Raw genomic sequence first — 55,965 nt, forward strand, 5'->3', positions numbered from 1 at the left:
CCACGGCACGCCCGGGAACACGGCCTTCCCGTTCGCCGCGTCGGCCGGCCAGACCAGCACCACCTTGCCCTTCTGGTGCTGGCCCATGCGGTGGCTGAAGTTCGGGTTGTCGCCCTTCTCGTTGAACGTCACGCGGCCGATCAGCGTCGGCTCGTCGGTCTTGCGCAGCTCGTCCGCGATGCCGGTGCCGGCCGCGTCGGCGCGCAGGATCGCCTGGATCAGCAGCTTGGTCTGCACGTAGCCGAACTGGCCCAGATAGTCCGGCTCCTTGCCGAACAGCGTCTTGTAGGTCTTGGCGAACTCCTGCGCCTCGGGCGCGGTGAACTCCACCGGGTAGGGCAGCATGGAGGTGCCGTAGACGTTCTCCATCAGGTCGGGGAACTCCTTGGCCATCTGCGAGGTGGCCAGCGACCACACGCCGACCATCGCCTTGACGTCGGGCTTCAGCACCTTGGCGGCGCGCAGGATGCCGACGTAGTCGTTCTCGTAGCCGACCATGGCGACGACGTCGGGCCGGTCCTGCAGCTTCACCTTGTTGACCAGCGGCTTGAAGTCGTTGGTGGAAGCGTCGAACTCGTGCATGCCGACGGTCACGCCCTTGGCCGCCAGCGTCTTCTGCACCGACTTGGCGAGGTTGGAGGTGGCCTCCTTGTTCAGGTAGACGACCGAGACCTTCTTCGCCTTCATCTCCTCCAGCAGCCCGATCATCGCCGTGGCGTAGCCGTCGGTGTTGTTGATGCGGAAGAAGGTCTTGTGGCCGCGCTCCGTCAGCTCCGGCGTCACGCCGCCCGAGGTGATGTAGACCAGCCCCGCCTTGTTGGCCGCCTCCGACGCCGGGCCGATGATGTTGGAACCGTAGCCGCCGGTCAGCGCCACCACGCCCATGCCGGCCAGCTTCTCCACCGCCGCCACCGCCTTGGCCGGCGAGGTCTCGTCGTCGATGGTCTCCAGCTTGAAGCTGTGCTTGCCGGCATACTGCTTGTTCGCCATGTCGATGGCGACGGAGATGCCCTCGTGCATGCCCTGGCCGACGCGGGCCAGATTGCCGGACAGCGGCGACTGCTCGCCCAGCACGAAGTCCTTCGCCTGGGCCACGCCCACGCCGATGGCGAGCGCAACGGCCGCCGTCGCGGCCAACCCGGTGAGCCTGCGGATCATTGGTTCGTTCCTCCCTTTTGTTCTTGGATGCCCCGCGCAAGCAGCCCCTCCGCCATCTCGCGCAGCGTCCCCTTCTTGAGCTTCCCCGTCGGGCTGGCCGGCAGCGCCGGAACGGCGACGATGCGCGCCGGGCGCTTGTAGGGCGCCAGCCGCTCCGCCGCCCACGCCTTCAGCTCCGCCTCGGCGACCTCCCGCCCGGGGGCGAGCTGCACGAAGGCGACCACCTCCTCGTTGCCGGCCACGTCCCGGCCGATGACGGCGGCGAGCGTCACCGCCGGGTGGCTGGCCAGCACGCCCTCGACCTCCTCCGGGTACACGTTGAAGCCGGAGTGGATGATGATCTCGCGGATGCGGCCGACCACCGACAGGCAGCCGTCCGGCTCCAGCCGCGCCACGTCGCCGGTCTTCAGCCAGCCGTCCGGCGTCAGCACCTGCGCCGTCAGCTCCGGCGCGCGGTAGTAGCCGAGCATCACGTTGGGCGCCTTCACCCACAGCTCGCCGACCTCGCCGGGCGGCGCGTCCCTGCCGGTGGCGTGGTCGACGAAGCGCACCTCGACGCAGGGCAGCGGCGGGCCGATGGAGGTGTCGGCGCGCGGGCTGCCGAGCCGCGTCTGCGTCACCGTCGGCGAGCACTCGGTGAGGCCGTAGCCGTTGTGCAGCGTCAGGCCGAACGTCGCCTCCACGTCCCGCTTCAGCGACAGGTCGAGCACCGACCCGCCGGAGGACAGGTAGCGCAGGCGCGGCGCGTTCAGCGGCTTGTCCGTCGCGCGGATGTGCTCGACCAGTTTGGCGTACATGGCGGGCACGCCCTGCAGGACGGTGACGCCGTCCTCCTCCAGCGCCCGCACCACGACCTTCGGATCGAAGCGCGGCACCGTGTGCAGGCAGCCGCCGGCGTACAGGGTGCCGAGGCAGGTCGACGCCACGCCGAACACGTGGCTGATCGGCAGCACGCCGTAGGTGCGGTCCGCGCTGTTCAGGCCGCGCTGCCGGCCGGAGATCGCCGCCACGAACAGCAGCCCGCGGTGCGACAGCATCACGCCCTTGGGCTGCCCGGTGGTGCCGGAGGTGTAGATCAGCGCGCCGACCTGGCCCGCGTTGTCGGGGTGCACCGGTTCCGGCTCGGCCTCCAGCAGCGGCCCGACCGCCATCGGCGGCAGATCCGCGTCGCCCAGCGGCCGCGCACCGTGCCGTGCCGCGTGCGCCGCGGCGTCCGGCGAGACGGCGTCGGTGTAGAACACCCGGCACGGCCGGCAGTGGTCGCGGATGCCGTCGATCTCGCGCTCCGACAGACGGGCGTTGATGATCGCCGGCCACGCGTCCAGCTCGCTCGCCGCCAGCATCAGCGTCACCAGCGCCAGCCCGTTCTCGCCGACCAGCATCACCCGGTCGCCGCCGCGCACGCCCAGCTTGGCCATGTGGTCCGCCATCCGGCGCACCGCCGCGCCGAGCCGCGCATAGGTCCATTCGGTGTCGCCCTCGCGCAGGGCCGGCGCGTCGGGCGTCGTCGCGGCCCAGGCCAGCGGCGGATGACTGATCCGCCGCGGCAGCGCGTCCACGATGGCTTGCTCCGGGGTCACGCGGCCTCGCGGATCATGTTGCGGGCGATGACGAGCTGCTGGATCTGGCTGGTGCCCTCGTAGATGCGGAACAGCCGGACGTCGCGGTAGAAGCGCTCCACCCCGTAGTCGGCGATGTAGCCGGCGCCGCCGTGCACCTGCACCGCCCGGTCGGCGACGCGCCCCACCATCTCCGAGCAGAACAGCTTGCAGCAGGCCGCGTCGGTCGAGACGTCCACGCCGGCGTCCTTCCGGCGCGCCGTCTCCAGCACCATGCAGCGGCCGGCGTAGGCCTCGGTCCGGCTGTCGGCGAGCATCGCCTGCACCAGCTGGAACTCGGCGATCGGCTGGCCGAACTGCTTGCGCTCCATCGCGTAGGCGAGGCTGTCGCGGATCAGCCGCTCCGCCACCCCGACGCAGACGGACGCGATGTGCAGCCGGCCGCGGTCCAGCACTTTCATGGCGGTCTTGAAGCCCTGGCCTTCCTTGCCGCCGATGATGTTCGCCGCCGGCACGCGGCAGTCCTCGAAGATCACGTCGGCGGTGTGCGCGCCCTTCTGCCCCATCTTCCTGTCGAGCTTGCCCACGGTCAGGCCCGGGGTGCCGGCCTCCACCAGGAAGGCGCTGACGCCCTTGGCGTCGCGGCTCTCCGGGTCGGTGCGGGCGAAGACGGTGAACAGGCCGGCCTCCGGCGCGTTCGTGATGAATCGCTTGGTGCCGTTCAGCACGTAATGGTCGCCGTCGCGCCGAGCCGATGTGCGCAGGCTGCCGGCGTCGGACCCGGCCTCCGGCTCGGTCAGCGCGAAGGAGCCGATGATCTCGCCGGACGCCAGCTTCGGCAGGTACCTGGCCTTCTGCTCCGGCGTGCCGTCGATCACGATCCCCTGCGAGCCGATGCCGTTGTTGGTGCCGAGCAGCGAGCGGAAGGCCGGCGACGTTCCGCCCAGCTCAAAGGCGACCTGCACCTCCTCCGCCATGGTCAGGCCGAGCCCACCGTACTCCTCCGGCACCGACAGGCCGAACAGGCCGAGTTCGCGCATCTCGGCGACGATCTCCTCGGGGATGGCGTCGTCGTCGGCCACCGTGTGCTCCAGCGGCACGAGGCGTTCGCGCACGAACCGCCCCACCGTGTCGAGGAGCTGCTGCAACGTGTCGGCGTCGAGGGCCATCGGGTTCGTCTCCGGTGTCAGGCGTTGAAGAGGGCGGCGTCGATCCGGCGCACCATCGCGGCGAGCCGCGGGCCGAAATCGTCGTCCAGCCGTTTGGGATCGGCCAGGAAGGCCGGGCCGCCGAGGTTGAAGGCGAGCACCGGCGAACCGTCGTGCGGCACCAGCGGCACGCCGACGGCGTTCACCTCCGTCTTCCAGGAGCCGATGGAGGTGACGTAGCCCTTGGTGCGGTACTCTTCGACCGCGGCCAGGACGCCGTCGCGCACCTGCGGCCAGCGCGGCCCCTCGTGCTCCTCGATGTGCTGCAGCAAGGCGGAACGCTGGGATTCCGGCAGGCCGGCGAGGTAGGCGCGGCCCATGGCGGTGGTGCCCAGCTTGATGTGCGAGCCGACGTCGAGCGGCAGGATCACCGGGGCGTCGCCGCGGCAGATCTCCAGATAGACCATGCTGATCCGGTCGCGCGCGCCCAGCGCCACCTGGAGCTTCGAGTGGTCCGCCAGCTCCTGCATGAAGGGCCGCGCCACCGCCCGCGCGCCCAGCCCGGACAGCGCCGTGTAGCCCAGCCCCAGCACCGGCGTGCCCAGCCGGTACTTGCCCGCCTTGGCGTCATAGACCAGGAAGCCCAGCGTGGACAGCGTGTAGGTCAGCCGCGAGATGGTCGGCTTCGGCAGGCCGGTGCGCTCCGCCAGTTCCTGGTTGCCGAGCGGCGGGTCGCCGCGGCGGAAGGCGCGCAGGACGTCCAGGCCGCGGGCGAGCGCCGTCACGAATCTCGGATCCTTGTCCTCGTGCTGGGCCACGTCGGGGGCGAGGTCGGCCGCGCCCGGAATCGCGTCGCGCTTTCGCATGGGGTTCGCCCGCTCCCTGCCGGGCCTCCGGCGCTTCGTCAGCCGGATTGTTTTGTGTTGCAGCGATCCTGCTCCGACGCTACGGTGCGTGTCAACAGAAATGAAACTCAGTTTCGTACTACGAAATTAGAGGGAGGAACGCGGTGAGCGAAGTGCTGGTCGAACGGCCGCGGGACGGCGTGGCGCTGGTGCGGATCAACCGGCCGGAGGCACGCAACGCCCTGAACGGCCGTGTACGCGTGCTGCTGGCCGAGGCGTTCACCGACCTGGCCAAGGACGCCGACGTGCGCGCCATCGTCGTGACCGGCGACCAGAACGCCTTCGCCGCCGGCGCCGACATCAAGGAGATGGCGGGCGTTGGGGCGGCGGACATGCTGCTGCGTCAGGCGCACCTGCTGTGGCAGGCCATCGCGGCGTGCCCGAAGCCGGTGATTGCGGCGGTGAACGGCTTCGCGCTCGGCGGCGGCTGCGAGCTGGCGATGCACGCCGACATCATCATCGCCGGCGAGGGCGCGCAGTTCGGTCAGCCGGAGATCCGCGTCGGCATCATGCCGGGCGCCGGCGGCACCCAGCGCCTGACCCGTGCGGTCGGCAAGTTCAAGGCGATGATGATGATCCTCACCGGCAAGCCGGTCTCCGCCCGCGAGGCGGACGCGATGGGCCTGGTCAGCCAGGTGGTGCCGGACGCCGAGGTGCTGGACACCGCCCTGAAGACCGCCGAGACCATCGCCGCCATGCCGCCGGTCGCGGTCATGCAGATCAAGGAAGTCCTGCTGGCCGGCATGGACGCGCCGCTCTCCACCGGGCTGATGCTGGAGCGCAAGGCGTTCCAGCTGCTGTTCGACACCCGCGACCAGAAGGAGGGCATGCAGGCCTTCATCGAGAAGCGGAAGCCGAAGTACGAGGGGCGGTAACAAACCGTAACCCTCCCCCAGCCCCGCTGGGGGAGGGTTGGGTGGGGGCAACGCCCTGCCCAAAAGCCGTAGCCCCCACCCTCCCAAGCTCCGCTTGGGTCCCTCCCTCCCCCGCCGGAGGCGAGGGAGGGAAAGGAGACGACGCCAATGTTCGACCCGCATTCCGATGCCCTGGTGATGGGCGTCGTCGGCACCGGCACCATGGGGCGCGGCATCGCGCAGATCGCCGCGGCGGCCGGCGTCTCGGTGATCCTCGCCGACGCCCGGCCGGGCGCCGCCGAAGAGGCCGTGGCCGCCCTCGACGCCGCCTTCGACCGGCTGGCCGAAAAGGGCAAGCTCACCGCCGACGCCGCCTCGTCCGCCAAGGCCCGCGTCACGCCGGTGGCGCCCGACGCGCCGGACTTCGCGCAGTGCGCCCTGGTGGTCGAGGCGATCGTCGAGGACCTGGAGGCCAAGCGCGCGCTGTTCGCCGGGCTGGAGGCGGTCGTGGGCGACGAGTGCGTGCTCGCCACCAACACCTCGTCGCTGTCGGTGACGGCCATCGCCGCGGCGTGCCGCCGGCCGGAGCGGGTCGCCGGCTTCCACTTCTTCAACCCGGTCCCGCTGATGAGGATCGTCGAGGTGGCGCCGGGCGTGCTGACCGCCCCCGCGGTCACCGAGGCGCTGGCCGGCCTGGGCGCCCGCATGGGGCACGTCACGGCGGTCACCAAGGACACCCCGGGCTTCCTGGTCAACCACGCCGGCCGCGGTTACGGCACCGAGGCGCTGCGCATCCTCGGCGAGGGCGTGGCCGACTGCGCCGCCATCGACCGCATCCTCACCGGCGCCGCCGGCTTCCGCATGGGGCCGTTCGAGCTGCTCGACCTCATCGGCATCGACGTCAGCCACGCCGTCATGGAATCGCTGTACGGCCAGTTCTACCAGGAGCCGCGCTACCGCCCCTCGGTGCTGCCGCGCCAATTGGTGGCGGCGAACCTGCTCGGCCGCAAGACCGGGCGCGGCTTCTACGCCTACGAGAACGGCAGGCCGCTGCTGCCGCCGGAGGCGCCGCCCCCCGACGCGGCGCCGCGCCCGCTGTGGATCGGGATGCGCAACGCCGAGGGCGCCGGGCTGCTGATGCGGGTGCTGGATGGCCTGGAGATCGAGACCGGCGACCGCCCCTCCGCGCACGCCGCCTGCATCGTCGCCCCGCTCGGCGAGGACTGCACCACCGCCGCGCTGGCCGAGGACCTGGACCCGCGGCGCACGGTGGCGGTGGACACGCTGTTCGGGCTGGACGGCCGGCGCACGCTGATGACCAACCCGGTCACCGATCCGGCGGTGCGCGACGCGGTGCACGCGGCGCTGGCCCGTGGCGAGGCGGTGACGGTGATCCACGACAGCCCGGGATTCGTGGCGCAGCGCGTGGTGGCGATGATCGTCAACATCGGCTGCGACATCGCCCAGCAGCGGATCGCCAGCCCGGCGGACATCGACCGCGCCGTGCCGCTCGGCCTCGGCTACCCGCACGGGCCGCTGGCCTTCGGCGACCGGCTTGGGGCCCACCGCATCCTGGAGGTGCTGGATGCCCTGCACGCCTTCACCGGCGACCCACGCTACCGCCCGAGCCCGTGGCTGAAACGCCGCGCCCTGCTCTCCGTGCCCCTGACCACGCTCGAGGCCTGACATGACGGACGCCTACCTCTACGACGGACTGCGCTCCCCCTTCGGCCGGCACGGCGGCGCGCTGGCGAAGGTGCGGCCGGACGACCTGCTCGCCGCGGTCATCACCGCGCTGATGCAGCGGTCCGCTTTCAACCCTGAGGCCGTCGAGGACGTGATCGCCGGCTGCACCTGCCAGGCGGGCGAGGACTCGCGCAACGTCGCCCGCCACGCCGCGCTGCTGTCCGGCCTGCCCGTCGCGGTCGGCGGGCTGACGGTCAACCGGCTGTGCGGCAGCGGGCTCGCGGCGGTGATGGACGCGGCACGCTGCGTGCGCACCGGCGAGGGCGAGCTGTTCGTGGCCGGCGGCGTCGAGAGCATGACCCGCGCCCCCTTCGTGCTCGCCAAGGCGGAGAGCGCGTTCGCGCGGGAGACGGCGATCTTCGACACCACCATGGGCGCCCGCTTCCCGAACCCGAAAATCACCGCGGCGTTCGGTGCCGACACCATGCCGCAGACCGCCGACAACATCGCGCACGACCTCGGCATCGGCCGCGAGGAGAGCGACCGCTTCGCCCACGCCTCGCAGCGGAAATACGCCGCGGCCCAGGAGGCCGGCTTCTTCGCCGGCGAGATCACCCCCATCACCCTGCCCGCCCGCGGCAAGGCGCCGCCCGTCGTGGTGGCGGAGGACGAGCACCCGCGCCCGGACACCGACATGGCCGCCCTGACCAGGCTGCGCCCGCTGGCCGCGGACGGCGTGGTCACCGCCGGCAACGCCTCGGGCCTCAACGACGGCGCGGCGGCGCTGCTCGTCGGCAGCCTCGCGGCCGGGGAGCGCGCCGGGGTGAAGCCGCGCGGCCGCATCCTGGCGGGCGCCGTCGCCGGCGTCGAGCCGCGCACCATGGGCCTCGGCCCGGTGCCCGCCTGCCGCAAGGCGCTGGAGCGCGCCGGCCTGACGCTGACGGACATGGACGTCATCGAGATCAACGAGGCGTTCGCCACCCAGGTGCTGGGCTGCGCCAGGCTGCTGGATCTGGCCGGCGACGACCCGCGCCTGAACCCCAACGGCGGCGCCATCGCCGTCGGCCATCCGCTGGGGGCGAGCGGCGCACGGCTGGCGCTGACGGCGCTGCGCCAGCTGGAACGGACCGGCGGGCGCTACGCGCTGGTCAGCATGTGCATCGGCATCGGCCAGGGCATCGCCGCGGTGATCGAGCGGGTGTAGCCCCCTCCCCCAGCCCTGCTGGGGGAGGGCTGGGGTGGGGGCGGGCTGTTTCCGCGAAGCCGCCGCCCTCACCCTCCCCAAGCTGCGCCTGGGTCCCCTCCCTCTCCCGGCCCGGCCGGGAGAGGGCGCATTGCATCACCCCAGCCGCACCACGTGCAGCTTCTCGGCGCTGCTCTTGGCGTGTTCCTTGTTGGCGGCGATGGTGGCGTTGATGGCGTCCGGGGTCAGGCCCTGCGCGCCGGGCGGCAGCACCACCGCCACCCCGCTCACCGACAGCAGCGGGAATTCGCGCGGGTTGCCGTAGCGGTCGTTGGCGACCAGCCGGCCGGCCAAACGCGTGTCCGCGTCGTACAGGCTCTCCGCGTCGGAGCGGAAGCGGGCCACCAGCTCGGCCAGACGGGCGCACACCTCCGCCTCCTCCAGGCCGCTGACCGCCAGGAAGAAGTCGTCGCCGCCGACGTGCCCGGCGAAGGCGCCGCCGGCACCGGCCAGGGCCTTCAGGCGCTCGCTGAACATCAGGATGGCGCGGTCGCCCTGGCGGAAGCCGTAGGTGTCGTTGAACGGCTTGAAGTTGTCGAAGTCGAGGTAGGCCAGCACGTGCGGCCGCTCGCGGTCCTCCAGCACGGATTCGATGTGGCGGACGATGGCGGTGTTGCCGGGCAGGCGGGTCAGCGGGTTCTGGTCGGCGGCCACCGCGAGGTTGCGCTCGTGCACCAGCCGGATCAGCGCGGCCGACGACAGGAAGCCGGCGTACTCCCCGCCCTCGATGATGATGATCCCGTCCGTCGCCTCCTCCGCCGAGAAGGCCTCGATCACCTGGTCGAGCGGCGTGGCGATGTCGCACACCGGGCTGCGCGCCACGAGGTCGGCGAGGTTGCCGCCCACCCCCTTGTTGCGCAGCAGCTCGCCGCCGAAGCGGGTGTAGACGAAGCGCTTCAGGTCGCGCTCGCGCACCAGCCCGAGCGGGCGGCGGTGGTCGTCCACCACCGGGGCGACCGGCGGCGCGCCGCTGCCGCTGAAGTAGTCGAGCAGCGCCGTCTTCGGCGAGCCGACCGGCAGCGGCTCCAGCCGCTCCATCACCTCGTAGACGCGCTGGCGGCTGTCGGCGCCGCGGCGGCGGTCGTTGCGGTTGAGCGCCTCGACCACCGGGCTGGAGAGCGGCAGCTCCGTCATGCCGGTGCGCGGGCGGGCGATCAGGTAGCCCTGGGCGAAGTCGAAGCCCAGGTCGCGGCAGGCGTAGAACTCGGCCTCCGTCTCGATGCCCTCGGCCAGCGTCAGGATGCCCAGCGCGTGCGCGTAGCTGATCAGCGCGTTGGCGATGGCGCGCTTGCGCATGTCGCGGTCGATGCCGGCGACGAAGAAGCGGTCCACCTTCACGTAGTCCGGCTTCGCCTCGTACAGCAGCTTCAGCCCGGCGTAGCCGACGCCGAAGTCGTCGAGCGCAACGCCAAGCCCGCCGCGCCGGTACTGCTCGATCATCGCCTCGATGCCGATCTCGGGCTGCAGTTCCTTGCGCTCGGAAATCTCGAAGGTCACGGCGAGGTCGGGGAAGCGCTCCAGCACCGGCAGCCACAGGAGCGGGCTCACCCCCACCGCGCGGGCGTCGACGTTGAGGAACAGCTTGGCGCCCAGCCAGCCGTCCAGCGCGCAGTAGGCCTCGATGGCCCTGGCGTGCAGCGCCGCCTCCACCTCCACCAGCACGCCCTGCGCGCAGGCGGCGTCGAGCAGCGCACCGGGATCGGCGTAGGGCGTACGCTCCAGCCCGCGCATCAGCGCCTCGTAGCCGTGGCAGCGCCCGGAGCGCATCTGCACGATGGGCTGGAAGGCGTACTCCACCCCGGCCAGGACCCGCCGCCACCGCTCCATCACCGGGAGCGAAGGCGCGTCGTCGTCGTCCAGCGTGTCCAGGATCGGCAGGCCCATCGTCGGCTCCGGCGCGGGGGCGGGGAGCGCAACCTATAGCAGACGCGTCTTGCGGTTTTGTGACGACCCATGACGGCCGGGGCGCGATGGAAACTGTCACAATGCACGGGGCATAAGCGGCGGCGACACACCTGTTCGGCGGAGGACACGGCGATGCGTCAGCTCTTCACACCCCTCACCGGCCTGCTGCGCGCGGCGCTGGCCCGGCGGCCCACCTACGCGGCGGTGGACCTGGCCCTGTTCTCGATCGACATCCGCCTGTGAGGACCGCCCCCATGCGACGCAGCCCCATCAAGCTGGTGGTGCACGACCCCCAGCACGCCGCCGGCCTGTTCCTGGCGGGATTCCGCGGCATGCCGCAGGTGATTTCCGAGCTTCGCCCGCTGCGCGATTCCGACTCCGCGTCGGAGCTGCTGGAGCGCTTCGCCGAGCGCTGCCTGCGCAGCGGGCGCGACTTCGAATCCGCCGACCCACTGATCGACACCTGCCCGTCGGGCGCCGACATCGTCGAGGTCCACCTGGACCCGATCCTGCCGCGCACCCCCTTCGTCCGCCTGTTCGAGGTGGACGAGCGCGGCCTGCGCTGGCGCCGGCACCGCGGCACGCTGGACGGTATCGCCGGGCTGCTGGCGCTGCCGCACTGAGCCTCAGGCGTCCTCGCGCACCTCGAAGTCGTGGGTGATCCGGGCCATGGCGCCCAGCATCACCGAGGCCGAGCAGTACTTCTCCGCCGACAGCGCGATGGCGCGCTCCACCTTCGCCGGGTCGAGGTTGCGGCCCGTCACCACGAAGTGGGCGTGGATCGTCGTGAACACCTTCGGGTCGGTCTCGGCGCGCTCGGCCTCCAGCTCGACCCAGCAGTCGGTGACCGTCTGGCGGCCCTTCTTCAGGATCATCAGCACGTCGATGGACGAGCAGCCGCCCATGCCCAGCAACAGCATCTCCATGGGTCGGATGCCGAGGTCGCGGCCGCCGACCGCCGGGGCGGCGTCCATGACCACGGCGTGGCCGCTGCCGGACTCGCCGACGAACATCATGCCGTCCACCCACTTCACGCGCGCCTTCATGCCGCCCTCCCAGGAAAAACGGCCCCGACGCTAGCCGAGGCCCCCCCCCGGACGCAAGATGTCCCGCCCCCGTTCCTTGACAGCCGGAATGGGCGCTTGCGAATATGGTTGTTCGCGCAAAAGATCATCCAGGTCCCCCATGCCCTCGCCAAGCGGAGTCCCGCTCGACCGCACCACGCGCCTCAGGCGCGCCGCCGACGTGCTCGCCGCCGAGGTGGACGGCGAGATGGTGATGATGGACGTCGAGAAGGGCGTGTATTTCGGCCTGGACGCCATCGGCACCGACATATGGAAGCGGCTGGAGGCGCCGGCAACGGCGGCCGAACTGGCGGACACGCTGTCGCGGGACTACGACGCGGACCCGGCCACCATCGAGCGCGACGTGCTGGCGCTCCTCTCGAGCCTGTCCGAGCAAGGGCTGGTGGAGGCCTGCTGATGCGGCGCGCCGGGCGTTTCCTGCGGCTTCCGGCGGCGGAACGGCGGCTGGCCCTGGAAGCCGTCGTTACCCTGACGCTGGTCTGCGCGCTGCTGAAGGCCTTGCCCTTCGCACGGGTGATGCGGCTGCTCGGCCTGCGCGAGCCGGGCAAGGCGTCGGGCGGCATCGACGCCACCGTGGCGCGGGCTGTAAGGCGTGCGGTGGCGCGGGCCAGCCGCAACCTGCCCTTCCCCGCCGTGTGCCTGCCGCAGGCGGCAGCGGCGGCCGTCATGCTGCGGCGGCGCGGGCTGGCGGCCGAGGTGCATTTCGGCGTCGCCCGGCGCGCCGGCGCCATCGAGGCGCACGCCTGGAGCCGCTCCGGCGAGGTGACGGTCAGCGGTGGCGCGGAGCGTGCGGCCTTCGCATGGATCGCGGTCTTCCGGGCATGATCTATACGCTGTGCGGACTTAAGATCGCCTCCGACCTGCCGGTGCCTGAATTGCTTCCGTGGATCGGCGATGCCCGGGTGCCGGACGTCGAGTTCCGCATGGAAGCGGCGTCCGACGGGCCGGCGCAGACCGCGGCGCCGCCGCAGGTCTCGGGCGCCGGCGCGCACCGATTCTCCGTGCCGGGCGTCGCCACGTACGCCGTAGAGGCCGGGCGACGGGTCACGATAAGACCATGTCCCGGCACCAATGAGGTGGACCTGCGCGTCTTCCTGCTCGGCACCGCGTTTGGCCTTCTCTGCCACCAGCGCGGGCTGCTGCCGCTGCACGCGGGATGCGTCGCCATCGGTGGGCGGGCCGTGGCCTTCTCCGGCGAGTCCGGTGAGGGAAAGTCGACCCTGGTCGGCGCCTTCCTGCGTCGCGGCTTTCCGGCACTGGCCGACGACGTGACGGTGGTGGACACGCGGATTCCCGGCTTTCCGGTGCTGCCGTCCGTTCCGCGTGTCAAGCTGAAGCGGGACGCCGCCGTGGAGTTGGGGCTGCCGACCGTCCCCCCCGACATCAACCGGACAGATCCGGACAAGCTGCACGTCGCGATGGGTACGCTCCGGCAAGTGGAACCGCTGCCGTTGGCGGCGATCTATCACCTGTCCACTCACGACGGCGCCGGTTGCCCCCGGATCGAGCGATTGAGGGGAATCGCCTCCGTGGACAGCTTGATCGGGGCGGTTTACAGGGGTCCGCTCGCGCTGCGCATGGGCCTGCGGAAGCCGATGCTGTCGGCCGTCATGCGGCTGGCGGTGCTTCCTTCCTACAGGCTGTGCCGGGCGCGCGCTCTCGACGCGCTGGACGCGACGGTCTCCGCCATCGCCGCGGCCCACGGCGCCTGAGACGGCTGGCCCCGGCTACAGGTTGCCGCCTTCGATCCAGCGAAGATACTGGCCAAGGTGCAGCGCGCGCGCGACCAGAAGCCGGTGATGGGCGGCTTCCCCGATGAATTGCCGGGGGTCGGAGGGCCAGGAATCGAGCATCCGCTTCATGCGCGGCAGGTCGAGAAGGCGGGCGGCCAGCGCCGACGTCTGCACGCGCTCCAGTTCGGCTGCCAACCGGTCCCGGTGCGGCAGGATGCGGCGGTGCCAGTCGCTGCTCTGCGCCCCGCGGAGGGGATTGTGCAGGATCTCGGGAGGCAGGCGGTCGGCGAAGGCGCGGCGCGCCAGCGCCCGTGTCCGCCCGCTGCGCAGGAACTGATCCTCCGGCAAGGACAGGCAGAAGTCGATGACGCGGCGGTCGGCAAATGGATCGGACCAGGTGAGACCGGAATGGCTGCGCAACACGGCGTAGCCCTCCACCTGCATGCGCGAACGCAGAATGTGGTATCGCATCGCCGCGATGCGTCCGCCCGGCTGATTGACATCTTGCATGGGGGAGGCGTTGATCTTGAACCGTTCCTCCAGCAGCGGGTCGCGGATGACATCGGGATTGACGAGGCTGTTCTGCCACCAGGGCGGAACCCTGCCGCGCCACCGCCGCCACCAGCGCCGCAGACCCGAAGAAAGCGCGTCGGGCAGCAAAGCCAACGCATGATACCGCATGAGGCCCGCCCACTTGTGGGGATGGGTCCATCGCAGCGCGGCCATCTCCCACGCGAACGCACCCCACGCGCCGTCGCGCCGCAACAGCGAAAGACGGTTCATGCCGGTTGCACTGAAGGTCAGGTTCCCAAGGCTTCCAACGATCAATGTCGTGGCGCCCAGTTCCGACGCGCGGCGATGGATCACCTGGAACCAGCCGGCGTTTGACGGCGACCGGACCGGCACCTGTCCATGCAGGAACATGGCGGTTGGATCCAGTTCGAACTCCGCTGCCGCACGGCTCTCCAGACATTCCACGAGAAGGTTCGGGTAACGACGCCCCAAGGCCTGCACGTACGGCCGTTCGTCGCCGTACTGACTCAACGGGTTGTGCAGGGTCTCGCCCGGCGTCGGCACGACCGTCAATCCGTGGACGGCAGCCTCCGGCAGGCGCCGGGCCGCCGTGGCGGCAATCGCACTGGAATCGAGCCCGCCGCTCATCGAGCACACGACGGGGCCGCTGCTGCGCAGTCGGCAGGCAACCGCATCCTCGAACACCGCCCGCGCGGCTTCGACGTAGTCCTCGTCCCGCCGCAGCCGCAAGGTGGGCTGTCTCACCGGTTCCCAAACCCGATCCTGGCGGACACCGTCCGCATCCGCCACCACCCGACCGGCAGGTATCACCCAGGAAATGCTCTTATAAAAGCTCCGCTCGCTCTCATCCGGGCACGTGAGCAGAAGGTCGAAGGCGGCCACTTCATCCACGTCCCGCGGTACCTCGGGCAGCGCCAGCAGCGGCCGGTACCCCGTGGCGAACGCGATGAAGCCGGCCCCGCGGCTGAAGAACAGGGCGCGATGCCAGTCATGGTTGCGGGCGAGCATGAGACGGCGGGCGCGGCTGTTCCATACGGCCCAGGCGAAATCGCCGAGAAGCCGGGGCACCGCCGCCTCCTCCCAGCGCTCGTACGCGATCCGGGCCAAGCGGCCGTCGGGAATCGGATCGTCCACGCGACTGCGCAGCCCGAGCGCGTCGAGCAACTCAGCCCGATTGTCGAGCCGGCCATCGAACATCGACACCACGCCGGGTCCTACCGACGGCTGTCTTTCCCAGCGGTCTTCCGGGTAAACGACGCGTTGACGGAAGACGAAGACGGCGTTCTGGATGCGGTGCACCTTTGGCTTGGCCAAGCCAGCACCGCTGATGCCGTGGATCAAACGTTCTTCGGTGCCCGGCGGCACGCTCCCGGCGCCAAGCTGCACAAACCCTGCGAATCCGCTCATCCAGCCACCCGCGGATCGCTATGATCCGCCAACGACGACCACAGCCACTTACCCGGCGTGACCGCTTCAAAGCGCCTCAGGATGCCGAACCTACACCGTAGGTTCCATCATCATCACTGCCAGTGGCGTTCACCATTGTGGCGCCGGCAATGGGCGACACGGTCAGAACCGGTGCGCTCCACGGCTTGCGGCCCGTGGATTCCGGTCCACACGCAGCCTCGGCCTCCTTCTTGAAAGCACCGTGTTCCAAAATCGTCTCCATACGCTACGCGGTCGCAGCCCACACGCATAACACATCAGGCATAGCGTGTAAATCGCGCACGCCGCGCAACGGCGGATCGTGGCACGGCAGTGCCGCCGATTCGCCGGGGCACCGCCGCACGGCCATCGGCAAAACGCAATAACCGGACAAACCACAACCGTCACGAGCCCGGAGTGTGGAGGCGAGCACATAACATAGTATGCATCCGCATGAGAATAAACCAATTGTCGTATATAGGGTGGACCCGCTTCGGTTTCTCTGATCTGCTTTAGTTGCAGATCGGCGCCGCAATACCTGCCGCCGGCTGGTTACAGCATGATCGAGGGAGGCAATCGTGGATCCCTTCTTGGGTGAAGTGCGCATATTTCCGTGGAGTTGGGCGCCCGACGGCTGGGCTCTGTGCAACGGCACGTCGCTGCCCATACAGCAGAACGCGGCGCTGAACGCGCTGCTCGGCCAGACGTTCGGCGGCAATGGCAGCACCACGTTCAACCTGCCGGACCTGCGCGGCCGCACGCCGATTCACCTGGGCGTCGGTCAGGACGGGTTCTCCTACCAGAACGGCCAAACCGGTGGCGCCGAGACGGTCACATTGACGATCAACAACCTGCCGCAGCACAACCACGCCGTGAATGCACTGGGCGGCACGAAGGGCAACTTCGCCATCGCCAAGAGCGGGCTGCCAGCCACCGTCGGCGTACCGACCGGTTCCACGGCGACGGTGAACATCTATGCGCCCGCGACCTCGCCGCTGACGGCCCTTGCGTCGGATACCTGCTCCATCGAGGGCGCGAGCGGTGCGCACAACAACATGCAGCCGTTCGCGGTCATGAACTTCTGCATCGCCACCCTGGGCCTCTTCCCGCCGCGTCAGTGATCCCCGGCGCCCCCGGAGATTCGGAGGAACACACATGTCCGATTGCTTTCTCGGCGAAATCCGCATGTTCGCCGGCAACTACAACCCCGAGGACTGGATCCTCTGCAACGGCCAGTCGTTGAGCGTCCAGCAGAACCAGGCGCTGTTCTCGTTGATCGGCGTGACCTACGGCGGCGACGGCGTGAACACCTTCAACGCGCCCGACCTGCGCGGCCGCGTCCCCGTCGGCCAGGGCACCAACACGACCACCAATCCGCCGCTGACCGCGCGCACCATCGGCCAGACCGGCGGTGAGGAGAATCACACCCTGGTCAACGCCGAGATGCCGGCGCACACGCATCCGATCTACGCCACGACCACGAACGCAACGACGACGGTGGCCGGGCCGACCGTGGTGTACGGGCAGGTGCAGCCCAGCGGTACGCTGAACGGACTCTACACCACCGTGGTGCCGCCGACGTCGCCCGCCATCCAGTTCGATACCAAGGCCGTGACGTTCACCGGCGGCGGCCAGTCGCACAACAACTGCATGATCACCACCGCGATCAGCTTCATCATGGCCATCCTGGGGAACTACCCCACGCGGCCGAACTGAGGGGAGACCCGGACAATGGATGCCTTCTACGGAGAGATCCGGATCTTCGGCTTCAACTTCCCGCCGCAGAACTGGGCGCAGTGCAACGGCCAGACGCTGCAGATCATGCAGTTCCAGGTGCTCTACACCATCCTCGGGGTTCAGTTCGGCGGTGACGGCCAGAGCACGTTCAAGCTGCCGAACCTCATGGGCAGCGCGGTGTGCAACACGGGTCAGAGCCCCGGATTGACCAGCCGCGCCTTCGGCAAGAGCTTCGGCGCTACCGCGGTGACGCTGCTGCAGACGCAGATGCCGGCCCACCAGCACACGCTGAATGCCGTCAGCGCCACCGTTGCGCAGTTGACCAACACCCCGACCACCGCGTCGCGCATAGCGCGCACGAACAGCCAGCTCGACTACACCAACACCGACGCCTACGACACCACCCTGGCGCCGCAGATGGTCGGCGTGGTGGGCGGCGGCGGGCCGCACGAGAACCGGCAGCCGTTCCTGGTGATGAACTTCTGCATCTGCACGTACGGCGAATACCCGCTGAAGGCCTGATGACCGACAACGCGATCGCAGCTTCCGACGTGCCGGATCGGCGACCCTTCGCCGTTCCGGCCGTCCTCGTTGGCCAGGGCGTCCTCCTCCGTCGGCAGACGGAGGAGGACGTGCCGTTCCTGTGCCGCCTCTACGTTTCCCTGCGCTGGGAAGAGGTGCAGCGCGTTCCGCAATGGGACGACGAGTTCCGCCTCGCCTTCCTGGAGGACCAGTACAGCAAGCAGCACCATCACTACACCACCCACTACACCCGCTCCGACTTCTTCATCGTCGAGCGGAACGGCGAGCCGGTCGGCCGCCTGCTCCTCGACCGTGGCCATCACTCGGACCTGCGCGTGGTCGACATCGCCTTCCTGCCCGAAGCGCGCGGCAAGGGCTTCGGCACCGCCTTCCTCACCGCCGTGCAGGAGGAGGCCCGCGCCGAGGGCAAGAAGGTCAGCATCCACGTCGAGCAGGAAAACCCTGCCAAGCGCCTCTACGCGCGCGTAGGCTTCCGGGACATCAGCCAGACCGGCCCGTACTGGCTCATGGAGTGGGAGCCGGCGTAAGCCCGCACCCACCGCGAAACGGCGAAGGGGGCCTCGCGGCCCCCTTCCTTCTGTTCAGTTGAACACCGCCTGGTAGCGGATCGTGCCGTCGTCGTTTCGCGCGATGGGGACCAGGAAGATCTCCAGCTCTCCCATCGCCTCGTGCTTCAGCGGCAGGATCTGCTGGTTGAACTGGATGTCCGTGCGGCTGCCATGGAAGAACAGCGAGAAGGGGTCGCGCTTCTTCATCGGGTGGTCGTACGAGGGCAGCGCCGTCGCGTTCACCAGCGTGAACGTCTCCTGCGCCTCGGGGTGTTGCAGCACGAAGGCGGTGCCGACATGCGGCGTGAAGGAGTCGAGAACCAGCGTCGAAAGATCGATCATGCTGCCTGTCCGGAAGGGCACGGTGGAAATGATGACAAGTGTGCCACGTCCCCCGCCTCCGCCGCAAATGGTTGAGCATCAACCACGCCATTCATCCTATGGACGCATACCTGGGTATGCCGCAGCCTAGCGCACCAACTGCAGGCGGGCGAGCAGCCCGGCGGCGGAACGCTCCACCTCGTTCCACGACCCGGCCGCCACGACCCGGCCGCCGTCCAGCACCACGACTCGGTCGGCCCCACGCACGGTCGAGGCGCGGTGCGCCACCACGACGACGGTGACGCGGCCGCGCAGCGCCTCCAGCGCGCCGAGCACGCGGCGCTCACTCTCGGCGTCCAGCGCGCTGGTCGCCTCGTCGAGGATCAGCAGGTCCGGCTCGCGCAGCAGCGCACGGGCCAGCGCCAGCCGCTGGCGCTCGCCGCCGGACAGCGTCGCGCCGCGGTCACCGACGACGGTGTCCAGGCCGTGCGGCAGCGCCCGCACGAAGTCCGCGGCGGCGGCCCGCTCCAACGCCGCCCACAGCCGCGTCTCGTCGATGGAGACGTCCCAGAGCGTCAGGTTGGCGCGGACGCTCTCGTGGAACAGGAAGCTGTCCTGCGGCACATAGCCGATGCGGCGGCGCCAGGCTCGCCGCGCCGTGCCGTCGAGCGGCTGCCCGTCAACCAGGATGCGCCCGCCGGCCGGCGCCGTCAGTCCGAGCAGAAGGTCGACCAGCGTCGATTTGCCCGCGCCGGACGGACCGACCACCGCCGTGATGACCCGCGCCGGAATCGCCGCGCTCACCGCGTGCAGGGTCGCCGCGCCGTCGTCAGCGTGGCGGTAGGACACCGCCTCCAGCACGATCTCCCCTTCCAGCCCCGGCGCGGCGGCGTCCGTCCCGCCCGGTTCGGCGGCGGCGCGCAGGCGGGACAGCAGCTCAGTGACCGCAGCGTGCGCGGGCAGCGTGTGCAGCATCGTCCGCCAGACATCCTGGATGCGCATCGCCGCCCCCGCCAGACGGGCGAAGGCGGCGATCAGGACCAGCGTATCGGCCAGCGCCAACCCGAAGCCGCGCACCGCGACCAGCACCATCAGCGCCGCCGTAACCGCCGCCGCGGTTTGAAGGACTCCGCGGGCGGCTCCGGAGGCGCGGACATACGCCATCTGCCGGTCGCGCAAGGTCCGCAGGCGCTGCCCAAAGCCCCCGCGCCGCGCCGCCTCCAGCCCGTAGCCACGCACCACCCGCATGCCGGCAAGATCGTCCGCGATGTCCGCCTGCAACGCCTGCGACGCGCGCCCGACCGCTTGGCCGAGCACGAAGGTGCGGTGGTTCAGCGGCCGCAGCAACGCCGCCGCCACTGCTCCCAGCGTCACCGCCGCCGCGGTCATTGCCGGCGACAGGCCAGCGGCCACCGCCAGCAGCACCGGGATCTCCACCACCCAGCCGGCGAGCCGCAGCAGAAACTCCAGTCCCTGACCGGCGCGAGCGCTTTCGGTGGTGAGCGCGTGCGTCACGTCCGAGCCCCGCAGGCGGGCGAACGCGCGCCACTCCATGCCCAGCAGCGCGGCATGCAGCCGCCCGCGCACATGGTCGATGTAATCCAGCCGCAGCGCCGCCACCGCCGCACCGCGCGCCTGAACCAGCGCGGCGGCGGCCGCGACGAGAACCACATAGCCGGCCAGCGCGGCTTCCAGCCCCACCGCGCCGAGCCCCAGGCGGTGCAGCATCCCGCCGCCGAGCCGCGCCGAGGAGGCGACGCCCATCAGGTCGAGCAGCGGCACCAGCAGCAGCAACCCCACCCCCTCCGCGGCGACCGCCACCACGGTGAGCCCCATCAGCCACGCCAGCCGCCAGCCGGCGAACCCCGCGACGTCACGGACGAAGCGGCGGAAGCCGCCGGCCATCGAGGATGGGGCAGCCTCACCACCGGTCGGGCGGGCGGAAGCGGCGGAGGACGTCGGGATCATGCGGCCCAATGGGAGCAAGACGAGGGCGCCAGCATGATGGAAGAGGGTGCGGCAGGCAACCACCCCTCCCCAGGGCTGTAGGATGATCCTATTCACTCGCGCCGAAGGCAACTACACTCGCCGGCGTTTCCGATCCTCCGCCCGTGATCCGCATGAGCGCCAACACCATCCTTTTCCGCCTGCTGCTGGCCGCCACGCTGCTGGCGCCCCTTCCGCTGGGCAGCAACCGTCCGTGGGCCTGGAGCCTGCTGGCCGTGGTCGTCGGCGCGCTGCTCCTGGCGTGGTCGGTCCGCATGGCGTTGGGACGCGCCCCGGCGGCGGTGCCGTTTTCCCGTCTGTGGCCGGTCGCGCTGCCCTACGGCCTGGTGCTGGCCTGGGCCTTTCTCCAGACCACAACGGCGACCGCCTCCGGGCTCTGGCATCCGATGTGGGGAGAGGCGCTGGCCGCGCTCGGGAGCCGCGCGGGGGCGGGTATGATCACCGCCGACCCCGCACTGACGATGACCGCCGTGCTGCGGCTCGCCTGCTACGCCGGGATCTTCTGGCTCTCGGTCCAACTCGGGCGCGACCGCGGACGGGCGCGAGAAGCCGTGGTCGCGCTGTGCGCCGCCGAGACCGTCTACGCCCTGTATGGCCTGATCGTCCACTTCGTGGGATGGGAAAGCATCCTGTGGCTGAAGAAGTGGGCCTATCTCGGCGACCTGACCAGCACCTTCGTCAACCGCAACGCCTACGGCGCTTACGCCGGGCTGGGCGTGGTGTGCTGCATCGGCCTGTTCGTGAACGCGCTGCGGCCATCCCATGCCGGCGGACGGCGCGCCTACGACATGGCCGAAGTCGTGCTGCTGCGCGCCCTTCCCTATCTGGCCTGCGGGCTGCTCATCGGCACAGCGCTGTTGCTGTCACACTCCCGCGGAGCGTTCCTGTCCACCGCTCTGGCGCTCGGCGTGCTGCTGCTGATCCTGGCGATGGGGGGCGTGATGCGGCCCCGTCTGGCTATACCGCTGACGGCCGCGGTGGCGCTCGTCGGTCTCGTGGCGCTGAGCACCAGCGGCGACGTGACGCTCTCCCGGCTGGTCGAGCAAACCTCCGAACAGCACGAGGCCGGCCGCGCCAATGTCTACCGCCTGACCCTCGACGCCATCACCGACGCCCCCTACACCGGGATGGGGCTGGGCGCGTTCCTGCCGGCGTTCCGCATGTACCGCGACACCACTCTGAGCGACCCGGTGGTGTGGGATCTTGCGCACAACATCCCGCTGGAACTGGCGATGGACCTCGGCATACCGGCGACGTTGCTGTTCGGCCTGCCTGTCCTGATCGTCCTGGCCATGTGCGTGCGCGGCGTGCTGCGGCGACGGCGCGACCGCATCTACCCGGCCCTGGCCATCGCCGGATCGGTGTTGCTGGGGGCGCACGGTCTGGTCGATTTCAGCGCCCAGATGCCTGCCATCGCCACCACGCTCGCCCTGCTTCTCGGGTTGGGCTACGCGCAGTCCTGGAACACCGAAGGCCGGGACGGCAAGCCGGCGGCGGACGGCTCAGGCGGGGCGCCGGCTTAGCAGAAGGTCGGCCTGCACGATGCGCCCGTCCCGGCCGCGGGCGAAGCCGCCCAAGCCGGCAAGCGCGAAGCCGCGGGCGCGCAAATGGTCGATGATCGCGTCCGCCAGCGGCTGCCCGTCGTACAGCGGCGTGAAGGAGACCTCCACGTAGACGTGCTCGACCGCCTCCAGGAGCCGCTCGCCACCAGCCAGCGCCAACAGCTCGCCGCCCTGAACGTCGAGCTTGAGCAGGATTGGCCGCGTCAGCCCATCGGCCGGAATCTCCGAATCGAGCCTCCGCACCGGCACCGGAATTTCAGCCACCGCGTCGGTGCCCGGCGCGAAGCGGATCTGCCCCGGCCCAATGGGCAGCAGCGACGAGTTGTCGGCGCGTCGGGAAACGTGCAGCTTCGCCTCCCCGTCGGAGGCACCAACGGCGCACCGGTGCAGGCGCACCCGCGGGTTGCCGGCAAACAGGCGACCGAGCACCGCCGCCGATGATTCCAGCGGTTCGAACGCGTGGACCGCGACGCTGGGACGCAGCGCCGTCATCAGAAGACTGAACTGGCCCACATTGGCGCCGACATCGATGACGGTCGCCACCTCCAGGTTCCGCAGCGCCGGCAGGCTCTCGACCGACGCCGCCACGCCGAAGCGCAGGCCGCGGCGGAACTCCCGCCGACCGAGCAGACGCAGCAGCTTGCCGAACCTTCGGATTGTGTCCTTCACCGCACCCATGCCCGTCATGTCGTCTTGCCCATGGAAAGCCGGCCGGATCGTATCGGCAGGTCCGCGGCGCTGTCGAGGAGGTTGCCAGAGGCCGGCGGTTTTCCTACCGTCAGCCGCCCTTTGTCACGGACCGAGATGCCAGACCCGATCCCTCCGCCCCGCGTGGCGCTCGTCACCACACACATCGCTCCGGCGGTCGGCTATGGCGGCATCGCGGAATCCACGGCGCGCATCGCCGGCGCCTGGGCGGCGGCCGGCCGTCCCTTTGCCCTGTGCGCGAGCGACGCGTCGGAGGGAACGCCGCACCTGCGGCCGGCCGAGGTCGGTCTGCCTGCGGCGGTGCCCGTCCACCTCTACCGGGCGCACGGCTGGAAACGCTGGGGCCTGGGCATCGGCGCGGCCCCGGAGATCCTTCGCGTCTGCCGGCAGGCCGAGGCGGTCTACATCAGCGGCATCGCCACCTGGCCGACCAGTCTCGCCGGGCTCGCGTGCCGGATGCTACGCCGCCCCTTCGTGGTCGCCGTGCGCGGCGGCCTCATGCCCGGCCACATCGAGCACATCCGCCGGCGCAAGCCGCTGAAATGGCTGTTCTACCGGATGGTGACGCTGCCGACGCTGACGATGGCGCGGGCCGTCCACGCCACCAGCACGGTGGAGGCGGACGGCGTGCGGGACCTGCTGCCGACGGTTCCGGTGGCGGTGGTGCCGAACGCCGTCGATCTGCGGGAATGGCCGCCGCTGCCGCCGCGGGCGCACGACGGCCGGAGGGTGACCGGCTACATCGGGCGACTGTCGCCGGAAAAGGGGATTCTGCCCTTCCTGCGGGCGTGGCTCGCCACCCGGCGCCCAGGCGACCGCTTCCTCGTCGCCGGCAGCGGCGACGGCAGCTACGCCGCCGAATTCGCCCGGCTGGCCGCCTCTGCGAACGGGGCGGTCGAGCTGCGCGGCTACCTGCGGCCGGACGGGGTCCGGGCGCTGCTGGCCGAAAGCGATCTGGTCGTGTTGCCGTCCGGCCTCGGCGAGGGGGGGCTGCGCGAGAACTTCGGCAATGCGGTGGTTGAAGCGCTGGCCTCGGGACGGCCGGCGCTGGTGACCCGCGGCATGGCGTGGGACGACCTGGAGGAGGAGGGCGCCGGCCTCGTGTTCGCCGCCGACGCATCGGGCGCACGATCCGCGATGGAGCGCGCGCAGGCGCTGAGCGTGGAGCGACTCGCCGCTATGGGCGCGGCAGCCCGTCGCCTGGCCGCGGACCGGTATGCCCTGGCACCGGTCGCCGACCGGCTGTGGCGGCTGGTTACGGAAGAGGTCTAGCCTCGGCCCGGAGTCATCGCTGGCACGAGCCAGTCCGATGCTCCAGGCAAGCGGGCGAGCAGATGGCGGGCCCAGCCGCGCCCCCCGCGCTCCACCGCCACGGCTTCGCCGCCCTCCATGAGCCAGCGGCGAACCGGTACGGTGAAGCCGGTCTTCGGCCGGCCGGCCAGCACCGCGCTGACCGCCGGGCCGGCGGCGGCGAGCAGGTCCGCCTTGTCCGGCGGGCGGGCGGCGCGAATCAGCGGGGCGAGCCCGCGGAAGAGGGCGCGGTCGACCAACGGCGTGCGGATCTCCACTCCATGTGCCATACCGGCCCAGTCGGCGTCGCGCAGCAGCTGGCTCCGCATGTACCAGGACAGCTCCAGCAGCATGACCTGGAGGTGTGGCGCGTCCACGCCCTGTACTGTGGCGGCGAGGCGGCCGCGCAGATCCAGCGCCTCCCACCCGGCCCGCGCCAGGGCGGGGTCGATCACCGCGGGCAGCTCCCACGGCATGAACAGGGCCCGGCGCAGCAACCAAGCGTCCGGCACCGTCGTCCCGTACTCGAGAACACCGGCGTATTTCGGCGAGGTCAGCCGGCCGAGCGCCGGGGCCGACACCGCCCGCACCGCCCTGCCGAGCCCCGGCACCCGGCCGAACGGGCGCAGCGCCGCCGCCAGGCGGGGAATCTGGCGAAACCCCGGATAGCCGCCCAGCAGCTCGTCGCCGCCGACTCCCGACAGTGCCACCTTGAGGCCGCGCCGGGCGGCGGCCTGACTGACCAGCCAGGTGTTGACGCCGTCGGTGGAGGGCTGGTCCATCGCCGCGAGCACCCGTTCCGCATCGGCGCGAAAGGCCGCGCCGGTCGCCCAATGCGTTTCACTCCGCGCTTCGCAGACCGTGGCGACCCGTTCGGCGATGGGAGCCTCGTCGTCGCCGGTGCCGCGGTATTCCTCGAACGCCAGGGTCAGCGCCGGCATGCCCGGTCCCGCCTCCGCCCTCGCGAGCGCCAGCAGAGTACCGGAATCGACACCTGCCGACAGGAACAGCCCCACCGGCACGTCGGCAACCAAATGGCGCCGGACGCTGCCGGCCGCCGCCGCCCGGAGCCGGGCGCGGCGCTCCGCCTCTCCCACTTCCGCCGGCGCAGCCGCCAGCAGCGTCTGGCGCGGACAGAAATGCGCCTGCGGACGGCTCACCCCATCGGCGTCCGCCCACAGCGCCGTGCCCGCGGGCAAGGCCCGGACGGAGCGGTGGAGGGTGTGCGGCTCGGGCACGTAGCCCAGCAGCAGGAAGCCGGCAACGCCCGCCGGGTCGGGCCCGTCGCCTTCGCCCCGGCCCGTTCCGGTGCTTGCGGCCAGCGCCTTCACCTGCGAGGCGAAGCGCAGCATGCCCCGTCCTTCGGAAAGATAGAGCGGCTTGATGCCGAACGGGTCGCGCGCCAACAGCAGGCCCTGCCGCGCCGCATCCCACAGCGCAAAGGCATACATGCCCTCCAGCCGCTCGACCAGCGCGGCCCCGTACCGGTCGTAGAGGTGCAGCAGCACCTCCGTGTCGGACGTGGTGCGGAAGACCGCGCCTTCCGACTGAAGCTCAGCGCGCAGGTCGTGGTGGTTGTAGATCTCGCCGTTGAAGCTGATACACAGCCGGCCGTCGGCCGACACCATGGGTTGCCCGCCTTCGGGGCCGGGCGCGATGATGGCGAGCCGCCGGTGTGCAAGGCCTATCCGGCCGGCGGTGTCGATCCACGCGCCCTGCCCGTCCGGCCCCCGCGCCGCCAGCGCCGCGCCGAGCCGGTCCAGCTCGTTCCCGTCAACCCGCCGGTGGTCGCGGCCCAAAGCCAGAATGCCCGCGATGCCGCACATGGCGAGGGCCCCCCTAAGGCACGGCCGACGGCTCGCCGGAACGCGTGAGGGCGCCCGATGCTTCGGAACGAAATCCCGGCGAGACGCCCTTCCGCGAGATCGCCGCCAGAAGCGCGACTTCGAAGACGATCGCGCCGAAGTTCAGGTTGATGCTGCGCGGATACGTCATGATCAGCACCATATAGCCGACCAGCGTCGCCAGCAGCGCCGGCTGGCGCTGGCCGGCCCGCTTGATGCCCGCCGCGAGCAAAGCCAGAACGAATAGAAAGTAGACCAGACCGCCTTCCGATCCGATGATGAGGAATCCGTTGTGGACGTCCGAGTTGGTTCCGAAGCCGGTTCCGAGCAGCGGGTTTTCCAACCAGATCTCCCACGCGTCGATCCAGGCGTCGACACGTCCAGTCAGACCGCTTTCCAGACCGCGGTTCTCATCATGGAGGAACAGGACGTCCTCGTAGAGGAAATCGAGCACAATGCTCTCGACCTTGCTCCAGTTGAAGCCGATGAGGCCGAGGGAGAGAACGCCGATGCCGCCGAGCGTCGTGCCGATGACCAGGCCGGGGCGACGCGCCGCGCTCTGCGCGCCGGCAATCAGGCCGTAGAGCAACAGGGCGACCGCGACTCCGGCCATGGCGCCGCGCGACTGGGCCAAGTACATCATGAAGACCGACACCACATTCGAGATTACGAACAGTGCCCGCTTGCGGCGGTAGAAAAGAGAACAGCACGTCACCCCGAAGCAGAGCATCCCCCACCAGTTGGGATGGGTATGCTCGGTAGTGAACCGGTCGCCGTCGGTTGCGTGCTCCAACGTCGCAAGCGCGTAGAGAAGGAAACCGAGCATCAGGACGCCGCACCATCGAAGAACACGCTCGGGCAGATGCGGATCGCTGTCGGAAGCGATAAGGCTCGCGGTGAACAGCATGAAAGCGACGTTCAGCGATACGACAACCGCCATGACCACGCCGTCTTCGACGTAGTTCTCGATGTTGATCAGCGTACTGATCAGGGCGATCATGGTGTAGCCGACCGGCACGTAAAGCAGCTGGAGCAGGACGCCGGGCCGCATTCTTCGCAGCATCAACTGGATGTAGATGGGCAGCAGAAGCGCCACCACGGTGCCTTGCACGATGGCGCCGGCAGTGCCTGTCCAGAAGAACGTGACCGTCATGCTGACGATGATGGCCGCGTAGATGACGTCTACGTATTTGCTCATGATGCTCCGGCCGGCCGGCCCTCGTCGGTGTATCCGCACATCGCCGTCTTGGCGCCGCGGCCGTCCCGCGCGTCCATTTCCCTCATCGGAACTCCCGTGCCAATCGGCACACCAGGGTCGTGCGCTGGCGTGCGTCGAGCAGAAGGTAGTAGGCCGGCCCCACGGCCAGCACCGTCCACAGTCCCATGGTCACCATCAACCCGGAAAGACTGCCGGGCGGTGCCAGCCAATCCGCAGCCAACGCCGCGCCGGCACCGAACAACAGGCTCAGGACCGCCGTGCCATAGAGCGGCCCCAAAAACGTCAGCATCCGCACCTCGAGAAGGCGGCCGACCACGGCAACGGACCGAAGGCCTGGCGTCACCAGTTCCGCCGCTCCGACGGCCAAGGCCGCTCCCACCGGGCCAAGCCCGGCCGCCAGCAGCGCAACGCACAGTCCGGCGCCAAGCGGTATCTGCAACGCGAAGGCTGCCGCCAACGTCCTGGGATGATCGGTGTGCCGCAGGAGCCACGTGCTGCCCAGACTAGGCCCCAGCGCCAGCGTGGTTCCCAGGAAGATGCCCGCCAGAACCGGATCGAAGGCAACGGCACCCTTGGTCCACAGGACGAAGAATGCCGGCCCCAGAACCATGCTCATCCCCATGAGGAGCCCGGACAGCCCACCGATCATCCGTCCGGATTCCGCGTACATGCGCACGATGCCGGCGGCGTCCCGTTGCGCATGCTGGCGCGCCATCTCCAGCGAGGCGACGATGAAAAGCTGCGTCGCCGCCTGCCGCGTCAGGCCGGTAAAGGTGCGCATCGTCGTGAAGGCAACGGTTGCCCCGGGCTCCGCCATCAGTCCCAGCAGCACGACCGGCATCTGCATGTGAACCAGCGCCGCGGTCGCCGTGACCGAATAGAAGGGCGCCCTGGCCACCAGTTCCGCCAGTTCGCCCCGGTTCGGAGGGCGTATGCGCAGCGGCAGGTCGGCGTAGCGTCGCCGCACGTCCGCGAGCACAACGCCCCAGCCCAGCAGGACGCTCGCCGCAAGATTGGCCGCGGCGGTTCCGAGCAGGCCGCCTCCAAGACCCGCGCTCGCCGCCGGCACCACAAGCATGGCGCCGAAATAGATGAGGTTGACACCGGTCTCACGGCCATGCTCACCCCGGGCCGAGTAGATCGAGACGACCAACGCGCGTGGAATTCCCAGCAGGTGCATGAGGCCGAGCAGCACGAACGTGGTTTCGGCGTCAGCTTCCTCCGTGAGTCCAAGCAGGCCCGACACGTCGAGGATCGAAGCGGAGGCCAGCAGCAACGCCGTGCCGGCGACGGTCAGTCCGCTACACACGCCCAGCCCCACCTGGAACAGGCGGCGGTACATCTCAGCCTCGCCGCGGCTCCAGGCAGCGCGCAGACGGTTGCCGAGCGCAGCCACGACACCGAAGTCGGCCAGCCCGAAAAATCCGGCTGCGGCGTTGAGCGCAAGCCACCTGCCGTAGGCCTGCATGCTCCAAAAATGAAGGAAGATCGGAACGACGAGGAGTTGGAGCGACAGCAGAACCGCAAGATTGATGCCCTGCATTCCATAACCGGCGGCCAGACGGCGCAGGAGCCCGTCGTTGGTCGGGGGCCGCACGATCATCCTTTCCTCGCTTCGAGCGCCAGTTCGGCCTGATCGCCCTCGTAGAAGCGGCTTTTCTCCTCGACCATCGCGAAATCAGCAATGTCGGCATCGCCGAACCGACAGCGCCGGACCGTTGCGAAGCCCGCCTCCTTCAAAGCATCGGTGAGCGAAGCCTCGTCCCACATCCAGAGGTGCGCGCTGTTGCCAAACAGCATGCCGAGCCACCCGAACAGGCCGCGGGGGCGCTCCTCGACACCCAGCAGGGTGGACCTCATGAAGGCCGTGGCGGCCTGACGGTCTCCAGCAGCCAAGGCCTGCAGATACGCGGCCGCACGCCATTGCAGGTCGGGCACCACCAGCCGGAACGTTCCGCCCGGCTTCAGCATCCGATAAGTGTTGCGAAGAGCCCGCCGGCAATCCTGGTAGGACAAATGTTCCAGCACGTGGCTGGCGTAGACGCAGTCGACGGTGCTGTCGGGGAAAGGCAGTCCCTTGACGATGTCGCCGAAGCGGGCTCCGTCCGGAAAGGGTGCCGCGTTCTTGACGTACAACCTTCCGATCAAGGGAAGCTTCTCGAACCGCAAGGTGGGCGATGCATCGAAGTTCTGCCAGCCCGCCTGCACCGACCAGCCGCATCCGTACTGCACACGCACCGGAGCCGGCGAGGCGGTGTCGGCGCCGACCGGGGCGGCGGAGGCATCCGGATGAACGGCGTTCGAAATCATGAGCCCAATGTTCGCATACGGTGACATCGCGACGGCGTGGCCACACCGAATTCTAGAAACAATACACCGCCGTTATCAACCGGAGACAAGCGGCCCGCCCTCAGCTTCCCTCGCCGAGGCCGAGTGCCCGGCGCAGGCCGCGGACGTCGGCCTCGAAGTCCCACCCGCCGACGATCTCAAGGCTGCGCCGGCCCATGCGCGGGGCGCGCTCCGGATCGGCCAGCGTCTCGTGCAGGGTGCGGGCCAGCGCGTCGATGTCGCCGGCGGGATAGATGAACCCGTTGTCGCCGTCGTGGACGAGGTCGGCGCCGCTGCCGACCTGATCGCTCACGATGACCGCCTTGCCGAGGTTCATCACCTCGTTCACCACCAGCCCCCAGGTTTCGCGGACCGAGGGCAGCACGAAAACGTCGCACAGCGCGTACCACGACTGCAGTTCCCGTTGTCCCCTGAAACCGAGGAACCGAACGGTGTCCATGCCGGCGGCGCGCTGTTCGAGTTCGGCGCGCATCTCGCCGTCCCCGATGAAGATCAGGTGCGGAACACGGGACATGCCCGGCAGGCGGCGGAACGCCTCCAGCAGATGCTCGGGATGTTTGCGGGGGTGCATCTTGGAGGCGTAGAGAATGATGGGAGCCCCCTCCGGGATGCCCAGGCTGCGGCGCAACTCCGCGGTGCCGCCCCCGTTACGGGCGCGGAAGAAGGTGTTGTCGACCGCGTAGGGCATAAAGCCAAGCTTGCGCTCGGGAACGCCGAGCATACGCCAATAGGCTGCGTTGAGCGTGCCGATGGCGAGGAAGCGGTCGACCAGCGGGGCGTAGGCGGCGAAAAACGCGCGCTTCAGCGCCTGCTTCAACGGCCCGCGCGCGGCGCTGGTGGCCGTCGGTTCGTCGCGCACCGCCACGCGCACGCCCAACGCGCGGGCGGCGACCGCCGCCTGATAGCTGATGAAGCGGTGATAGTTCAGGATCAGCAGCCAATCGAAGCCCCCCTGCTTCAGCCGGCGGGACAGGCCCCGGTTGAACGGCCGCCAGAACGTCTGCGGGTGCGGCCAGGGCCGCCACGCCGGCAGCACCTCGCTGTCGTAGCCCTCCAACAGTGGAACGTCCCATTCGACCGTCGTGGCGAACTCCGTATCAAAGAAGGCCCGGGTCGAGAAATCGCTGCAGAAGAACACCTTCAGTGCGATGTCCGGCTCCTGCGCCAGACGGCGGAAGAGCGGCGCCTGATATTGAATGGGGTGCGTGGCGAGGACGGCGATCCGGGTCGGAGGCATGGCGCCCTACGGCTTTGAACGGTGGGGCGGCGCGGACGCCAGGGTCGCCGTGCAGGCTTCCAGAACCCGGTCCACGCCGATGCCGGCAAGGCACGCGCCGCGCTGCTCGACGCAACGGCTGAGGGCGCACCCCGCGCAGGGCGTGGGATGGTAGAGCACGCTGTGCCGTCCGTTGCCGGGGAACCAGATTCCGGGAAGGTTGTTGCCGGCGAAGATCGCCACGGTCGGCACGCCGACGGCCGCCGCCATGTGCATGGGCCCGCTATCGACACCCACGAACATCCTGGCCCGCCTCAACATCGCCATGTGCACCCGGGGATTCGGCTGCACGCTGACCAGGACCGGCCCAGGCCAGAGCGCGGCCAAGCGGTCCGAACGCTCCCGGTCGGCCGCTCCCCCCAGCAGCATCAGACCGAGGGAAGGCGTACGGGCCGCCAGGCGCGTGAACAGGGCCGTCCAGTTCGCCTCACCCCAGTCGCGAACAGGCGAGCGCACCCCAATGCAGGCGGCGATGAAATCGGCCGTTCCTTGCCACCCGGCGAACCGGCGCTCCGCCTCCTCCTCTTCGTCGGGAAGCAGGTCAGGATCCCAGCTCTCGGGCGCGTCCAGCCGCGCGTCCCCCAGGGGAGCGAGCGTGCGGGCCAGCCTTGCGGCCTCCGCCTCGCAGAGGCCGGTTTCCGCCTCGCAGCGGTGGCGGACGAGGTCGGGCGTGAGTGGCACGCCGACGATTTGCGGAATGCCGCACAGACGGAAGAACAGCCAATCGCGCCACGCGGCGGCCAAGCCCCGTTGCTCGGCCAGGTAGACAAGGAGGTCCGGGGCGAAATCCCGAATCTGCCGGCGGAGCGCGAGCAGCGCGGCCGGATGCCGTTCCCCGACGTCGTACTCGATGACGGTGTCGGCAAGCCCGCTACCACGCAGAAGGGCCGGCACACCGGTCTCGGGGGCACCGGCACGCGCCGTGAGCAAAGCGAACTCCGCGCCGGGGAGCGAGCGCCGGATCAACTTCAGCGCCGGCAGCGCAACCAGCGTGTCGCCGATGCTGCCCAGCCTGTATATGAGGACACGCCTGGACCGGCGGCTCGGCCCGATCTTCGGGCCGACGGGCTGGCGCCCCAACATTCGTTCCTCCCGCTCCGTGCGTTGCGGCAACCGGCGATATATCAACGCCTGGAATTTGGCAACCCGTTCCGCGAGCATCAGCCGCGATCCGCCTTGCAGTCCGCGTGCGGAGCGACTGTAATACGCCTCTGTGTCAATAAACCCATCGGGGCCGCTTGTTCCACCTCAACGATCGCCGCCATGACGGCCCGATACCCCCATGATGAGCGTGGCGCTGCGCAACCGGCTGCGCCGGTTCGCCCAAGTGGTGGATCCCGACTACCGGCTGCGCGGCATGCCGCGGCGGCTGCGCGGAGCGTGGTTCACCTGCACCCACGCCGTGGCCGGACCCGACGAAGCCAACCGGGCCATCGCCGAGACGATCCTGGACGGGCGGCCGGCGGCCATCGGCAAGATCGGCAATTCCGAACTGCGCATCGTGCTGCGCTGGTTGGCGTCCGGTGGCCGCACGGCCCGTTTTCCCGCTTGGCTGCGGGACGAGGCGCTGGTCGGCCCCGGGGTCTTTCCACCCGACGACCGGACGCTGGCGCGCTTCTCCGAGTTTTTCCTGGAGCGGTTGGGCGCCGTCGACCTTCTGGGGGTCTGGTACAACGAGGGAGAGGCGCGGGTGGTCCGCACGGCGGCCCCGCGGGCGCGCTGCATCAACGTCGAAGGGCTTGAGCCCTACCGCTTCGCCGCCCCCTGGACCCGCGCACTGGAAGGCAAGCGGGTGGTGGTGGTGACCCCCTTCGCCCGCACGGCCGCCGCGCAGTACGCGCGGCGTAGCGCCGTCTGGCCCACCACGACGCCGCTGCTGCCCGACGTCGACCTGCGGGTGGTGACCGCGCCGTTCAGCCCGGCGCTCGCCCCACCTGCCCACGCCGACTGGTTCGCGCGCCACAAGGCGATGGCCGAGGAGCTCGAACGCGAGCCCTTCGACGTGGCGGTGGTGGGAGCCGGCGCGCTGTCCATCCCGCTGTGCGCGCACGCCAAGCGGCTGGGGCGCATCGGCATCCATACCGGCGGCGCCACGCAGGTGCTGTTCGGCATCCTGGGCCGGCGCTTCGACGGCGCCGCCGAGGTCGCCCCCCTGGTCAACGCGCATTGGTGCCGCCCGCTGCCGGAGGAAACGCCGGCGGCGAACCGGCTGGTGGAGAACGGCGCCTACTGGTGACCGGTCAGAGCACGTCCGAGGTGGTCAGGAACGACGCACGCTCAAGTTCCTGCGAGCCCAGCGTGGCCCAGCGCGCCAGGGAGCGGCGGAAACCGATTTGGCGCTTCAGGTCGGCATAGGAACCCGTCATCGGGTCGAACCCCTCCTGCCAGACCCGCTGCGGCCTGATGTACCGCAGCACGGCGTGCTCGTAGACTACGGCCCGGCGGTTGCGCTTTCTGTAGAGCGGATCCTCGATGTTGGCGAACAACCGCACGCCGGCCGCCGCGCACTCCCCGCGAAGCCGCGCGACCGCAGAGCCGTAGGCGTCCAGCGACCGCCGCAGATCCTTGTCCGTGTAGGCGGTCCGGCCGAGGTCGGCCATCGGCCGGATCTGGATCGTCGACGGGCCGTAGACGCCGAACACCGACAAGAGCGCCGTCATCTGGGCGAGGTTATCGTTGTTCACCGTGTAGTTCAGGCGCAGCGCCGGGCCGGCCCGTCCGGCCGCGCGGCGCGCCTCGGCCAGCATCGCCAGATTGTCGTGCAGGCGCTGCCAGCGGGCGCCCTTCATCAGCCGCTCGTAGGTCTCCGCCTCGGTGCCGTGCACCGACACGATGATCTCGTCCAGCCCGTGCGCCAGAAGCTCGTCCACGGCTGGCCGGGTGAGCAGCTGGGCGTTGGTGACCAGCGACACGAACGGTACGCCATGCTCCTTGGCAAGCCGGACGATGTCCGGATATCCCTTCCACATCGTCGGTTCCGAACCGCAACCGACGAACACCTGGAGCGCCTCTGGAAAGAACTCTGCGGCGATCCGCTCCACCTGATCGGGCGCAAAGCGCGGACCGGCATTGCCGGCGTACCAGTCCGGATCACTGTAGTAGCACATGGCGCAGCGCAGGTTGCAGGCCACCGCCGGATCCATGCGGACCACGGTGTAGCGCAGCCCCAGCAGATCGGCCGCCAGCACACCCGCGAACTTCAGGCGGTTGCTCCGCACCAGCGCGTTCAGTTTGAGCAGCGTCGCGCTGTCCGCCTTGAACATGGTGATCCAGGACCTCGAATTTCCTTCGCTCGTCCTCACAGTTGAAACACGGCGGCGCTCATTCGCGCCAGTGCAAAGCGCAGGACATGACGCCAGAGGGGTGCCGAAAGGTTGCGCCAACGGCGGACACCCCACCGCAATCCTCCGACCCAAGCGCCGCCGACCCAAATTCTGATTGCAACATGCTCCATCCTGAACACGTTGTCGGTGCCAGTTCTGGCGTTGGACATCAGGACCGTATATGGTGCACTCCGGGAATGGTTCCTCCGAACGTACGGTCATGGCAATTCCACAGCACGGTACCTTGAGCGCATTCCAGGGCATGGCCGATTACACCCACAGCCTGAAGCACGCCAGTTCCGTGCGGTGCGGGGTTCTGCTCGCCATGGACACCGCGGCCCTGGCGCTGGCCTTCGCCGGTGCCGCACTGTTCGCCATGGCGGTCAACGTCTGGGCATTCGGGCTTCCCTACCTCGACTTCATCGCCGACAACGCGTGGCCCCGGCTGGTGCAATACGGCCCGCTGGGAGCCCTGCTGTTGCTGCGTTTCCACGCGGGCGGCCATTATCGGCGGCGCCTACCCGCCTGGATCGAGCTGCGCGACGTGGTGGTCGGATGCTCGCTGACGCTGCTCGGTGACGGCTTCCTGCTGTTCGCGCTCAAGCGCGACTTCTCGCGTCTCTGGCTGGTGGCCTCGTGGTTCCTGGCGGCGGCGCTGGTGCCGGTCGCCCGTCGCGCCGGGCGCGCCCTCCTCGACTCCTGGGGGCTTTGGCGGCTGCCGGTCATGGTGGTCGGGGACGGCGAGGACGCTCGCGACGCCTGCGAGGCGCTCGCCTCGGAAACCAGCCTCGGGTACACCGTCGCCGACGTCGTCTCGCTCGAATGCATCGAGAGGCAGGTGGCCGGCCGCTCCTGGGCCGAGCTGTGCGAAACGCGGGGAGCGCGGATGGTGGTGCTGGCGCTGTCCGGCACCGAGGTCCTGCAACGTGGCGCGCTGCTCGCCGACCTCGTGCGCGAGCGCCTTCCCTTTGCCGTGATCCCGCCCCTGCGGGGCCTGCCCATTCTTGGCTTCGACCAGATGTACTTCATCGGCCGGGACGTGATGATGATGCAGGCGCGCAACAACCTGGCGCAGCCGCTGAGCCGGGCCGTGAAGCTCGCGTTCGACGTCGCCGTGGCGAGCGTTCTGCTCCTGCTGCTGACCCCGATGTTCGCGATCTTCGCGATGCTGATCGCCCGGGGCGGCGGCCCGGTACTCTACCGTCACCGCCGTGTCGGACGCGCCGGCCGGCCGTTCGGCTGCCTGAAGTTCCGCACGATGGTGCCGGACGCCGACCGCATGCTGTCCGCCCATCTCGCGGAAAACCCCGAAGCGGCGGCGGAGTGGGGGCGCACCTTCAAGCTGCGCGCCGACCCGCGCGTGACGCCGGTCGGCCGCGTCCTGCGGTCAACCAGCCTGGACGAGCTGCCTCAGTTGCTCAACGTGCTGCGCGGCGAGATGAGCCTCGTCGGTCCGCGGCCGGTCACCGCCGAGGAACTGCGCTTCTACGGCCGCGACGTCGCGTTCTACCTCGAGACGCGACCGGGCATGACCGGGCTGTGGCAGGTGCGCGGACGCAGCACCACCACCTACGACGACCGCGTCTTCTACGACATCTGGTACGTGAAGAACTGGTCGCTCTGGCACGATATCGCAATCCTGGCGAAAACCGTGCCCGTCGTACTCCGCCGCATCGGCGCGTCCTGACCGACCTCACCGCAAGCTGTGGAAAGGATTGGTTCTGCATGCCTGCGCGCGGACACCCCCTATCTCGGTATCTCAAAAAGTGCTATTGCACACCTGTTGAAATGAAGGGCGGCCAGCAACCGCCGATTGACATAGGATGGTGCGGTTGAATCGTTGGGGAGAAGGCATCCTCGGCTTCTGGCGGTCGCCTCCACCAGTCCTTCCGCCGCGCGCTCCCGAAGGCCGGCGCATCTACGCCGTGGGCGACATCCACGGCCAGCGCCGCGCCCTGGAAGAGCTTCTGGACCGGATCGGCGAGGATGCCGTGCACGCACGCGCCGCAGGCCTGACCACGGAAATCGTTTTCCTCGGCGACTACATCGATCGGGGCGACGAAAGCTGCCCGGTGCTCGAACGCCTGTGCGGAACCGTGCTGGACGGGGTGTCGTGCCGGTTCCTGATGGGCAACCACGAGGCCGTGCTGCTGGATTTCCTGAATCAGCCGGCGGCGGCGGCCGACTGGCTGGACTACGGCGGCGTCGAGACGCTGGCGAGCTATGGCGTGCGCGCCTCCCTGGGGATCCGGGAGCGTGCCCGCTGCGAAGCGGTGCGCGACCGCTTCCTGGAGAATCTTCCCGATCACCACCGCGGCTTCCTGGACTCCCTGGAGACCATGGTTGTGGCCGGCGACTACGTGTTCGTCCACGCCGGCATCCGGCCCGGCCGCCGGCTCGACCGGCAGCGGGCATCGGACCTGCTGTGGATCCGCGAACCGTTCCTTTCCGATCGGCGGCCGCACGAGAAGGTCGTGGTCCATGGGCACACGATGGTGGCCGAGCCGGAGATGCGCGGGAACCGCATCGGCATCGACACGGGAGCTTACGCCACGGGTGTGTTGACCGCGCTCGTGCTTGAGGAGGATCGGCAATGCCTGATACAGGCGCGGGCTTGACTGGCGAGCGGGCGGCGGTTGCCCTGCCAGCGCCGTCGAACGACGGCGGCGGACAGCGCCGCCTTCCGGGCCGGACACGGGAGCCGGTGGACGCCGCCGGCTTCGCCGAGGCCTTCCAGAACGACCTGCGGCAACGCCTCCGCTGGGCGTGGCGCGTGGTCTGGCGCGGCAAGCACCTGATTTTCGCCTGCCTTCTCCTGACGCTCGCTCCGACGATTCTGCTGCTCAAACAGATGCCGGCCCGCTTCACCGCGCGCACCAGCATCATGATCGAAGCGTCGGAGGTGCGCGACCCGCTGGCCGACCGCTCGTTCCGCCCGTACATGACCGACAGCGTGGTGCAGACCGAAGCACAGCTGATCACCTCGACCATGCTGGCGCGCCGCGTGGTGGAGAAGCTGCGTCTCGAGGACGATCCGGAGTTCAACCCCAAGCTGCGCGCACCGCGGCCGCTGGACGGCATCCTGCGTTCGCTCAACCCCCTGTCCTGGCTTCCGCCCGAATGGCTGGGCAGCGGCTCCCCGGAACCCGAGCTCACGTCCTCCGCGCGATCCGAGATGGAGAGGGCGCGGATCGTACGGGCCTTCAGCGCCGGCCTCGACGTTCAGGCGCAGCGCCGCTCCTTCATAATCACCATCACCTACACCTCGGAGAGCCGGGAGAAGGCGGCGCTGATCGCCAACACCGTTGCCGAGATGTACGTGCTCGACCGCCTGGAGGCCGGCTTCGACGAGGCGCGGCGCGTCTCCGGCTGGCTGGGCGAGCGGCTGGACGTCCTGCGCCGCGACGTGGTCGCCGCCGAGGGTGCCGTCGAGGAGTTCCGCGGACAGCACGGCCTGCGCCGGAAGGGAGACCGGCAGGTCACGCTGACCGACCAGCAGCTCTCCGAGCTGAATTCGCGCCTCGTGCTGGCGCGCTCCGACCTTGCGCAGAAGCAGGCGCGGCTGGACCAGGCGCGTTCGGTGCTGCGCTCGCGCGGCAGCGCCGAGGCGACGACCGACGTGCTGCAGTCCCCGCTCATCCAGCGCCTGCGCGAGCAGGAGGCGACGCTGCTGCGCGAAAGCTCGGACGCTCAGAAGATCTATGGCGAGCGTCATCCCCGCCTCGTCGGCTTGCGCGCCGAGTTGGGGGAGATCCGCAACAAGATCGCCGGGGAGATCGAGAAGATCTCGTCCTCCTTCGCCAACGACGTCGAGGTGGCCGCCGCCGGCGTGCGGTCGCTGGAGCGGCAGTTGGACAGCGTCCGCCAGCAGGCGAACGTCGCCGGCGAAGCCGAGGTGCGGCTGCGCGAGCTGGAACGCCAGGCGGAGGCGACCCGCACGCTCTACGAATCCTTCCTGAACCGCTTCAAGCGCGAAGCCGAACAGGAGCGGATGCAGCGGGCCAACGCGCGCATCGTGTCGCCCGCCGACCTGCCCACCACGAAATCCTTCCCCAAGGAGTCCACGACGCTGACGATCGTCGGCGGACTGGCCCTGCTCGCCGGGCTGGCGCTCGTCTTCCTGCTCGACCACGTGGACAACGCCATCCGCTCGGGCGACGAAGCGGAGGAACTGACGGGACTGCCGATGCTCGGCATGATCCCGCTGCAGCGCGGCCAGCAGCACAAGCCGGTGGACGAGCTTCTGAGCCGGCCGCGCTCGGCCCTCGCCGACGCGGTGCGCAGCCTGCGCACCTCGATCAGCCTCGGCGATCCGGACAGCGCTCCGGTCGTCATGGTCACCTCCTCGGTGCCGAAGGAGGGCAAGACCTTCGTCTCACTCTGCCTCGCGGTCATGTTCTCCAAGGCGGAAAAGCGCGTCCTGCTGATCGACGCCGACCTCCACCGCCCGCGCCTGCACACCGTCGTCGGCGTGGACGGCAACCGCGGCCTCGCCCAGGTGCTGAGCGGCGACGCGGCCTTCGACGACGTGGTCCAGCGCAGCGCCGCCGGCACCCTCGATTTCCTGCCCGCGGGGCGCGAGGTCAACGTCGCCGAACTGATCAAGGGCCCGGCGATGGAGAGCTTCCTGCGCGACCTGCTGGGCCATTACGACCGCATCGTCATCGACACGGCTCCGATGCTGGCGGTGTCCGACACGCGCGTCATCGCCCCGCTGGCCAACCGCATTGTCTACTTGGTGCGCTGGAACGCGACGACGCGCGACGCCGTGCGCAACGGGCTGAAGCTGCTGCGCAGCACCGGGGTCGATGCCACCGGCTTGGTGCTGTCGCAGGTCAACCAGCGCAAGCACGCCCGCTACGGCTATGGCGACTACGGCCAGTATTATGGACGCTATCGTGAATACTACGCCGACTGAGGCCGGCGATGCCCGCGTGCGCGGGCGGGGAACCGCGGCGGCCGTGGTGCTGGCGGGGCTGCTCGGTTGCGCGCTCCTGGCCCTCGGCGTGCCGCGCCTGATTGCCGGCATGATGGTGGCGGACAGCCAGGACATCGTCTGGGACCTCGCCAGGGGGCGCCCCGTGGCTCCAGCCGACCTCGAAGGCGCGATCGCCGCGCGGGCCGCCGCCACCCGCTGGGAGCCGAGCGGCGAACGCGACACCGAGCGCGGCATGCTGCTGATCCGTCGGGCGGAGGCGAGCGCGCCGGGCGCCGAACGCGACCGCCTGCTCGCCGACGCCGCGGCCGCCATCGAGGAGGGGCTTTCCCGTGGGCCGGTGCAGCCGTACGCCTGGGCGGCGCTGGCGGCGTTGCGTGAGCAGGCCGGCGACCGCCGGGGCGCGGTCGACGCGTTGCGGCTGTCGATGCTGTCGGGCGCCTTCGATCCCGATCTGATGGTGTGGCGGATCGGAATGGGGCTGCGCCTGCTGCCGTCGATGACCGTGGAGACCCAAGCCCTGCTGCGCGGACAGGTGCGCAAGGCCTGGGTGATGGCGCCCGACACGATCGCACGGCTCGGCGACGAACCCGAAGCCGGAGCCTTCGTCCGCCGGGCCCTGGACGAGTTGACCGACGCCGAGGTTGCCGATTATGTCCGGCGACATGGCCGGAAATAACGACGTGGCGACCGGCGCGCTGCCGCGTCACCGGCTGGCGCGTCTGCTGCCGGAGGGGCCGGAATCCGACCTGCTTCGCGCGGCTGCGCTGTGGCCGCATTGCCGGCCGGACGCGCCCCTTCCCTATCCGCCCGATCCCGCGGCCTTGCTTGCCCTCGCGGAACGGCACGGGATGGCGCCGCCGCTGCACGCCTTGCTGTCGGCCCGCGGCACGCACCCGGCCGGCACACCGCTGCGGGACGCGCGCCGAAGGGCCGGCGTGCGCGCCATGCGGCAGGCCGCGGCGGTCCGGCGGGTGACCGGCGCGCTGGCGGACGCCGGCATCGATGTTCTGGTTCTCAAGGGCATCGCACTGTCGCAGCTGCTTTACGGCGCACCCGACCTCCGGCCGGCCGTCGACATCGACCTGCTCGTGGCGCGGGAACGGGCGCTCGACGCACATCGGGTGCTGGAGACGCTCGGCTACCGCCTGTCGAGCGTCATGACGGTGGAGGAACTGCTCGCCTTGACCAAGGACGCCATCTACCATGGCGACGGGGGCACCATCGAGTTGCAGTGGCGGCCCATGCGCAACCGCCTCCTGCTGCCCTGGGACTTCGCGGCGCTGTGGGCGGAGCGCATCACCGTGCGGCCATTCGGCATCGAGGTGCACACATTGGCGCCGGCGCGCTACGCCGTCTTCCTCACGGTGCACGGGGTTCACCACGGCTGGGAGCGGCTGCGCTGGCTGGCCGACGTGGCGCTGCTGCTGCGGGATCCGGGCGACGTGGACGCGGCGCTGGCGCAGGCGGAGCAGGACGGCTCCGCGCCCGCCCTCCTGCACGCGCTGGCGCTCGCCCATGCCGAGTTGGACGCGCCGTTCGCCGACCGTCACCGGGAGGCATGGCTCGCCGACCGCCGCGCGGCAACCATCGACCGCGTCGTCGCCACGTGGACCCGGGCCCGCCGCTCTCCATCCCGCCTTCCGGTCTGGGTGCGCGAGCAGTTCATGCTCCGGCAGGCCGACCTCCTGCTCTGTCCGGATCTCCGCAGCCGCATCGAGGAAGTCCGGATCCTGTTCCGCAGCCCCACCGACCGCACTCTGTTTCGCCTGCCGGCCGGATTGGCCTTTCTCTATCCGTTGCTGCGGCCGGTGCTGCTGGCCGTGCGCCTGCTCAGGGGCGATCAGCAGCGGCGCTGAACACGCGGCACGCCTCTACCGGACTGAGAACTGTCGCTTGCAGTTGCGCGGCAAAGGCGTATTAATACCTGTGCAGAGGGGTTCCTGCCAGCATGGGAAGATCACGATGAAGGTTCCAGCGCGCGCTCTGGCCCTGGCCATGGTTGCCCTCACGGCCAGCCCCGCGCTTGCCCAGCAGAACCAGGGGCAGCAGAACCGGGGCGGTCAGGCGACCCAGCAGGGGGATGTCAATTCCCTGCCCCCCGCCCTGCGCGCCGCGGTTCTCAGCGGCAACGCCCAGCAGGTAACGCAGGCGCTCAACACACTGTCCGGCGGCAACCCGCAACGCGGCGCCGAGTTGGCGCAGGCCGTTGTGGCGGCCGCGGAAAAGCTCCTCACCACCAACCCGCAGGCAGCGATCCAGGCGGCGGCGGCGGCCGTGGAGACGGTGCGGGCAACGCCCGTGCAGGCCTCCGCGCCGCAGCAGACCGCCGGTGTGCTGACGACCGCCGCGCGCATCTTCGTGGCGCCGCAGGTGCAGCAGGTGGCGCCGCTCGCGGCCGCCAACGTCGCCGCGGCCGTCGTTTCCGCGTCGTCCACCATCAACAACCCGACCGTCACCGCAGCGGTGTGCGCCCAGGCGGTCTCGGTGGCTGAGAAGGTGCTGCCTCTCGCCCCGGCCATCGCGGTTCAGATCGCCGGCGCGGCGGTGCAGACCGTGCAGGCGCAGACGGTGATGACCTCAGCGCCGGCCGATACGATGAACGTGGTCACGACCGCGGCCCGCGTCGCTATCCAGCCGGAAGCGCAGCGCATCGCCCCGCAGATGGTCGCCGCCATCGCCACCTCCGTGACGCAGGTCGTCAGCAATCCCGTGGTCTACCAGTCGGCGCCGCAGGCCGCCATCACGGTCATGGCGAACGCGTACTCTGCGGCGACCTCGCAGGCCGTGGTCGCGGCCGTGCCGACGGTGACCGCCACCGTAACCCAGACGCTGAATCAGGCCGGTTCCGCGAACACCCTCAACCAGGTCAACCCGACCAACGCGGCGGCGGTGAACGCCATCCTCGCCGGCCAGCAGCCTCCGCCCCAGCGCACGGAAGGCCAAGGCCAGCAGACCGCGCAAAACCCCGGCACCACGCCGAACCAGCCGCAAAATCCCAACCAGACCCAGCAACCGCCGGGCAACCCCAACCCGCCGAACACGCCGCCGATCATCGTCCCGCCAACCTCGATCTTCACCTCCAGCCCGAGTTGATCGGGTCGAGCGAAGCCGCGGCTTCCGCGAAGACGGCCCCAGCACGAGACCGCAACAAAATGGCCGGGCGCGCAGGGCGGCCCGGCCATTGTTTCATTCGCTCCCCTTAGGGATCAGAAGCGCCGTTCCAGCACCTTCACGATGTCGCCGGGAAGCAACGGCGTGCGCTCCGTGGCCTTGTATTCCTTCTGGCCGTCGGGAACCGGCCGCACCAGCACCACTTCGCCCTGGCGGGCGCGGTAATCGTAGCCGCCCGCACGGGCAATGGCGCTGAGCACGGTCATGCCGTTCGTGTACGGGAATTCGCCGGGCTGCCGCACCTCACCCAGGACGTAATAGGGGCGGAAGGTCTGCACCTCGACCGCGACGCTCGGATTCTGCATGTAGGCGTCGCGCTTGAGGGCGTCTCCGATACGCTTGGTGAGCACCTTGGCGGTGACGCCGCTGGCCGGGATGTTGCCGATCAGCGGCAGAGCGATGTTGCCCGCCGGATCGACCGTGAAGTCGCCGGACAGGTTGTTTTCATTGAACACGATCACCCGCACGCGGTTTCCCGGCTCAAGAAGATAGCCTTCCGTCGGGTTCACGATGCTGGTCGGAGCAAGCTCTCCAGGGAAATCGCCGATTGTCGATCCGCCGCAGGCGCTGAGCGAGACGGCCCCCATCATAAGCAACACAGCGGCGCGCAGTGAAAACACATTCATTAGTTTGGCCATTACAGGACTCGACGCCTCGGGTGTTCTTGGTAGGGTTGACGCCCCGGTATTCCCCAGCGCAGGTGTGCGCAACTATTATGCATCTTCGCCCGCTCAACGCAACAGCGAATCGGATCTCCAGAAATTACGGAGACGCGCGCGCAAACGGACGAAATGCGACTTTTTGCAACATGGAGAAACGATCAAACCTCCTCAACGATGCAACTCAAGCCAAATCCACAACTTAACTGTGGCATGGCCGTCCAAAAGATGGTAAGCGCTCAGCTTGGCTTACACTTCGGAATTTCGACGGCAGATGGCTCCCTCGTATCCCGCTGCTTCCGCCGCCCACCCCGCTCCCGCTCGCAGTGACGGGCTGGCGCGTGCGCTCGGGTTCGTGCGCCCGTTGCTCGCCGCAGCCTCGGTGATCGCTCTGCTGGCGGCATGGTCGCAACCGGCGATGGCGCAGCGCGCCAACCCCCAGCAAGGCAGCGATCCGCGCCGTGCTGGTGCCGGCGCCGGTGCCGGCGCGGCGAAGTTGACGCAGGAGAAGAACCCGCAGGACAACAAGCAGGGTGAGAACGACGAGAAGCAGATCGACGATTCCTACCAGCCGAAGGGGATCGAGGTCGGCTCCTTCCTGCTGCTGCCGCAGATGGAACTCGACGAACTGTACAACACCAATATCTACGCCCGCGCCACCGACAAGAGGGCGGACTTCATCACCCGCATCGCGCCGGAGTTCCAACTGCGCTCGCGGTTCTCGAACCACATGCTGAACGTGGCGGCCCGCGTCGAGCAGTTCGTCTTCAAGACTTACAAGAACGACAACCACCTCGACGCCTCGGCCAACGTCGATGGCCGCTACGATTTCAGCCGGGAATGGGAAGGCAACGGATCGCTGGAGGCGTACCAGCGCTATGAGGACCGCGGCAGCCCGGACGACCGCGGCGGCAAGACGCCGACGCGGACCTCCGGTTTCACCGGCCGCACGGGAAGCAAGATCCAGGCTGGCCGTTACACCTTCTCGGGCGAGATCAACGGCGCCCGCCGCATGTTTGACAGGGTGGAGACGGACACCGGATCCGTCATCGACAACTCCGACCGCAACCGCTGGGAAATGGGGGCAATCGGCCGCGGCTCCTACGAGCTGTTTCCGGGCTACGCGGCCGTCGCCGAATTGCAGGCCAACCGCCGCCAGTATGACAACCAGTTCGATCGCAGCGGCTACAACCGGTCGAGCACGGGCTGGCGCGCCGAGACCGGCATCGGCGTCGACATCTCGCAGCTGATCCGCGGCGATTTCCTGGTCGGTTACCTGCGGCAGGACTACGAGGACCCGCGCTTCAAGGATCCGGCCGGCTTCGCCGTGAAGTCCGTGTTCAACTGGACTCCCAGCCGCATGACGGTCGTCGTGCTGTCGCTGGAGCGGTCGATTCAGGAGACCACCACCGTCGGCGCCTCCGGCTTGGTGCACACCGGCGGCAGCATCCTGGCGCGCCACGAGCTGCAACGGAACATCATCCTGACCGGCACGTTCAGCGCCTTCCGGGACGAATTCCACGGCACCGACCAAGTCAACTGGACCTACGATTCGCGCGCCCGCGTCATCTACGCACTGATGCCGGAATTCTACGTCGGCGGCGAGCTGGGGTATCGGCGGCGCATTTCCAACCAGACCGGATCCGGCTTCGACCAGATCGTCGGTGTTGCGCGGCTCGGCGTGCGCATGTAGGCGGCCATCGATGCAACCAAGGCGGGGGGTGCCGCGTTCCTTTTGGGAACGCCACTTCCCCGCCGAGGCCGCCGATGCGCAGACTGTTCCTCGTCCTGGCTTTTCTTCTGCCCGCCTGCACCACCGACGTCCCGCCGCCCAGCGTGGCTGAGGTCCGCTGTCTCGATCGGACCCAGACCGCAGCGGCACAGGATTTCCGCGACTACGCGCAGTCCCAGCTCGACAACGGCTACGTCACCGAGTTGAGGCAGTCGGACTTCACCAGCGTGTATGATCGCGACTGCCGGTGAGCCGGCCGCTCAGCCGGCGCACGCCTGGTCGAGGATGTCGGCGAAGCGGGCGCCGATGCGATCAATGTCGAAGGCATCCGCCGCATAGGCGATCTGGTTGGCGGCCATGCCCGCGCGCATTTCGGGCTCGTGGCGCAGTCGGCGCGCGGCGGCGACGAAGCCCGCCTCGTCGGCGGGATCGACGCACAACCCGGCGTGCTCGCGCTCGACCAACCGGCGCGCCAGATTGGCGGCCGGCACCGCTGCAACCACGGCGCGGCCGGCGCAGAAATAGCTGTAGACCTTCGACGGCACCGACAGCGCGCCGGCATAGGCCTCCAGCAGCAGCACCGAGACGTCGGCCGCGGCGAGCACGTCGGACAGCGCCTCGAACGGCTGGAAGTCCAGCAGCACGAGGTTGTCCAGCCTCTCCGCCGCCTTGACCTCCTCCAGCCAGGTCCGGCCGAGCCCCTGGCTGACCACCACGACCCGCACGCGATCGTCATCGCGGAAGGCGCGGGCGAGGTTGGCGAGGTGCGCCGGGTTGTGCTTCATCCCCACCGTGCCCGAACACAGGAAGACGAATTTGTCGGCCAGCCCGTGCGCACGAGACCAGGGGTTATCCTTGGGGCGTGGGACGATCTCTCCGTGCGGCGCCCAGTTCTCGACGACGGCGCTGCGCGGGTGGCGCACGCCGCGGGCGGCGAGGATCGGCAGGAACTCCGGCGCGATCACCACCAGCCCGGCCGACCCGCGCATGGCGCCGAACTCCGCATGCTCGACGAAGCGTTGCGCAGCCCAGCGCACCGGCGTCGGCTTGCTTCGCAGCAGCGTCGCCACGCCGACCGAGAAGATGTCCTGCACCCAGCACAGCAGAGGCACCCCAGCGCGCCTGAGATCCTTCAACAGGCGGTGCTGCACGGCCGGCGGCGTGTTGCCGGAGAGGACGACGTCGGGCCGGAAGGCCGCGACGTGCGCCGCCAGCCGCGCGCCATAGTCCATCTCCTGCCACCATCGGCGCACCAGCGCGTACTTGTTCAGCGGCCGGCCGCTGCTCACCGCTTCCGCCGAGAATCCCCGCGGATCGTCGGCGGCGCGGGCCAGACGGCCGCGCGGCGTCTCCACATCGGCTGAATACAGATGAAGCACCTCATGCCCCTGCCCGGCCAGCCAGCGGCTGAGCTGCACGGGGAAGGCATGGCCGGCGTAGTCATGGACGACGATGCGCCGGCGCGGCGTCGGCGCACCCGCAATCCGCGGACGCTTTGCGAGGACGGCGAGACCGGTCACGCGCGGCTCCGCATCATATGGGCGTGCCGCCCGGCTTCCCAGCCACCGGAACGGAGAGCCAGGATCCTCGCCATGCACACAACTCCCTCGAGCATCGTTCCCGCGACACTTCTACCACAGCTCCCCGGCCCGGCCTGTGAAAGCTATGGAACGAAGAGGCCGGGAGCAGGCGACTGTACGCGACACGGCGCTGCAGATTCAACCATGTCGGGAATGGAAACGGCGTTGAGCGCACGGGGCGTGCAGCCATGCACGCAGTCCGACCGCTCGGCCCACGACACCGTCGAGCGCCTGAAGGCGGCGATGGACCAGCGCCCGGCGCTGGCGCGCAAGCAGTTCACCCGCATGCGGGCCGATCTGGTCGCCGCGCGCGAGCGCCTGCTGCTGCGCGACCGGCGGGCGGCGGCGCAGCGCAGCGGGTGGCGCGGCCGATGGGGCGGACGGTCATCGCCGACCACCTCGGCCTGACCATCGAGACGGTGTCGCGCACCTTCACCAAGCTGCGCACCAGCGGCGTGATCCGGCTGGTCGACACCTGTTCAGTGGAGATCGTCGAGCCCGAGCGGTTGGCGGAGATCGCTGCCGGACGCCAGGACCGAGAACGGGCTTTACAGCCCCGGCCAAACCGGGCACAGCGGTGCGTCCGAGCCGCCTTTCACCCGGTGCTGCCGTGGACACCGTCGCCCTGCCCTTCCAGGATCCCGCCGCCGCCTTCCGCCGCTTCGCGGCGCGGCCCTACGCCATGCTGCTGGACAGCGCCGCCGACGCGGGCGGGCGCGGCCGCTTCTCCACCATCGCCGTCGATCCGGCGCGGGCGATCGAGGCGAGCGGCGCCGACGCCTTCGCGGCGCTGGAGCGCGAACTGGCCGCCCGCCGCGGCGGCCCCGGCTGCGCCGTGGGCTTCCTCGGCTACGAGCTGGCGCAGGGGCTGGAACGGCTGCCGGCGCGGCACGGCAACCCGCACGGCCTGCCCGACATGGTGGTCGGCCTGTACGACACCGTCGCCGTCTTCGACCACCACGAGCGCCGCGCCTGGACCGCCGGCCCCGACGCCGGGGCGCTCGCCGGCCGGCTCGCCGGGCCGCCGCCCGCCGAGCCGGTGGGCGCCACCGCCCTGTGGACGCCCGACCTCGACCGCGACGCGTACATGGCGCGGGTGCGGCGGGTGATCGACTACATCTTCGCCGGCGACATCTTCCAGGCCAACTTCACCCAGCGCTTCACCGCGCCCCGCCCCGCCGGCGTCGGCGCCTACGCGCTGTACGAGCGGCTGCGCGCGCTCAGCCCGGCGCCGTTCGCCGCGTTCCTCAACTGCGGCCCGGCCCTGCAGATCGCCAGCGCCTCGCCCGAGCGCTTCCTGCGCCTGTCGGCCGACGGCCGGGTCGAGACCCGCCCGATCAAGGGCACCCGCCCGCGCCACGCCGATCCCGCGGCCGACCGCGCCGCGGCCGACGAGCTGCTGGCCAGCGTCAAGGATCGCGCCGAGAACCTGATGATCGTCGACCTCATGCGCAACGACCTCGCGCGGGTGTCTGAGGTCGGCTCGGTCAAGGTGCCGGAATTGGCCGGGCTGGAGAGCTTCGCCACCGTCCACCACCTCGTCTCCGAGGTCACGGCGCGGCTGCGGCCGGGGCTCGGGCCGGTGGACCTGCTGCGCGCCGCCTTCCCCGGCGGCTCGATCACCGGCGCGCCGAAGGTGCGCGCCATGGAGATCATCGACGAGCTGGAGGCCTCGCGCCGCGGCGCCTATTGCGGCAGCGTGGTGCGCATCGGCTACGACGGGTCGATGGACAGCAGCATCGTCATCCGCACGCTCACCATCACGCCGGACACCGTGGTCGCCCAGGCCGGCGGCGGCATCGTCGCCGATTCCGACCCGGCGGCGGAGTGGGAGGAGATGCTGGTCAAGATCCGGCCGCTGCTGGCCGTGCTGGGAGGGCGCATCGCATGACCGAGGTCTGGCTGAACGGCGTCCTCCTCGCGGCGGAGGCGGCCCGCATCGCCCCGGACGACCGTGGCCTGCTGCTCGGCGACGGGCTGTTCGAGACGCTGCGGGTGAGCGGCGGCCGGCCGCTGCGCCTGGACCGTCACCTCGCCCGCCTGCGCGCCGGGGCGGAGATCCTCGCCCTTCCGGTGCCGCTCGACGACCCCGGGCTTGCCGCCGCCATGGACGCGCTGCTGGCGCGCCGCGGGCTGTCCGAGGCGTCGCTGCGTCTGACGCTGTCCCGCGGCCCCGGCCCGCGCGGCCTGCTGCCGCCGGCCGAACCGACGCCGACGCTGCTGATCACCGCCGCTCCCCTGCCGCCGCCCCTGCCGCCGGCCCGCGTGGTGATGGCGCAGGGCACCCGGCGCAACGAGCACTCGCCTCTGTCCCGCATCAAATCGTTGAGTTACCTCGACGGCGTGCTGGCGCGGCAGGAGGCGGCGCGGCGGGGCGCCGACGACGCGCTGCTGCTCAACACCGCCGGCCGGATCGCCGAGGCCTCGGCGGCCAACCTGTTCCTGCGGCTGGACGACGCTCTGGTGACGCCGCCGGTGAGCGAGGGCCCCTTGCCCGGCGTCCTGCGCGCCGCGGTGCTGGAGGCCTTTCCCGTGGTGGAACGGCCGGTGACGGTCGAAGATCTGCTGCTCGCTGAGGAAGCCTTCCTCACCAGCAGCCTTGGTGTCCGCCCGGTGATCGCCATCGACGGACAGCCGGTCGGCGATGGCCGGCCTGGGGTGGTGGCCACCAGGTTGGCGGCGGCTCTGTAGTAACCTCAGCCCTCCCCCAGCCCCGCTGGGGGAGGGCCTCGCGGCGCACGTCGCCCCTTCCCTTCGGACATATTCCGCAGCCCCAAATTGATTGATACACTAACAATCAGTCAATGCGCGCACAACGATAACTACAGCGTTGCGATGTTTTTTGCCGGTTATTGACATTGCGATTTGCGCAATGCCAGCCTGTTCAACACGCGACCATGGGAGGATAGCGCCATGCACCTTGTCAGGACCCGTTTCCGCAACGCCGTCGCGGCACTGGCCGCCGTGGCCGGGGTGGCGTTCTCCGGGCCGGCCGCGGCGGAAGGCACGCTGCGCATCGCCGAGCAGTTCGGCATCGGTTACCTGCCGCTGCACGTCATGCGGTACCAGCAGCTCATCGAGAAGCACGGCAAGGCCCAGGGCCTGGACATCAAGGTGGAGTGGGCGCAGCTCTCCAGCGGGGCGGCGATGAACGACGCGCTGCTGTCGGACAGCATCGACATGGCGTCGGGCGGCGTCGGGCCGCTGCTGACCATCTGGGACCGCACCAAGGGCAACGCCAACGTCAAGGCGATCGGCGCCTTGAACAGCATGCCGCTGTTCCTCACCACCAACAACCCGAACGTCAAGTCCATCAAGGACTTCACCGACAAGGACAAGATCGCGCTGCCGGCGGTGAAGGTATCGGTGCAGGCGCGCACGCTCCAGATGGCGGCCGAGCAGGCCTTCGGCGAGGGCAAGTTCGACGTGCTCGACAAGCTCACCGTATCGCTGCCGCACCCCGACGCCACCACGGCGCTGCTGTCCGGCGCGACGGAGATCACCGGCCACCTCTCCAGCCCGCCGTTCCAGTACCAGCAGCTGGAGAACCCGAAGATCCGCAAGGTGCTCAGCTCCTACGACGTGCTGGGCGGGCCGCACACCTTCAACCTGATCTGGGCCAAGGAGTCCTTCAAGGCGAAGAACCCCAAGACCTACGCCGCCTTCCTGGCCGCGCTGAAGGAGTCGATGGACCTCATCAACAAGGACCACCCGGCCGCCGCCACCGCCTATCTGGCGATCAACAAGGGCGACCTGGACAAGGGCTTCGTCGAGAAGATCCTGGCCGACCCCGACATCCAGTTCGGCGTGGCGCCCAAGAACATGGGCAAATACGCCGCGTTCATGAACAAGGTCGGCGCCATCAAGAACAAGCCGGCCTCGTGGAAGGAGTATTTCTTCGACGACGTGCACGGCGAGAGCGGGAGCTGAGCGGATGCGCATCCTCGGCCGCAGCATCCTGCCGGACACGGGGCTGTCCACCAGCATCGTCTCGACCACCCTGCCCCGTCCGCTGCTCGACGTCTCCGGCGTCACCCTCCAGTACAAGACGCGCCAGCACCTCGTCACCGCGACGTGGCGCGTCGATTTCCAGGTCTTCCAGGCGGAACGCTTCGTGCTGCTCGGGCCGTCCGGCTGCGGCAAGTCCTCGCTGCTGAAGGCGGTCGGCGGCTTCCTGGCGCCGGTGGAGGGCACCATCCGCCTGAACGGCCAGACGGTGGCCGCGCCGGGGCCGGAGCGCATGATGGTGTTCCAGGAGTTCGACCAGCTGCCGCCCTGGAAGACGGTGAAGCAGAACGTCATGTTCCCGCTGCTGGCCAGCGGCAAGCTCCGCCGCCGGGAGGCGGAGGAGAAGGCGCTGGACTGCATCGCCAAGGTCAACCTCGCCAAGTTCGCCGACGCCTACCCGCACATGCTCTCCGGCGGCATGAAGCAGCGCGTCGCCATCGCCCGCGCCATGGCCATGGAGCCGGACATCCTGCTGATGGACGAGCCGTTCGCCGCGCTCGACGCGCTGACCCGGCGCAAGATGCAGGAGGAGTTGCTGCAGCTGTGGGACGACGTGCGCTTCACCGTGCTGTTCGTCACCCACTCCATCGAGGAGGCGCTGGTGGTCGGCACCCGCATCCTGGTGCTCTCCCCGCACCCGGGGCAGGCGAAGGCGGAGATCAACTGCCACGGCTACGACCACCTCACCGTCGGCAGCCCGGAGTTCCAGGACACCGCGACCCGCATCCACACCATGCTGTTCGCCGACCGCATCGAGGACGAGGGGGCGGCTCGCCATGAGTGACGCGATCCTCCGCCGCGAGCCGCCCGTCCGCCCGGAGTACGAGCGCGTCGTCACCAACGCCGGCGTCATCGGCGACGTCGCCCGCCCGCTCTCGCCGTGGGAGCGCGTCGCCAACGTCACCGCGCTGCGCCGGCTTCTGGTGCTGGCGCTGGTCGCGGCGGTGTGGGAAGGCGTGGCGCTCTGGCAGAACAACCCGCTGATGTTCCCCACCTTCACCGCCACCGTCGCGGCGTTCTGGGAGGCGGTGACGCGGGAGGACCTGCTGTCCATGGCGGGGCTGTCCATCGCCACGCTGCTCAAGGGCTACGTCATCGGCATCGCGCTGGCGGTGGTGCTGACGACGCTGGCGGTCACCACGCGCATCGGCGACGACATCCTGTCCACGCTGACCGCCATGTTCAACCCGCTGCCGGCCATCGCGCTGCTGCCCATCGCCATGCTGTGGTTCGGGCTGGGCGGGGCGAGCCTGACCTTCGTGCTGGTGCACGCGGTGCTGTGGCCGGTGGCGCTCAACACGCACTCCGGCTTCACCTCGGTGTCGGACACGCTGCGCATGGCCGGGCGCAACTACGGGCTCAAGGGCATGCGCTACGTGGTGCAGATCCTCATCCCGGCGGCGTTCCCGTCGATCCTGACGGGGCTGAAGGTGGGGTGGGCCTTCGCGTGGCGCACGCTGATCGCGGCGGAGCTGGTGTTCGGCGTGTCGTCGGGCAAGGGCGGCCTCGGCTGGTTCATCTTCCAGAACCGCAACGAGCTGTACATCGACAAGGTCTTCGCCGGCCTGATCACCGTCATCCTGATCGGCCTGATCGTCGAGAACGTCGCCTTCCGCTGGCTGGAGGCGCACACGATCCGCAAGTGGGGCATGGTGCGCTGATGGCGGACCTGACCGTAGACGTCTGGCGCGGCGAGGGTTTCGAGACCTTCCGCGTGCCGTTCCTGGAGAGCCAGACGGTGCTGGACGTGGTGACCTGGATCCAGCGGCACCTGGACCCGACGCTGTCCTACCGCTTCGCCTGCCGGGTCGGCATGTGCGGGTCCTGCGCCATGACGGTGAACGGCGTGCCGCGCTGGACCTGCCGCACGCACGTCTCCAAGGTGGCGAAGGACGGCCGGCTGGAGATCCGCCCGCTGCGCAACATGCCGGTGATCAAGGACCTGGCCGTGGACATGGCCGGTTTCTTCGACAAGTGGCAGGAGGCCGGCGGGCGCTTCATCCCGACGCAGCCCGGCGCCCTGGAGTTCGCCGCCGTCGATCCGGAGAGCCCGGAGCGCCGGCAGGCCTCCGCGGGGATTGAGTGCATCGGCTGCGGCGTGTGCTACGCGGCGTGCGACGTGGTGGCGGCCAACCTGGACTATCTCGGCCCGGCGGCGCTCAACCGCGCCTGGACGCTGGTCAACGACGCGCGCGACGGCGACCGCATCGGGCACCTCGCGGTGGTCGCCGACGACGCCGGCTGCCACGCCTGCCACAGCCAAGGCAGCTGCGCGCGGCACTGCCCCAACCACCTGAACCCGACCGGGGCGATCGCCGGGCTGAAGCGGGACGTCTTCCGCGCGGTGCTGAAGGGGGAGCTGTGATGGGGTTGGAAGACTGCCCGGCCCAGAACCCTCTCCCGCCTCGCGCGCCCGCGAAGCGGCCGGGTGAGGGTAAATCCAAGGATCCTGGGTCGCCCCTCACCCTCCCACGCTCCGCGTGGGCCCCTCCCTCTCCCGGGGCGGGAGAGGGGAAGGGGCGCCGCCTGGAGCTGCGCCTGTTCCTCGCCCAGCGCCTCAGCGCCATGGTGCTCGCCCCGCTGGTGCTGCTGCACCTCGGCGTCATCCTCTACGCCGTCCGCGGCGGCCTGAGCGCCGCGGAGATCCTCGGCCGCACCAAGGGCAGCGTCCTGTGGGGCGGCCTGTACGGCCTGTTCGTGCTGGTGGTCGCCGTGCACGGGTCCATCGGCCTGCGCGCCGTCCTGCGGGAGTGGATCCGGCACCCCCGCCTCGCCGACGCCGCGGCTCTGCTGTTCGCCGCGCTGGCGCTGGTCCTGGGCTTCCGCGCCGTGCTGGTGCTGACATGAGGGCCGCCGCGCACCGCAACCACCCAGCCTGGTGGGCCTTCCTGGCGCACCGGCTGTCCGGCCTCGCGCTGGCGCTGTTCCTGCCGGCGCACTTCCTGGTTCTGGCGACGGCGGTCGAGGACGCCTCGTTCGACGCCTTCGTCGCCTGGACCGACCGCCCGCTGGTCAAGCTGGCCGAGGCTGTCCTCGTCGGCCTTCTGGCGCTCCACATGGCGGGCGGCCTGCGCCTGCTGGCGCTGGAGTTCCTGCCCTGGAGCGACACCCAGAAGACACGCATCGCGCTGGCCTTCGGCGCCGGATTCGCCGCCGTCCTGCTCACTCTGCTGATGGCCCGCCCATGACGACCGTGGACCGCATCGACACCGACATCCTGATCCTCGGCAGCGGCGGCGCCGGGCTGTTCGCGGCGCTGCACGCCCACAAGGCCGCCCCGCACCTGCGCATCGCGATCGCGGTGAAGGGCCTGCTCGGCAAGTGCGGTTGCACCCGCATGGTGCAGGGCGGCTACAACGTGGCGCTGAACCCGAAGGACAGCCTCGAACGCCACTTCATGGACACGGTGGAGGGCGGCAAGTGGCTGAACGACCAGGAGCTGGCCTGGACCCTGGTGGTCAAGGCGGTCGAACGCATCCATGAGCTTGAGAACGACCTCGGCTGCTTCTTCGACCGCAACCCGGACGGCACGCTGCACCAGAAGGCCTTCGCCGGGCAGACCTTCGACCGCACGGTGCACAAGGGTTCGCTGACCGGCATCGAGATCATCAACCGCCTCGCCGAGCAGGTGTGGGCCCGCGGCATCGCCCGGCTGGAGGAGCACCGGGCGCTGGAACTCATTCCCGCGAAGGACGGCGGCCGCCTCGCCGGCGTGCTGATGGTGGACATGCGCACCGGCGGCTTCCGCCTCGTGCGCGCCAGGGCGGTGCTGCTGGCGACCGGCGGCGGGCCGTCCATGTACCTCTACCACACGCCGTCGGGCGACAAGACCTGCGACGGCATGGCGATGGCCCTGCGCGCCGGGCTGCCGCTGCGCGACCTGGAGATGGTGCAGTTCCACCCCACCGGCCTCGTCGCCGGGTCGCAGACGCGCATCACCGGCACCATCATCGAGGAGGGTTTGCGGGGTGCGGGCGGCCACCTGCTGGACGGCGACGGCAACCGCTTCATGCACAAGTACGACCCGCGCGGCGAACGGGCGACGCGCGACATCGTCAGCCGCGGCATGTACGAGGAGATGCGCCGCGGCCGGACCGGTCCCAACGGCGGCCTCTATATCACCATGCGCCACCTCGACCCCGCCATGGTGCGGCGCGAGTTCAAGGGCATGGTGGACCGTTGCCGCGACGTCGGCTTCGACCTCGTCTCCGGGCTGGTCGAGGTGGTGCCGACCGCGCACTACATGATGGGCGGCGTGCCCTTCCGCACGGACACCTCGACAGAGATGCCGGCCCTGTTCGCGGCCGGCGAGGACACCGGCGGCGTGCACGGCGCCAACCGGCTGGGCGGCAACGGCGTGGCGAACTCCACGGTGTTCGGCGGCATCGCCGGCGACACGATGGCCGCCTGGGTGCCGCGCGAGGGCGTGCTGGCCGACCCCGACCAGACCGTCATCGACGCCGCGCTGGAGCGCACGCTGCGCCCGTTCTCCCGGCCGGCCGGCGACCTCAACGACCTGCGCGAGCGGCTGTACCGGGTGATGTGGGACGACGTCGGCATCGTCCGCGACGCCGGGGGCCTGCTCCGCGCCTCCCGCGCCCTGGAGGACCTGGGCGCCGAGTTGGACGCGACGGGCATCCCCGACTCCTCGCGCACCTTCAATCTGACGTGGCACGACTGGCTGAACCTACACAGCCAGATCCTGGTCAGCCGCGCCGTCACCGCCGCGGCGCTGGCCCGCGAGGATTCCCGCGGTGCCCATTTCCGCGCCGACTTCCCGGAGACCGGCGACCTGAACACCTCCGCCAACACCATCGTCCGCCTGGACGGCGAGCGCATCGCCGTGACCACCGAGCCCGTCGCCTTCACCCGCGTGCGGCCGGGCGAGACGCTGATCGAGGACTGAGCATGGCCATCCCGATATCCCCCATTCCTATATCGGTGGTGGAGGAGACCGGCGTCGAGCTGACGCGCCGCGCCGCCATCGAGATCCCCGACGACTACCGCGCCGGCATCAAGGACATGATGACGCGCGAGGAGGACGAGCTGAGCCGCTTCGTCCTCCAGGCCATGGTCGAGAACTGGGAGGTCGCCGAGCAGGACCGCCGCGCCATGTGCGCCGACACCGGCCTGCCGCGCTACTACGTCAAGGTCGGCAACGAGGCGCGCGTCGAGGGCGGCTTCGTGGCGCTGGAACGCGCGCTGCGCCGCGCCACCGCGCACGCCACGCACGCCATCCCGCTGCGCCCCAACCGCGTTCACCCGCTCTCCCGCAAGGACCACAACAACAACGTCGGCATCCTGGCGCCGGAGATCGAGTACAGCTTCGAGCCGGACGCCGACTGGATCGACGTCACCACCGTGCACAAGGGCGGGCTGTTCGGCACCGACTACCGCATGCTGTTCCCCGGCGACGGCATCGATGGGATCAAGCGCTTCTTCCTCGACGTGATGGTGCAGTTCGGCCGCCGCGGCCTCGCCTGCCAGCCGGCCATCGTCGGCATCGGCCTGGGCGGCTCCAAGGACACCTGCATGGTGATCGGCAAGCAGGCGGCGTGCCTGCGCACCGTCGGCGACCGCCACCCCGACCCGCAGGTGGCCGCGCTGGAGCAGGAATTGAAGGACCTCGGCAACAGCATCGGCATGGGGCCGATGGGCTTCGTCGGCAAATCCATGGTCGTCGATTGCCACGTCGAGGTCGCCTACACCCACACCGGCGGCATGCCGATGAGCGTGCACAGCTTCTGCCTGTCCTCGCGCCGGGCGGTGGCGCGCATCCACGCCGACGGCCGGGTCGAGCACCGCACCGACCCGCACTGGTTCACCGAGTATCATCGCCGGGAGGGCGTGGAATGAAGGAAGTCCGCCTCACCGTCCCGGTCCGTCCCGAGGACCTGAAGGGCCTGGAGGTCGG

General features: G+C 69.9%; 53 protein-coding genes and 1 pseudogene (1 of these 54 only partly in view). 35 read left to right on the forward strand and 19 right to left on the reverse strand.

The window, feature by feature from the left end; translation table 11 throughout:
* The 4 genes from ACRWK7_RS30640 to ACRWK7_RS30655 all read right to left on the reverse strand — a co-directional run.
* Positions 1-1,158: ABC transporter substrate-binding protein (locus tag ACRWK7_RS30640; protein ID WP_431860915.1), on the reverse strand; the 1,158-nt coding region annotated here is incomplete at its 3' end.
* Positions 1,155-2,738, reverse strand: coding sequence for a class I adenylate-forming enzyme family protein (locus ACRWK7_RS30645; protein ID WP_431860917.1), 1,584 nt, complete (start codon positions 2,736-2,738; stop codon positions 1,155-1,157). The genes ACRWK7_RS30640 and ACRWK7_RS30645, both read right to left, overlap by 4 nt.
* A complete protein-coding gene (locus tag ACRWK7_RS30650) occupies positions 2,735-3,886 on the reverse strand; it encodes an acyl-CoA dehydrogenase family protein (protein ID WP_431860919.1) in 1,152 nt (383 codons plus the stop codon). The genes ACRWK7_RS30645 and ACRWK7_RS30650 overlap by 4 nt, the downstream gene beginning before the upstream one ends.
* 17 nt (positions 3,887-3,903) lie before the next feature.
* Positions 3,904-4,731, reverse strand: coding sequence for an IclR family transcriptional regulator (locus ACRWK7_RS30655; protein ID WP_431860921.1), 828 nt, complete (start codon positions 4,729-4,731; stop codon positions 3,904-3,906).
* A 143-nt stretch (positions 4,732-4,874) separates the two neighbouring features.
* Between ACRWK7_RS30655 and ACRWK7_RS30660 the strand changes: the two genes are divergently transcribed.
* The 3 genes from ACRWK7_RS30660 to ACRWK7_RS30670 all read left to right on the forward strand — a co-directional run bounded on the left by ACRWK7_RS30660 (position 4,875) and on the right by ACRWK7_RS30670 (position 8,514).
* On the forward strand, positions 4,875-5,645 hold the full coding sequence (locus tag ACRWK7_RS30660) for an enoyl-CoA hydratase (RefSeq protein WP_431860923.1): 771 nt from the start codon (positions 4,875-4,877) through the stop codon (positions 5,643-5,645).
* A gap of 147 nt (positions 5,646-5,792) precedes the next feature.
* Positions 5,793-7,310, forward strand: coding sequence for a 3-hydroxyacyl-CoA dehydrogenase (locus tag ACRWK7_RS30665; RefSeq protein ID WP_431860925.1), 1,518 nt, complete (start codon positions 5,793-5,795; stop codon positions 7,308-7,310).
* Position 7,311: 1 nt separating this feature from the next.
* Complete coding sequence (locus ACRWK7_RS30670) at positions 7,312-8,514, forward strand: 3-oxoadipyl-CoA thiolase (protein ID WP_431860927.1); 1,203 nt, start codon at positions 7,312-7,314, stop codon at positions 8,512-8,514.
* A gap of 135 nt (positions 8,515-8,649) precedes the next feature.
* On the opposite strand, the gene ACRWK7_RS30675 is transcribed toward ACRWK7_RS30670, so the two are convergent.
* The gene (locus ACRWK7_RS30675; protein WP_431860929.1) at positions 8,650-10,437 is read right to left on the reverse strand and encodes an EAL domain-containing protein; all 1,788 of its coding nucleotides are present in this window, start codon (positions 10,435-10,437) and stop codon (positions 8,650-8,652) included.
* 275 nt (positions 10,438-10,712) lie between these two features.
* Here ACRWK7_RS30675 and ACRWK7_RS30680 point away from each other — a divergent pair, with 275 nt between their 5' ends.
* A complete protein-coding gene (locus ACRWK7_RS30680) occupies positions 10,713-11,081 on the forward strand; it encodes a hypothetical protein (protein ID WP_431860931.1) in 369 nt (122 codons plus the stop codon).
* Positions 11,082-11,084: 3 nt separating this feature from the next.
* Here the strand turns inward: ACRWK7_RS30680 and ACRWK7_RS30685 are convergent, their stop codons facing one another.
* The gene (locus ACRWK7_RS30685; RefSeq protein WP_431860933.1) at positions 11,085-11,504 is read right to left on the reverse strand and encodes an OsmC family protein; all 420 of its coding nucleotides are present in this window, start codon (positions 11,502-11,504) and stop codon (positions 11,085-11,087) included.
* A 139-nt stretch (positions 11,505-11,643) separates the two neighbouring features.
* Here ACRWK7_RS30685 and ACRWK7_RS30690 point away from each other — a divergent pair, with 139 nt between their 5' ends.
* From ACRWK7_RS30690 to ACRWK7_RS30700, 3 genes are read left to right on the forward strand one after another with little or no spacing between them, the layout of a single operon-like run.
* Complete coding sequence (locus ACRWK7_RS30690) at positions 11,644-11,940, forward strand: PqqD family peptide modification chaperone (protein WP_431860935.1); 297 nt, start codon at positions 11,644-11,646, stop codon at positions 11,938-11,940.
* Entirely contained in the window at positions 11,940-12,368 is a 429-nt protein-coding gene (locus ACRWK7_RS30695) for a lasso peptide biosynthesis B2 protein (protein WP_431860937.1), read from the forward strand. The genes ACRWK7_RS30690 and ACRWK7_RS30695 overlap by 1 nt, the downstream gene beginning before the upstream one ends.
* The gene (locus ACRWK7_RS30700; protein WP_431860939.1) at positions 12,365-13,255 is read left to right on the forward strand and encodes an HPr kinase/phosphorylase; all 891 of its coding nucleotides are present in this window, start codon (positions 12,365-12,367) and stop codon (positions 13,253-13,255) included. Before ACRWK7_RS30695 ends, ACRWK7_RS30700 begins: the two co-directional genes overlap by 4 nt.
* Before the next feature lie 15 nt (positions 13,256-13,270).
* Here the strand turns inward: ACRWK7_RS30700 and ACRWK7_RS30705 are convergent, their stop codons facing one another.
* Complete coding sequence (locus tag ACRWK7_RS30705) at positions 13,271-15,217, reverse strand: asparagine synthase-related protein (RefSeq protein ID WP_431860941.1); 1,947 nt, start codon at positions 15,215-15,217, stop codon at positions 13,271-13,273.
* Between the two features lie 596 nt (positions 15,218-15,813).
* Here ACRWK7_RS30705 and ACRWK7_RS30710 point away from each other — a divergent pair.
* The 4 genes from ACRWK7_RS30710 to ACRWK7_RS30725 are packed head-to-tail and all read left to right on the forward strand — an operon-like array spanning position 15,814 to position 18,042.
* The gene (locus ACRWK7_RS30710; protein WP_431860943.1) at positions 15,814-16,356 is read left to right on the forward strand and encodes a phage tail protein; all 543 of its coding nucleotides are present in this window, start codon (positions 15,814-15,816) and stop codon (positions 16,354-16,356) included.
* A 34-nt stretch (positions 16,357-16,390) separates the two neighbouring features.
* A complete protein-coding gene (locus tag ACRWK7_RS30715; RefSeq protein WP_431860945.1) occupies positions 16,391-16,951 on the forward strand; it encodes a phage tail protein in 561 nt (186 codons plus the stop codon).
* Positions 16,952-16,966: 15 nt separating this feature from the next.
* On the forward strand, positions 16,967-17,494 hold the full coding sequence (locus tag ACRWK7_RS30720) for a phage tail protein (RefSeq protein WP_431860947.1): 528 nt from the start codon (positions 16,967-16,969) through the stop codon (positions 17,492-17,494).
* Entirely contained in the window at positions 17,494-18,042 is a 549-nt protein-coding gene (locus ACRWK7_RS30725) for a GNAT family N-acetyltransferase (protein WP_431860949.1), read from the forward strand. Before ACRWK7_RS30720 ends, ACRWK7_RS30725 begins: the two co-directional genes overlap by 1 nt.
* 54 nt (positions 18,043-18,096) lie before the next feature.
* Here the strand turns inward: ACRWK7_RS30725 and ACRWK7_RS30730 are convergent, their stop codons facing one another.
* Both ACRWK7_RS30730 and ACRWK7_RS30735 read right to left on the reverse strand, forming a co-directional pair.
* Positions 18,097-18,405, reverse strand: a complete 309-nt coding sequence (locus ACRWK7_RS30730; protein ID WP_431860951.1) for a DUF6916 family protein — start codon at positions 18,403-18,405, stop codon at positions 18,097-18,099.
* Positions 18,406-18,531: 126 nt separating this feature from the next.
* Positions 18,532-20,352 carry an ABC transporter ATP-binding protein gene (locus tag ACRWK7_RS30735; RefSeq protein WP_431860953.1) on the reverse strand — a complete coding sequence of 607 codons (1,821 nt, stop codon included), beginning with the start codon at positions 20,350-20,352 and terminating at the stop codon, positions 18,532-18,534.
* A gap of 152 nt (positions 20,353-20,504) precedes the next feature.
* Here ACRWK7_RS30735 and ACRWK7_RS30740 point away from each other — a divergent pair, with 152 nt between their 5' ends.
* Positions 20,505-21,914, forward strand: a complete 1,410-nt coding sequence (locus tag ACRWK7_RS30740; protein WP_431860955.1) for an O-antigen ligase family protein — start codon at positions 20,505-20,507, stop codon at positions 21,912-21,914.
* On the opposite strand, the gene ACRWK7_RS30745 is transcribed toward ACRWK7_RS30740, so the two are convergent.
* Positions 21,894-22,640: an FkbM family methyltransferase gene (locus ACRWK7_RS30745; protein ID WP_431860957.1), complete on the reverse strand. Its 747-nt coding sequence runs from the start codon at positions 22,638-22,640 to the stop codon at positions 21,894-21,896. The two genes, ACRWK7_RS30740 and ACRWK7_RS30745, sit on opposite strands and share 21 nt — an antisense overlap.
* 117 nt (positions 22,641-22,757) lie before the next feature.
* Here ACRWK7_RS30745 and ACRWK7_RS30750 point away from each other — a divergent pair, with 117 nt between their 5' ends.
* Entirely contained in the window at positions 22,758-23,933 is a 1,176-nt protein-coding gene (locus tag ACRWK7_RS30750) for a glycosyltransferase (protein ID WP_431860959.1), read from the forward strand.
* Here the strand turns inward: ACRWK7_RS30750 and asnB are convergent.
* The 6 genes from asnB to ACRWK7_RS30780 all read right to left on the reverse strand — a co-directional run bounded on the left by asnB (position 23,930) and on the right by ACRWK7_RS30780 (position 31,800).
* Positions 23,930-25,777, reverse strand: coding sequence for an asparagine synthase (glutamine-hydrolyzing) (asnB, locus tag ACRWK7_RS30755; RefSeq protein WP_431860961.1), 1,848 nt, complete (start codon positions 25,775-25,777; stop codon positions 23,930-23,932). The two genes, ACRWK7_RS30750 and asnB, sit on opposite strands and share 4 nt — an antisense overlap.
* Before the next feature lie 13 nt (positions 25,778-25,790).
* Complete coding sequence (locus ACRWK7_RS30760; RefSeq protein WP_431860963.1) at positions 25,791-26,993, reverse strand: O-antigen ligase family protein; 1,203 nt, start codon at positions 26,991-26,993, stop codon at positions 25,791-25,793.
* An 82-nt stretch (positions 26,994-27,075) separates the two neighbouring features.
* Positions 27,076-28,617, reverse strand: coding sequence for a hypothetical protein (locus ACRWK7_RS30765; protein ID WP_431860965.1), 1,542 nt, complete (start codon positions 28,615-28,617; stop codon positions 27,076-27,078).
* On the reverse strand, positions 28,614-29,324 hold the full coding sequence (locus tag ACRWK7_RS30770; RefSeq protein WP_431860967.1) for a class I SAM-dependent methyltransferase: 711 nt from the start codon (positions 29,322-29,324) through the stop codon (positions 28,614-28,616). Before ACRWK7_RS30770 ends, ACRWK7_RS30765 begins: the two co-directional genes overlap by 4 nt.
* 100 nt (positions 29,325-29,424) lie before the next feature.
* Complete coding sequence (locus tag ACRWK7_RS30775; RefSeq protein WP_431860969.1) at positions 29,425-30,600, reverse strand: glycosyltransferase family 4 protein; 1,176 nt, start codon at positions 30,598-30,600, stop codon at positions 29,425-29,427.
* 6 nt (positions 30,601-30,606) lie between these two features.
* Entirely contained in the window at positions 30,607-31,800 is a 1,194-nt protein-coding gene (locus ACRWK7_RS30780; RefSeq protein WP_431860970.1) for a glycosyltransferase family 9 protein, read from the reverse strand.
* Positions 31,801-31,921: 121 nt separating this feature from the next.
* Here ACRWK7_RS30780 and ACRWK7_RS30785 point away from each other — a divergent pair, with 121 nt between their 5' ends.
* The gene (locus tag ACRWK7_RS30785; protein ID WP_431860972.1) at positions 31,922-32,875 is read left to right on the forward strand and encodes a hypothetical protein; all 954 of its coding nucleotides are present in this window, start codon (positions 31,922-31,924) and stop codon (positions 32,873-32,875) included.
* Between the two features lie 4 nt (positions 32,876-32,879).
* Here ACRWK7_RS30785 and ACRWK7_RS30790 read toward each other — a convergent pair whose 3' ends face one another.
* Entirely contained in the window at positions 32,880-33,902 is a 1,023-nt protein-coding gene (locus ACRWK7_RS30790; protein ID WP_431860974.1) for a radical SAM protein, read from the reverse strand.
* Between the two features lie 322 nt (positions 33,903-34,224).
* Between ACRWK7_RS30790 and wbaP the strand changes: the two genes are divergently transcribed.
* The 6 genes from wbaP to ACRWK7_RS30820 all read left to right on the forward strand — a co-directional run bounded on the left by wbaP (position 34,225) and on the right by ACRWK7_RS30820 (position 41,994).
* Positions 34,225-35,649 carry an undecaprenyl-phosphate galactose phosphotransferase WbaP gene (gene wbaP, locus ACRWK7_RS30795; RefSeq protein WP_431860976.1) on the forward strand — a complete coding sequence of 475 codons (1,425 nt, stop codon included), beginning with the start codon at positions 34,225-34,227 and terminating at the stop codon, positions 35,647-35,649.
* Between the two features lie 238 nt (positions 35,650-35,887).
* Positions 35,888-36,580, forward strand: a complete 693-nt coding sequence (locus tag ACRWK7_RS30800; RefSeq protein ID WP_431860977.1) for a metallophosphoesterase family protein — start codon at positions 35,888-35,890, stop codon at positions 36,578-36,580.
* On the forward strand, positions 36,556-38,880 hold the full coding sequence (locus ACRWK7_RS30805) for a GumC family protein (RefSeq protein ID WP_431860979.1): 2,325 nt from the start codon (positions 36,556-36,558) through the stop codon (positions 38,878-38,880). Before ACRWK7_RS30800 ends, ACRWK7_RS30805 begins: the two co-directional genes overlap by 25 nt.
* Positions 38,861-39,577, forward strand: a complete 717-nt coding sequence (locus tag ACRWK7_RS30810) for a hypothetical protein (protein ID WP_431860981.1) — start codon at positions 38,861-38,863, stop codon at positions 39,575-39,577. The genes ACRWK7_RS30805 and ACRWK7_RS30810 overlap by 20 nt, the downstream gene beginning before the upstream one ends.
* Positions 39,552-40,757: a nucleotidyltransferase domain-containing protein gene (locus ACRWK7_RS30815; protein WP_431860983.1), complete on the forward strand. Its 1,206-nt coding sequence runs from the start codon at positions 39,552-39,554 to the stop codon at positions 40,755-40,757. Before ACRWK7_RS30810 ends, ACRWK7_RS30815 begins: the two co-directional genes overlap by 26 nt.
* A 139-nt stretch (positions 40,758-40,896) precedes the next feature.
* Entirely contained in the window at positions 40,897-41,994 is a 1,098-nt protein-coding gene (locus ACRWK7_RS30820) for a hypothetical protein (RefSeq protein WP_431860985.1), read from the forward strand.
* Positions 41,995-42,107: 113 nt separating this feature from the next.
* Here the strand turns inward: ACRWK7_RS30820 and ACRWK7_RS30825 are convergent, their stop codons facing one another.
* Positions 42,108-42,710 carry a polysaccharide biosynthesis/export family protein gene (locus ACRWK7_RS30825; RefSeq protein ID WP_431860987.1) on the reverse strand — a complete coding sequence of 201 codons (603 nt, stop codon included), beginning with the start codon at positions 42,708-42,710 and terminating at the stop codon, positions 42,108-42,110.
* A 376-nt stretch (positions 42,711-43,086) separates the two neighbouring features.
* Between ACRWK7_RS30825 and ACRWK7_RS30830 the strand changes: the two genes are divergently transcribed.
* On the forward strand, positions 43,087-44,424 hold the full coding sequence (locus tag ACRWK7_RS30830; RefSeq protein ID WP_431860989.1) for an outer membrane beta-barrel protein: 1,338 nt from the start codon (positions 43,087-43,089) through the stop codon (positions 44,422-44,424).
* A 74-nt stretch (positions 44,425-44,498) separates the two neighbouring features.
* A complete protein-coding gene (locus ACRWK7_RS30835) occupies positions 44,499-44,714 on the forward strand; it encodes a hypothetical protein (RefSeq protein ID WP_431860990.1) in 216 nt (71 codons plus the stop codon).
* 9 nt (positions 44,715-44,723) lie between these two features.
* Here the strand turns inward: ACRWK7_RS30835 and ACRWK7_RS30840 are convergent, their stop codons facing one another.
* The gene (locus ACRWK7_RS30840) at positions 44,724-45,983 is read right to left on the reverse strand and encodes a glycosyltransferase (RefSeq protein ID WP_431860992.1); all 1,260 of its coding nucleotides are present in this window, start codon (positions 45,981-45,983) and stop codon (positions 44,724-44,726) included.
* 204 nt (positions 45,984-46,187) lie between these two features.
* Here ACRWK7_RS30840 and ACRWK7_RS30845 point away from each other — a divergent pair, with 204 nt between their 5' ends.
* The 13 genes and pseudogenes from ACRWK7_RS30845 to ACRWK7_RS30905 form a co-directional block, all read left to right on the forward strand.
* A complete protein-coding gene (locus ACRWK7_RS30845) occupies positions 46,188-46,451 on the forward strand; it encodes a hypothetical protein (protein ID WP_431860993.1) in 264 nt (87 codons plus the stop codon).
* Positions 46,415-46,501 (forward strand): annotated as a pseudogene (locus tag ACRWK7_RS30850) (helix-turn-helix domain-containing protein); the annotation flags it as partial. The gene ACRWK7_RS30845 and the pseudogene ACRWK7_RS30850, both read left to right, overlap by 37 nt.
* A gap of 152 nt (positions 46,502-46,653) precedes the next feature.
* Positions 46,654-47,934 (forward strand): aminodeoxychorismate synthase component I, encoded by a 1,281-nt coding sequence (gene pabB / locus ACRWK7_RS30855; RefSeq protein WP_431860994.1) that lies wholly within the window; start codon positions 46,654-46,656, stop codon positions 47,932-47,934.
* A complete protein-coding gene (locus tag ACRWK7_RS30860) occupies positions 47,931-48,734 on the forward strand; it encodes an aminotransferase class IV (protein WP_431860995.1) in 804 nt (267 codons plus the stop codon). The genes pabB and ACRWK7_RS30860 overlap by 4 nt, the downstream gene beginning before the upstream one ends.
* Positions 48,735-48,956: 222 nt before the next feature.
* A complete protein-coding gene (locus ACRWK7_RS30865; RefSeq protein ID WP_431860997.1) occupies positions 48,957-49,973 on the forward strand; it encodes an ABC transporter substrate-binding protein in 1,017 nt (338 codons plus the stop codon).
* A gap of 4 nt (positions 49,974-49,977) precedes the next feature.
* Positions 49,978-50,835 (forward strand): ABC transporter ATP-binding protein, encoded by an 858-nt coding sequence (locus ACRWK7_RS30870; RefSeq protein ID WP_431860999.1) that lies wholly within the window; start codon positions 49,978-49,980, stop codon positions 50,833-50,835.
* A complete protein-coding gene (locus ACRWK7_RS30875) occupies positions 50,828-51,712 on the forward strand; it encodes an ABC transporter permease (protein WP_431861001.1) in 885 nt (294 codons plus the stop codon). The genes ACRWK7_RS30870 and ACRWK7_RS30875 overlap by 8 nt, the downstream gene beginning before the upstream one ends.
* Positions 51,712-52,416 (forward strand): succinate dehydrogenase/fumarate reductase iron-sulfur subunit, encoded by a 705-nt coding sequence (locus ACRWK7_RS30880; protein ID WP_431861002.1) that lies wholly within the window; start codon positions 51,712-51,714, stop codon positions 52,414-52,416. The genes ACRWK7_RS30875 and ACRWK7_RS30880 overlap by 1 nt, the downstream gene beginning before the upstream one ends.
* The gene (locus ACRWK7_RS30885; RefSeq protein ID WP_431861003.1) at positions 52,416-52,898 is read left to right on the forward strand and encodes a succinate dehydrogenase, hydrophobic membrane anchor protein; all 483 of its coding nucleotides are present in this window, start codon (positions 52,416-52,418) and stop codon (positions 52,896-52,898) included. Before ACRWK7_RS30880 ends, ACRWK7_RS30885 begins: the two co-directional genes overlap by 1 nt.
* The gene (locus ACRWK7_RS30890; RefSeq protein WP_431861005.1) at positions 52,895-53,239 is read left to right on the forward strand and encodes a hypothetical protein; all 345 of its coding nucleotides are present in this window, start codon (positions 52,895-52,897) and stop codon (positions 53,237-53,239) included. Before ACRWK7_RS30885 ends, ACRWK7_RS30890 begins: the two co-directional genes overlap by 4 nt.
* The gene (locus tag ACRWK7_RS30895) at positions 53,236-54,957 is read left to right on the forward strand and encodes an L-aspartate oxidase (RefSeq protein ID WP_431861007.1); all 1,722 of its coding nucleotides are present in this window, start codon (positions 53,236-53,238) and stop codon (positions 54,955-54,957) included. The genes ACRWK7_RS30890 and ACRWK7_RS30895 overlap by 4 nt, the downstream gene beginning before the upstream one ends.
* A gap of 2 nt (positions 54,958-54,959) precedes the next feature.
* Positions 54,960-55,907, forward strand: coding sequence for a fumarate hydratase (locus tag ACRWK7_RS30900; RefSeq protein WP_431861009.1), 948 nt, complete (start codon positions 54,960-54,962; stop codon positions 55,905-55,907).
* Positions 55,904-55,965, forward strand: partial view of a fumarate hydratase C-terminal domain-containing protein gene (locus tag ACRWK7_RS30905; protein ID WP_431861011.1) — the start only. It continues 598 nt past the right edge of the window; the window shows 62 of its 660 coding nt (coding positions 1-62); its start codon is at positions 55,904-55,906; the stop codon falls past the right edge of the window. The genes ACRWK7_RS30900 and ACRWK7_RS30905 overlap by 4 nt, the downstream gene beginning before the upstream one ends.

It is taken from the genome of Azospirillum sp. (genome assembly GCF_050789165.1).

Bases quoted from the DNA above. Each gene is read 5' to 3' on its own strand.
- asnB (WP_431860961.1), bottom strand. From the start codon at position 25,777: ATGTGCGGCATCGCGGGCATTCTGGCTTTGGGCCGCGACCACCGGCGG.
- ACRWK7_RS30845 (WP_431860993.1), top strand. From the start codon at position 46,188: ATGTCGGGAATGGAAACGGCGTTGAGCGCACGGGGCGTGCAGCCATGC.
- ACRWK7_RS30890 (WP_431861005.1), top strand. From the start codon at position 52,895: ATGAGGGCCGCCGCGCACCGCAACCACCCAGCCTGGTGGGCCTTCCTG.
- ACRWK7_RS30700 (WP_431860939.1), top strand. From the start codon at position 12,365: ATGATCTATACGCTGTGCGGACTTAAGATCGCCTCCGACCTGCCGGTG.
- ACRWK7_RS30885 (WP_431861003.1), top strand. From the start codon at position 52,416: ATGGGGTTGGAAGACTGCCCGGCCCAGAACCCTCTCCCGCCTCGCGCG.
- ACRWK7_RS30860 (WP_431860995.1), top strand. From the start codon at position 47,931: ATGACCGAGGTCTGGCTGAACGGCGTCCTCCTCGCGGCGGAGGCGGCC.
- ACRWK7_RS30740 (WP_431860955.1), top strand. From the start codon at position 20,505: ATGAGCGCCAACACCATCCTTTTCCGCCTGCTGCTGGCCGCCACGCTG.
- ACRWK7_RS30900 (WP_431861009.1), top strand. From the start codon at position 54,960: ATGGCCATCCCGATATCCCCCATTCCTATATCGGTGGTGGAGGAGACC.
- ACRWK7_RS30780 (WP_431860970.1), bottom strand. From the start codon at position 31,800: ATGCTCGCGGAACGGGTTGCCAAATTCCAGGCGTTGATATATCGCCGG.
- ACRWK7_RS30665 (WP_431860925.1), top strand. From the start codon at position 5,793: ATGTTCGACCCGCATTCCGATGCCCTGGTGATGGGCGTCGTCGGCACC.
- ACRWK7_RS30695 (WP_431860937.1), top strand. From the start codon at position 11,940: ATGCGGCGCGCCGGGCGTTTCCTGCGGCTTCCGGCGGCGGAACGGCGG.
- ACRWK7_RS30815 (WP_431860983.1), top strand. From the start codon at position 39,552: ATGTCCGGCGACATGGCCGGAAATAACGACGTGGCGACCGGCGCGCTG.
- ACRWK7_RS30895 (WP_431861007.1), top strand. From the start codon at position 53,236: ATGACGACCGTGGACCGCATCGACACCGACATCCTGATCCTCGGCAGC.
- ACRWK7_RS30775 (WP_431860969.1), bottom strand. From the start codon at position 30,600: ATGCCTCCGACCCGGATCGCCGTCCTCGCCACGCACCCCATTCAATAT.
- ACRWK7_RS30650 (WP_431860919.1), bottom strand. From the start codon at position 3,886: ATGGCCCTCGACGCCGACACGTTGCAGCAGCTCCTCGACACGGTGGGG.
- ACRWK7_RS30690 (WP_431860935.1), top strand. From the start codon at position 11,644: ATGCCCTCGCCAAGCGGAGTCCCGCTCGACCGCACCACGCGCCTCAGG.
- ACRWK7_RS30785 (WP_431860972.1), top strand. From the start codon at position 31,922: ATGATGAGCGTGGCGCTGCGCAACCGGCTGCGCCGGTTCGCCCAAGTG.
- ACRWK7_RS30720 (WP_431860947.1), top strand. From the start codon at position 16,967: ATGGATGCCTTCTACGGAGAGATCCGGATCTTCGGCTTCAACTTCCCG.
- ACRWK7_RS30735 (WP_431860953.1), bottom strand. From the start codon at position 20,352: ATGATCCCGACGTCCTCCGCCGCTTCCGCCCGCCCGACCGGTGGTGAG.
- ACRWK7_RS30880 (WP_431861002.1), top strand. From the start codon at position 51,712: ATGGCGGACCTGACCGTAGACGTCTGGCGCGGCGAGGGTTTCGAGACC.
- ACRWK7_RS30770 (WP_431860967.1), bottom strand. From the start codon at position 29,324: ATGATTTCGAACGCCGTTCATCCGGATGCCTCCGCCGCCCCGGTCGGC.
- wbaP (WP_431860976.1), top strand. From the start codon at position 34,225: ATGGCCGATTACACCCACAGCCTGAAGCACGCCAGTTCCGTGCGGTGC.
- ACRWK7_RS30680 (WP_431860931.1), top strand. From the start codon at position 10,713: ATGCGACGCAGCCCCATCAAGCTGGTGGTGCACGACCCCCAGCACGCC.
- ACRWK7_RS30790 (WP_431860974.1), bottom strand. From the start codon at position 33,902: ATGTTCAAGGCGGACAGCGCGACGCTGCTCAAACTGAACGCGCTGGTG.
- ACRWK7_RS30765 (WP_431860965.1), bottom strand. From the start codon at position 28,617: ATGATCGTGCGGCCCCCGACCAACGACGGGCTCCTGCGCCGTCTGGCC.
- ACRWK7_RS30805 (WP_431860979.1), top strand. From the start codon at position 36,556: ATGCCTGATACAGGCGCGGGCTTGACTGGCGAGCGGGCGGCGGTTGCC.
- ACRWK7_RS30705 (WP_431860941.1), bottom strand. From the start codon at position 15,217: ATGAGCGGATTCGCAGGGTTTGTGCAGCTTGGCGCCGGGAGCGTGCCG.
- ACRWK7_RS30670 (WP_431860927.1), top strand. From the start codon at position 7,312: ATGACGGACGCCTACCTCTACGACGGACTGCGCTCCCCCTTCGGCCGG.
- ACRWK7_RS30730 (WP_431860951.1), bottom strand. From the start codon at position 18,405: ATGATCGATCTTTCGACGCTGGTTCTCGACTCCTTCACGCCGCATGTC.
- ACRWK7_RS30865 (WP_431860997.1), top strand. From the start codon at position 48,957: ATGCACCTTGTCAGGACCCGTTTCCGCAACGCCGTCGCGGCACTGGCC.
- ACRWK7_RS30825 (WP_431860987.1), bottom strand. From the start codon at position 42,710: ATGGCCAAACTAATGAATGTGTTTTCACTGCGCGCCGCTGTGTTGCTT.
- ACRWK7_RS30870 (WP_431860999.1), top strand. From the start codon at position 49,978: ATGCGCATCCTCGGCCGCAGCATCCTGCCGGACACGGGGCTGTCCACC.
- ACRWK7_RS30750 (WP_431860959.1), top strand. From the start codon at position 22,758: ATGCCAGACCCGATCCCTCCGCCCCGCGTGGCGCTCGTCACCACACAC.
- ACRWK7_RS30725 (WP_431860949.1), top strand. From the start codon at position 17,494: ATGACCGACAACGCGATCGCAGCTTCCGACGTGCCGGATCGGCGACCC.
- ACRWK7_RS30875 (WP_431861001.1), top strand. From the start codon at position 50,828: ATGAGTGACGCGATCCTCCGCCGCGAGCCGCCCGTCCGCCCGGAGTAC.
- ACRWK7_RS30760 (WP_431860963.1), bottom strand. From the start codon at position 26,993: ATGAGCAAATACGTAGACGTCATCTACGCGGCCATCATCGTCAGCATG.
- ACRWK7_RS30820 (WP_431860985.1), top strand. From the start codon at position 40,897: ATGGTTGCCCTCACGGCCAGCCCCGCGCTTGCCCAGCAGAACCAGGGG.
- ACRWK7_RS30715 (WP_431860945.1), top strand. From the start codon at position 16,391: ATGTCCGATTGCTTTCTCGGCGAAATCCGCATGTTCGCCGGCAACTAC.
- ACRWK7_RS30675 (WP_431860929.1), bottom strand. From the start codon at position 10,437: ATGGGCCTGCCGATCCTGGACACGCTGGACGACGACGACGCGCCTTCG.
- ACRWK7_RS30835 (WP_431860990.1), top strand. From the start codon at position 44,499: ATGCGCAGACTGTTCCTCGTCCTGGCTTTTCTTCTGCCCGCCTGCACC.
- ACRWK7_RS30745 (WP_431860957.1), bottom strand. From the start codon at position 22,640: ATGACGGGCATGGGTGCGGTGAAGGACACAATCCGAAGGTTCGGCAAG.
- ACRWK7_RS30655 (WP_431860921.1), bottom strand. From the start codon at position 4,731: ATGCGAAAGCGCGACGCGATTCCGGGCGCGGCCGACCTCGCCCCCGAC.
- ACRWK7_RS30685 (WP_431860933.1), bottom strand. From the start codon at position 11,504: ATGAAGGCGCGCGTGAAGTGGGTGGACGGCATGATGTTCGTCGGCGAG.